This window comes from Paenibacillus sp. GM2 (assembly GCF_900069005.2).
Classification (GTDB): domain Bacteria; phylum Bacillota; class Bacilli; order Paenibacillales; family Paenibacillaceae; genus Fontibacillus.
In genome coordinates, this window is the sequence record NZ_LN831279.1 from 613,530 (window position 1) to 671,200 (window position 57,671).

Here is a 57,671-nt window from a genome sequence, read left to right on the forward strand (position 1 = left end):
GCGCGGGCACCGCATCGGTCCGGGCAGCGTCCGACTCGTTCTTCTCCTTATGGCTTAATCAAGCCAAATGGAGAAGAACGAGCGTCGTCTTGCTGGATTCGTTCGAGCGGGCCCTGTTCCCATCGCTGCCGCTGGCCTGGCTGCGCGGCAATACGGCGATGCTCGCCAGGCTCGCCGCCGCTCGCACTGAAGCTGGGCTAAGCCCAGCTTCGAATCAAACCTGCCTCATGCTCGGCAGGCTGCTTACAGATGATCGCTTCTCAATAATGAAGTTTACTGCAGCAGTATTGGATGAATTAAATGCCCGGCGGATATATATGAAGGAACTGCTTACGGATACAGAGTGGAGGAAGGCGGAGGTTCATGAACCGGGCAGCGGATTATTTCTGTGGGTACGGCTCCCGGAAGGAATTTCCTCGGAGGCGCTGCTGAAGGCCTCAATGCTAGAGGGGGTGGCATTTACACCGGGCGCTCGCTGCTATGCCGCTTTAGAGGAATGGAAACAGCCCCCGATTACGGAAGGGGACTGGATTCGGTTGAATTATGCAGCTTATCCGGCAATGGGAATCGCTGAGGGCATAGCGCGGATCGAAGACGCCCTGGCAGAGTTCACGGCGAGGAGCTAGGGACAAAAACACCGCATGCTGGTTCGCATGCGGTGAAAGGCAGGATTGGAGTGAGAATTCCTGCTGAAGGAAATATTGTTTTATAGGAAGGATCACGCTTTTACTCTTCCGCAGAAGGAGCAGAAGTACGCCATGCCTCGATGATGTGACCGTATTGCTTCAAACCGTGTTCGCCCTCAGAGGTCAGGACATAACGTCCGCGTGAAACTCTGCGGAACCAGAGATAGTAGTTCTTTTGCAGAATTCCTGCGGTCTGGCCGATGCCGCTTAGCAGCTTAATGTCTTTGGGGGCCATCTCTCCGCCTTCTTGCAGGACCATTGCAATACGCAGCGCTTTCTCGCGGTACGCGGTCATCAGCTTCGTGCCGTGGCTGCCGCCTACATTATAATCGCCGCTTCTTTCATTAAATTCATACTGCAAGCGGGCAGCCCGGGCCTTAACGACCTTCTGCGAAGGCGCGGGCAGATGCTCTCCAGGCATACAATGAATCTCCACAAAGGGCTTCTTCGTCTTGTACTGCGTAATCGTAATGAAGCCAAGGCCGAGTCTGCGGCACAGATTCGTGATTTCGCTCCAGCGCTGATTATGCGCTCCCTTCTTGGCTCGCGCTCGTTCTACAGCCAAATATACCTCGCTGCTGAGCTTCTGACGCTCCAATCCTTGCAGGAGAAGGGGCAGATTGAAGCTCTTCTTCATTTCTACGATTAATGGCTCATCGTTCTCTGGGCGATATCCGACCAGATCACAATGCCGGACCTCGCTTTTTATTTCATATCCCCGCTCTTCAAAAAAAGCTTTTAGCGGAGCATACAATTCCGTCTCATGCTTGACTGCCATGCATATCTCCCTCTACTTCCAAGATTTACACGCTAACGAAACTGGGAAACGTTATTGACGCAAAAACGCTATGTTTTTATTTCTAACGAAACACATACACGCTATTAGGAGAAAATACGGCCAAAACGGCTCATTTTAGCTCAAATAACGCTCCCCAGTTTCGTTAGAAATCTAATGCCCTATATTGGCACAAATAACGCTCCCCAGTTTCGTTAGAAATCCAATGTCCTATATTGGCACAAATAACGCTCCCCAGTTTCGCAAACTATTCCATCGCTTTGTTGGTGTCAGCCGGCCGTCTTTCATAGGGCTGCTTGGCCCAGTGAATTGGAGGTGTATGCACTCAAAGCTTTGTTCCTTTTGGCTAAGCTTCGTTTCCGGGTTCAGCGCATGCTCCATTTACTCATCTATGGCACATGCTGTTGCTATGACTTCGGCGATCTATCGATGGTTAGATGCAGCTTATAACCCAAATTATAGCACAGCCTGAAGCGCTCCTCGATCATTTGCATGATGCAAGTATGAAACTGGACTATTCCGACTGGAATAATTAATACGGATAAAAAAGGTCAACTTCTTGCTTGTTTCCGCATAGGTATGTAATACACTTTTTCTAATTAAGTCAGGTGTAGAGGTTTGACTAAATAAATGATGATGCTGCAGGTTATTCCATTGCTGGTCAGGATCAAAGGGACGGGGAGACCCCAAGCGGAGTACAGGAGGTACCGAACATGGACATTTTTGAACGTATAGCGGCTTACCGGGCGGAAAGCGATGCTTTAGCATGGAACGGAACATTTAAGGACTATGTCGCTCTGCTCGCCGAGGATCCTTCACCTGCCATGACAGCCCATGCCCGGGTGTATGAAATGATCGAGTCTTACGGCGTGGAAGAGCTGAATGGCCGGAAAAAGTATAAGTTCTTTGAACAGGAAATTTTCGGACTGGATCGGGCTGTGGAGAAGCTGGTAGAGGAATATTTCCATTCCGCGGCCAGAAGGCTTGATGTCCGCAAACGCATCTTGCTGTTAATGGGTCCGGTGAGCGGGGGCAAATCGACGCTTGTCACAATGCTGAAGCGCGGTCTGGAGCAATTTTCCCGTACACAGCGCGGAGCGGTCTATGCCATCTCTGGCTGCCCGATGCATGAGGAGCCGTTGCATCTTGTCCCTCATGAGCTGCGCCCGGAGGTAGAGAAGGCGCTTCAGGTCAGAATCGAGGGGAACCTCTGCCCGGTCTGCCAGATGAGACTGCGTACAGAGTTTGGCGGAGATATCGAGAAGGTGCCGGTTGAAAGGGTGCTGTTATCTGAGGAAGGGCGGATCGGGATTGGCACATTCAGTCCTTCAGATCCGAAATCACAGGATATCGCCGACTTAACCGGAAGCATTGACTTCTCCACGATTACGGAATTTGGCTCTGAATCCGATCCCCGAGCTTACCGTTTTGATGGTGAATTAAATAAAGCGAATCGCGGGCTGATGGAGTTCCAGGAAATGCTGAAGTGCGATGAGAAGTTCCTCTGGAATCTGTTGTCCTTGACGCAGGAGGGGAATTTTAAAGCGGGAAGATTTGCTTTGATCTCGGCCGACGAGCTCATTGTGGCACATACAAATGAATCCGAATATAAATCCTTCATCGCGAACAAGAAGAATGAAGCATTGCAATCGCGGATGATCGTCATGCCAATCCCATATAATCTGAAAGTATCGCAGGAGGAGAAAATCTACGCCAAGCTGATCGGCCAGAGCGATATGGGACATGTGCATATTGCTCCGCATGCTCTGCGTTCCGCGGCGATCTTCTCTATACTGACCCGGCTGAAGGAGACGAAGAAGCAAGGCGTCGATCTCGTTAAAAAAATGCGCCTCTACGACGGGGAAGAGGTGGAGGGCTACAAGGATGCGGACTTGAAAGAGCTGCAGAATGAATATTTGGAGGAAGGAATGTCCGGGGTCGATCCGCGTTATGTAATTAACCGGATATCCAGCGCCTTGATCAAACAGGATATTCAATGCATGGGTGCGCTTGATATTCTTCGGGCAATTAAGGATGGCTTGGATCAGCATGCTTCGATTACGAAGGAGGAACGCGATAGATACTTGAACTTTATCAGCATTGCTCGCAAGGAGTATGACGAGATCGCAAAGAAGGAAGTTCAGAAGGCGTTCGTCTATTCCTTTGAGGAGTCGGCCAAGACACTGTTCGAGAATTATCTAGACAATATTGAAGCGTTCTGCAACTGGACGAAGCGGCGCGACCCGCTTACAGATGAGGAGCTTGATCCGGATGAGCGGCTGATGCGTTCGATTGAAGAGCAAATCGGCATTTCCGAAAATGCCAAAAAAGCTTTCCGCGAAGAGATCTTGATTCGCATCTCCGCTTACTCCCGTAAAGGCCGTAAATTCGAGTACAATCATCACGATCGATTGCGGGAAGCCATCGAGAAGAAACTGTTCGCGGATCTGAAGGACATCGTCAAAATCACGACTTCTACCAAGACGCCGGATGAGAGTCAATTGAAACGCATCAATGAGGTCAGCAAGCGCTTGATTGATGAGCACGGCTATTGCCCTGTATGCGCGAATGAACTGCTGCGTTATGTGGGGAGCCTGTTGAACCGTTAGATGATCCCGCTATCAGGGGCAGGAGACATGACTGGGGGCATGGGCTTCCTGCTTCTATAGGAAGATAAGCTGAATTATAGATTATAGTCTGCCACTTGATAGTGGCGGGCTTCTTTTTTGCGATAAAAAAGGGTTACATATGGCCGTGAAGCTGCTGCTTTCATGAAGCAAAGGTACAGTGAAGATCAGCAAAAGTCGTTATCATTTGTATATTTATTCATTTTCTGAAAATGGCTTAACAAATCATAATATTTCCACTACAATGAAATAACAGGCTTGACCGGCTAAATGGTTCGGAGCGCAGTACAATCCATGTTGAAAAAAAGGGCGTACCCTGCCGCGGTGCGCTCTTTCCCATTTTTTACGAGCAGGTCGGATCTATATGTTTCTGCGCGAGGGCTAAGACCATACTCACAAGAAGGGGCTTACTTCATGAAAAAGAAAATAACCGATATTGTAACTATTATCTTGGGCGCATTGATCTTTGCATTGGATGTAAATCTGTTTGTTATTCCTAATGACTTTGGCGAAGGCGGCGTTACCGGGGTCACCATCATTTTGTATTATTTGTTCCAATGGTCTCCTGGACTTGTTAACTTCATATTTAATTCGATATTGCTGGTGGTCGGGTACAAATTTCTCGATAAGCAGACAACCATATATACAATTATTGCTGTCGTATTTAATTCTCTTTTCTTGTATCTTACAGAGGGATGGAGCATCGCCTCCCATGATTTAATGCTGAATGCTGTCTTCGGTGGCGTATTTGCCGGGGTGGGCATCGGGCCCATTATTAAGGTGGGCGGGACGACAGCGGGATCTACGATTCTTGCCCGGCTTATGAATAAGTATCTGGATTGGAATGTAAGCTATGCTTTGCTATTTTTCGATTTGATTGTTGTCTTCGCCTCCTTGTTCATTATTGGGGTTCAGAGCTTGATGTTCACCATTGTGATGCTGTTTGTCGGTACCAAGGTAATGGATTTCATTATAGAAGGCCTGAATCCGAGAAAAGCAGTAATGATCGTATCCAAGGAGCAGAATCAGATTGCGGAGCAGGTTAATGTTCTGATGGAGCGGGGCGTAACCGTGCTTCATGGACATGGCTTTTATACGAAACTGCCGCAGGAAATCTTGTATATTGTCATTAATAAGCAAGAGATTAGTCAACTGAAGAAGATTGTTAAAGCGATCGATACGAATGCATTTATCACCATCCATGATGTACGCGATGTATTCGGGGAAGGATTTATGGAGCTGTCGAAATAGGCAGCTCTTTTTTTGTAGAATATTAACCCCATATTAGAAGATTTTCCACCTCACTTCCAGGTAGAGAGGGGGTAATATAGAGGTGATTACACATCTTGGGAGGTGCTTCATGAGGATCATAGTGGAAGACACGGAGGAACAGTTTCATATTGCGGCTGCGCTTGAAATTGCAAAGCAAATTGTAGCGAAGCCTGATAGCGTAATTACGTTTGCGGGGGGCGAGACAACGGTGGGAGTCCATCGGGAGCTGGCCCAATTGCGTCGTCAATGGCGTATTGATTTTTCAAAAATGAAGGCGTTTACATTGGATGAGTATGTCGGTCTATCTCCAGATGATCCGCGAAGTGTCAGCTACCGGATTCGTCACCAGGTATTGAACCCTATCGGCTTGCAAAGCGACCATATTTATATGCCGGACGGCATGGCCGAAGATCTGCAGCAGGCTTGCACTGTCTACGATAGACTCCTTGATGAGCATCCTGTTGATCTCGAAATACTCGGGATCGGGAGTAATGGCCATATTGGATTTAATGAGCCGGGGACCCCTTTTCATCTGGATACACATGTCATTCATTTGGCCAGTCACACGACGCAGGATAAAGCCGGATTCTTCGGCGCAGTCGGCAGCGTCCCTGAGCAAGGGATTACCGTAGGAATTCGGCGGATTATGAGATCGAAGCAGATCCTGCTCCTGGCTAAAGGGAAGGGCAAATCCGAGATTATCAGGCAGGCCTTAATGGGACCGATAACTACGGATGTTCCAGCCTCCGTCCTGCAGCTGCATCCTAGCCTGACGATTATTATGGATAAGGCAGCAGCCGAGCTATTATAGTCACGATTCAGATCCAGGGATAAATTGAAAGGAGATCTAGCCAAATGCGTGTAGATGAGCCAGTAACTGTAGGAATTGATATTGGTGCGACAAAAATATTGATCGGTTCGGTGACCCGTCAGGGCGATATTATTCATCATGCCAGATACGGGATCGATCTTAGCACGGAGTCCTCGCTGAAGGGCAGTATCTATCGTTCCATTGCGGATTATATCCATGGACGCCGCGAAGAGAATATCTCTGTAAATATCGGAATTGGAGTGTTTGGCCACGTTGATTTTGAACAGGGGGACTGGCTCGGAACGATGAGGGTACCGGGGATGGAAATGATTCGCTTCAGAGACGATCTGAAGCAACGCTACGGGATGAACGTAGCCATCGATAATGATGTACATACGGCGGCACTGGCTGAGCTTCATCTCGGAAAAGGCCGGGAGTATCGCCATTTTTTATATGTTAATATCGGCACAGGGATTGCTGCGGGGATCATCAGTGACGGCAGACTGATCAGGGGAGCCTCCAATTATGCCGGAGAGATCGGTCATACCTTCGTCGGGCGTGACATGGAACAGTGCATGTGTGGGAGTAGCTGGTGTCTGGAATCCGCTGCTTCAGGAGGCGGCATGATCAAACGGGCCATCCGCTGGATCAGTGACTATCCGGATTCGAGACTGGGCCCTCTTATTCAATCAGGTGGGATTACATCCGTGGATATTTTTAGAGAGGCGCGCAGGGGAGATCTATTATCGATGAAAATACATAAGGAGTTCATCTGGTCGATCGGGATCGGACTGGTTAACCTGGTGAATATCCTTAACCCGGAAGCGATTATTCTGGGCGGCGGAGTGATGAGGGATAGCTGGCTGTTGAAGGAGCTTAGCGATTTTGTATATCAGAATACAACCGGGGTATCAAGGCGAGGGCTGAAGGAGATCTCACTTACGGAGTTAGGACCACAGGTGACCGGATTGCTTGGGGCGGCCTGTCTGGCATGGGATTATGAGAAAATTGGATAACCATGCAAATTTCCCCGAATGCCTGCTTTGGGCAAACCTGATTTCAGCGAATTAAATGACGTGGGCAGGTCAGGGAGAGAGGACGATAACTGGATGAAAATATTGATTAATCATATCGGGTATGAGCGAAAGGGAACGAAGCGTGCTGTCATCATGGGCAGCAGTACAGATGAGGTCAGCAGCTTTCAAGTGGTGGATCAGTCGAGCGGGCAGATGGCTTATGCCGGAACTGTCCAGTGCTGCGGAACGGTGGGAAAATGGAGGAATTGGTTTTTCTGGACGGCAGATTTTGATGGGTTGCAGGTCGAGGGACGGTATGTCATTGAATGTGATACGACACACGGTGTGATTCGTTCCTATGATTTTGCTATAGAAGATCATTTGCTTGGAAAACAAAGTCTATCGGATGTCATTTTCTATCTCAAAGCTCAGCGGTGCAGTGGAGATTTTGACCGCGCGGACCGGAATATTCCGTTCGCCGGAGAACGGGAAGGACGGCATGACTTGCACGGGGGATGGTACGATGCGACCGGGGATTATGGTAAGCATCTATCGCATCTGTCGCATGCGACTTATTTTAATCCGCAGCAAGGCTCCTTTGCAGCATGGGTTCTGTTCAAGGCGCATGAGCTGCTCGAGGAATCAGGGAATCGCCACTACTATCAATTCAAGCGCAGACTGCTGGATGAAGCGATGTATGGTGCGGATTATATGTTCCGGATGAGGGCGCCCTCGGGCAGCTTCTTCCGCTCGGTCAGACGCAGTGGAGAGTTCATGAAGGCGGAGGACCGGAGCATTTCGTTCCAGTACAAGAATTCTTCTTCCCAGTTTGGAGCAGCGGCTACGGCTGAGGTTGAAGTGATTACCGATGAGTCCTATGAGACAGGGTTCCGTCAAGGCGCTGGATTTGCCATCGCTGCGCTGGCTGCTGCGAGCCGGCACGCTTACCCTGGCGATTATTCGCGCGAGCAATATTTGCAGGCAGCCCGGGAGTCGTATGAATATCTGGCGGAGAATAATGCCAAATATTTGAACGATGGCAAGCCGAATCTATTGGATGAATATTGCCGGTTAATCGCGTTAGTTGAATTGTACCAGGCCTCCCTGGATCCGGATTATCTGAAACAGGCGGGTGAGAGCGCTGAGCGGTTAATCGGTTATATAAAACCAAGTTCAGAGTGGGGATGTTATTGGAGTGCCAATGAGGAGGGACGCCCGTTCTTCCATGCTTCGGATGCCGGCCTTCCGGTAGTAGCACTGCTGAATTATTTGCAGATTGAGAAGAATCCGTCACGCCGCAGCAATATAATGGAGGCGGCCCTTCGGGTTATGGAATCTGAACTGAAAATAACCGGGGAGGTTGTGAATCCGTTCGGATTGGCACGGCAATATGTACAAAGCAGTGATGGACGGCGATATACTTCTTATTTCCTGCCGCACCAGACAGAGGTCTCCCCTTGGTGGCAAGGGGAGAACGCACGTCTTGCGTCTTTAGCCACAGCTGCCAGACTGCTGTCCAAGCAGTTAACAGAAGCTAAGGATACTGCGTTCAAGGAAAGGTTGTTGGCCTATGCCGACGCTCAGTTGAGTTGGATTCTCGGACTTAACCCGTTTGACAGCTGCATGCTGCAGGGCTCCGGGCGGAACAATCCGCAGTACCATTTTGTGAATGGGTTCGACTATATGAACTGTCCGGGGGGAATTTGCAATGGCATTACCTCTGGATTAACCGATGAGGAGGATATCGAACTTTTCATCAAATCAGAGCCGGGTGTTGTTGATGACAATTGGCGCTGGGCCGAGCAATGGCTGCCGCATGCCTCATGGTATATGTATGCGGTCGCGCTTGGCGACCTGTCGGATTCCGAAGATCAGTAAGCGGGTCCAATTGTAAATGTAAAGACTAGATCTCGATTAAACCGCCGGACTGAAGCACCGGTGGTTTTTTATTTGTTCTAGCCGCTCTACTCTATTTCGGCCAATGGGCTATACTTGCGTTGCTTCTCCCTCACATATCACCGCGCCGCTTGAATATACTTAGTTACAGCTACTTTTTAATCCCCTGACATTCCAATAGGGAGGTGCCCACTGTGTCATCTTCATTTGAACAGAATAAGTTCAACTTCGTCGTCTCCAAGGAAGATTGGTCGCTGCATCGCAAAGGTTATCAGGATCAGCAGCGCCACCAGGAGAAGGTGCGGGAAGTCATTCGGCAGAATCTGCCGGACCTGATTACGGAAGAGAATATCATTATGTCGGACGGCAAGCAGATTATTAAGGTTCCACTGCGCAACTTGGAGGAATACCGCTTCATCCATAATTTCCAGAAGCAGAAGCATGTAGGGCAAGGGAATGGGGACAGTGAAGTTGGCGATGTGCTGGCTCAGGATCAGCCGAAGGAGGCTGGCAAAGGAGGGAAAGCAGGCAATCAGCCCGGACATGATGTCGTAGAGGCCGAGATTAGCATCGAGGATTTAGAGGATATGCTGTTCAATGAATTGGAGCTCCCCTTTATTGAAGATAAGGATAAAGAGGAGATGGAGACGGTCTCGTTCCGGTTCAACGATGTCCGCAAGAAGGGGCTGATGTCCAACATCGATAAGAAACGGACGATTCTGGAAAACCTGCGTCGCAATGCGACCTCCGGCTCTCCGGGTATCCATGGCATCTCACCGGACGATCTGCGTTATAAGACATGGGAGGATGTCAAGGTCCCCCGCTCCAATGCGGTCATTATTGCCATGATGGATACAAGCGGAAGCATGGGCAATTTTGAGAAGTATTGTGCTCGAAGCTTCTTCTTCTGGATGACCCGATTTCTGCGCCGGCAATATGAGAAGGTAGAGATCGTGTTCCTAGCTCATCATACGGAAGCGAAGGAGGTTAGCGAGCAGGATTTTTTCACCCGTGGCGAGAGCGGTGGCACGATCTGCTCGTCCGTTTATCAGAAGGCGCTGGAGATTATAGATGAACGGTATCCTCCGTCCAGCTACAATATTTATCCTTTCCATTTCTCCGACGGCGATAATCTCACTTCAGACAATGAACGTTGCACGAGGCTGATTAATGAGCTTTTGAAGCGCTCGAATATGTTCGGCTACGGGGAGGTCAATCAATACAACCGCGGCAGCACCTTAATGTCCGCTTATCGCAATTTGAGGCATGAACGGTTTCTGTACTATGTCATTAAGGAGAAGGGTGAGGTGTATCAGGCCTTGAAACGCTTTTTCCACAAACGGGAAGGAGGCGAATAACGTGGCGGCTGAGCTGGAACAGTTGGAGTATTCGATTCAGGAAATTATGGAGATCGCCGATGGATTTGGGCTGGATTATTATCCGATGCGTTACGAGATCTGCCCGGCTGATATCATCTACACCTTCGGGGCTTATGGGATGCCGACTCGCTTCAGTCATTGGAGCTTCGGAAAAACCTTCAATAAAATGAAGATGCAGTATGATTTTGGGTTAAGCAAAATTTATGAGCTCGTCATTAATTCCAACCCATGTTATGCCTTCCTGCTGGAAGGCAATTCGCTGATACAAAACAAGCTGATCATTGCCCATGTGCTGGCTCATTGCGACTTCTTCAAGAACAACCTTCGCTTTTCGGCTACGAATCGTGATATGGTCGAGAGCATGTCTGCGACGGCGGAGCGGATCAATCGTTACGAATTGATTCATGGTGCAGGCAAGGTGGAGGCATTTATCGATGCCGTTCTGGCTATCCAGGAGCATGTTGATCCGCAGCTAATCAAGCCACATCGCTATGATAAGCGGCAGCAGATGGAAGAGAAGCAGCGTCAAGCTAAGGAGAAGAAGAAAGCGCCGGTCCGGCAGGGAGAATATGACGACCTGTGGGGACTTGAGAATCAGGGCGCAGCGTTTTCGGATAGTGAGGATGCGATTCCGTTTCCACCGGAGCAGGAGAAGGATATTCTCTGGTTCATCCAGGAGTACTCAGAACATCTGGAGGACTGGCAACGGGATATCATGAGCATGCTGCGCGAGGAAATGCTCTATTTCTGGCCACAGATGGAGACGAAGATTATGAATGAAGGCTGGGCTTCTTATTGGCATCAGCGCATTTTGCGCGAGATGGATCTGAGCAGTGAGGAGACGATCGAATTCGCCAAGCTTAACGCTTCCGTTGTACAGCCTTCGCAAAGCTTGAATCCCTATTACCTGGGCCTGAAAATCTTTGAGGATATCGAACGGCGCTGGAACGAGCCGACAGAGGAGGAACGGACGAGATTTGGGCGGGTTCCCGGGCAGGGCAGGGAAAAAATCTTCGAGGTGCGTGAGCTTGATTTGGATACTTCATTCCTGCGCAGCTATTTAACGAAGCAGTTAGTGAACGATCTGGATCTGTATATTTTCGAGAAGCAAGGGCCAGAGTGGAAAATTACCGATAAAAGGTGGGAGAATGTACGTGATCAACTGGTTGCCTCCCGCATGAACGGAGGATTTCCTTACGTTGTTGTGAAGAACGGAGATTATGACCGGTCTGGTGAGCTGCTGCTGAAGCATCAATATGACGGTCTGGAGCTGGACCTTAAATATCTGGAACGCACGCTGCCGTATGTCTATACGCTCTGGGGCAGACCCGTCCATCTTGAGACGATCGTCGAGAACAAATGCGCTTTGTTTAGCTATGACGGCAATAAAGTGAGCCGGAGGATTGTATAAGGTTTAGAAGTGAAGTGGGTAAGAAGTTAATGTAACCTGTAATGATGAGCCATAGCCGGATCCTCGATCGGGATGTTAACTTGACAAACTGATTTTATACGTGATCTGGAGCTATGGCTTTGCTGTTTTAGATTGATATCCTGTGCATATTGTACATTTGAAGAGTGCACGCTCTATGAAAAGGTTAATGGCCATAGTAGGAAAGATCGACTCTCTCCATCTGTTGAATATAACGCTGAAGTTGTTCTTTATGTATATCTATTTCATAGGCTTTCTTAGCCGCTTCACGAAGAAAGGCTTCCATTTTGGACTCTAGCTTAACAGCAGACGCGCCTTTCCAATCATGTAAACGACGGTATAGGCTTCTCATTTGCTGTTCTTGGAGTTGGAGCTTTTGCTTTAAATACTCGCATTGCTGAACTGCTCTCCTTAGATCCTCAAGTTCTAGGGATATTCGACTCATACAATTTACACCACCCTTTGTTCTAATTTAGTGCTGTTGATCGGCAGCGATGAATAGCTTTGCCTTCAAGTCGATGTAATTAGCAATATCTGAGATGGATTCAAGATACCATTGATTTATTTTTCTGAAGGAATCGGTCGCATCGTAGATGATTGGTCTCAGAGCGTTGCTCTGACTTGTCTCTACCTCTGCTTGGAATAAACGAATCGCAAGATGAATTCCACTGTCAAATTCCTGCAGGCTGTTTCGCATTTGTTGCGCGGTTCTTTGCAGTTCTTCAGGTGTAAGCTGAATGCTGCCCCCGTTCATGTTCCCTATAAAAGTTACCACATCGCTTCCCGTCCATCTGCTAGTTGCAACCATCTCCTCATAGGCAGAAACTCTCGGATTAAACTCTACCGCTTCACCGTCCATAGTAAACAGGTTATTAACCAGATTACCGTTTTCATCAAATTTGAAATATTCTAGGGAATGATATTCCTCTCCAGCAATAGAATTGTACATTTTCATGAGTGCCGACTGTTTCCCTAAGGGATATGTATAAGGAACAAATTGAATGGGTGTCCATTTATAGCCAAAGAGCATTTGAGCAAACCAATTATCTCTTCGTTGAGGAACAGAGAAAGGGATATATATTGTATTGTATCTATCGTTAGCATCATTAAAGGTAGAGTTAATGTAATAAGTTTCTCCGACATGAGGCTCTGAATTAACTGCACCAGAACCGATCGCGTCCCCAGGATGAACGTAAGCAATATTCGTATCGCGGAACTTACTATTCTTCACTTTCTCCTGAAGATCATCGGACAGAAGATGTGTGATGCTAGGTGCATTAAAACTTACTGAATTCAACCCATTACGGACTGCGACATACTCGGCCTCTGCTCCTCCTAGAGAGTGGCCAGTAGTGGATATTTCGGCGGTAGGATATTGTTTCTTAACAGCATCATACAAATTTTGGGCTTGTGTAAATTGATTATCCTGGTATTTGGCTTCATATTGCATGAAAGGTAATGCATTTTGGAGCGGTAGTTGATTGATTTTATCCTTATTCTTCTCATAATACTTATGAACTTCTTCTAAATTTTTGGGGCGATTACCGATAACATCATTAATATCAGTTCCATAGTCCATAAGCACGCTCCAAACGGGGCGGTCCGGGGGTTCTGTACCTCTATAGCCGATAATGACCTGATTTGTTTTCTCATTATAGAAGACCGTTGCATCAAAACCAGAGCCATTGGTGTCGTGCAGCATGGCTCCTTCTGGTTCAACAAGGCTCCAATTTGGAATACTATTGAGATCTTCATTAGTAATATCCCTCACATATGCTAAGCCTGATATCTCCCTATAAGTTTTATCATTTATGTATGTCATAAAGCTCCCTCCTAGAAAAATTTAAATTTAAATTTTATAATCAGGAAGTATGTTGTAATAATTTCATGATTTTACATTTTGGATAATCGGTACTATTATACTATATAGGATAAAATTAGGATATGCGGAATGTGTTTTAACTACTATGAAAGTTCTCTTTTTTGAAACGATAATAAGTAGTAAGAGGGAATTCATGTGGGGAAAACTGTTAATTTTATTAGGAATATTTTTTGTTATATTTATCGTCATTGGAGCATATCGCTACAAATATAATTTGGAGAGGAAGGCAATAGTCGAGACAGGCATTAGAATGCATCTCAATGTTTTTATAAGGGGACATGAAGATACATCCATTTTGGGTATATACGATTATGAAGAAAAAGTTAGTGGAAGGTGCGGGGGTGTTGAAATGCGGAAGAAGCTGTTGATTTTACTAGGGATATTTCTTGTTATATTCATCGTCATTGGAGCATTTCGTTACAAGTACAATTTAGAAAGGGAAGCAATAATTGAGGCGGGCACGAAAATTAGTCAAGAACACATAAAAGAACATTTTAATAGTGACTTTGTTATAACAGACTATGATATTATTCATTCTTCAATAGATAATAGAATGTATATTGATGGTTATATTAAAGGACATGAAGATGTAAAGATTAGTGTGATTTACGATTACAAAAATAAAGAGGTATGTGGTGTTGGAGGTCCCAAGTGGTTTCTTAATAGTGAAAAGAAGGATATACCATAACCAATGTGGTTTCGATGAAAGAATCTGAGTACCAAGTAAAATACTGTGTGGGGGTTTGCGATGAGGAAAAAGTTGTTGATTTGAGTAACAATAGCGCTGGTTATAATCACGGTTATCGGAGTATATCGTTACAAGTACAATTTGGAAAGGAAAGCAATGGTAGGGACGGCCACGAAAATAAGCCAATAATACATAAAGAAACATTTTGATAGTGAGTTTATATTAAGAGATTATGATCTAATTCATCCTTCTATAAATAGAACATTATTTCTTGATGGATATATTAAGGGACACGAAGATATCACAATCTCTGTAACATATGATTATGAAAAAAAAGAAGTACGAGATGTTTGGGGACCAAAGTGGTTCATAGAGAGTGAAATAAAGTGAATAATGGGATGAGGAGATTTTTTTGAAAAGGGATGCAAATGAAAAAAATATTGATTTTACTAGGGATATTTCTTGTTGTTATATTCATCGTCAACGGTGCATTTCGCTACAAGTACAATCTAGAAAGGAAAGCAATAATTGAGGCGGGCACGAAAATTAGTCAAGAACACATAAAAGAACATTTTGATAGTGACTTTATAATAACAGACTATGATATTATCGATTCCTCAATAAGCAGTACAATGTATCTTGATGGTTATATTAAGGGGCATAAAGATGTAAAGATTAGCGTGAAATACGATTATAAAAATAAAGAAGTACGTGGTGTTGGAGGTCCTAAGTGGTTTCTTAATAGTGAAAAGAAGGATATACCATAACCAGTATGGTTTCGATGAAAAAAATCTGAGTACCAAGTAAAATACTGTGTGGGGGTTTATGTGCGGAAAAAGCTATTAATATGGATAACGATATTTGTAGTTGTATTTATGATAATCGAAGTATATCGCTTTAAATACAATCTAGAAAGGAAAGCAATAATTGAGCCGGGCACGAAAATTAGTCAAGAAAAGAATACATAAAAGAACATTTTGATAGTGACTTTGTTATAACAGACTATGATATTATTCAATAGATAATACAATGTATCCTTATGGTTATAAAAAGGAACATGAAGATGAAAAAATCACTGTTTGGTATAATTATGAAGAAAAAAGGTGGATGATATTAGCGGTCCAAAGTGGTTTATTAACAGACGTAACCCATCCATTGATTCAACAACAGGTCTGTAAGGATATATCGTAATCAATTAGGAGCGCATGGGTGTTCAAATAGTTGATTGAGGGCAAAATACATAACTTATAAATTAAAAAACATGACGTACAAACGGGATACCAATTTGCACGTCATGTTTTGTTTTATTTCGGGTTTATTCTCTAGTGCTAGCTTATTTTCTTCGTGTACAAAATGCCGATGGTCTTTGCACCGCAGTGGCTTGAGATGACGCAGCCGGCCTTGGAGATGGCGACTTCCCTGGCGCCGGTCTTTTCTTGCAGAATGCTCTTCAATTGGTCGGCATCTTCATCCGCCAGCGAATGGGTGACGAAGATCAGATCATTGTCCATATCCTCGATGCAGGCAAGCGCATTGTCCAGCATTTGATGAAGAGCCTTCTCACGGCTGCCGCGCACTTTGTAGGCGGGGGTCATTTTCCCATCGATCACTTTGATGACCGGACGGATCTTGAGCAGGCTGCCGACTAGATTCTGCATGCCGGAGCAGCGTCCGCCTTTGTAGAGATAGTCGAGGGAATCGATCACGAATTCCGTCTCTACCTGCGGTCGGGTTCTGTGCAGGAGGTCCATGATCTCTTCGATGTTCTGGCCTGCTTCGGCTGCTCGATATGCCTTCATCACCTGCAGACCAATGCCGGTAGACAGGTTCAGTGAATCAAATACACGAACTCGTCCCTCGGGGAACTCAGCTGCCGCGATCAATGCGTTCTGATACGTAGAAGAGAGCTCAGACGACAAGCTGATATAGAGGATATCCTTGCCTTCGTTGATGGCTGGCGTGAAGGCCTGAATGAAGTCAGCGGGTGAAGGCGCAGCCGTCTTTGGCAGCTTCTTCGTCTCGCTTACCTTCTGATATAACATGGGGGTATCCAGGTCAACGCCGTCTTTATAGGTCTGCTGATCAAAGATGACATACAGGGGAATAATTCCAATGTCATATTTCCCAATCCAATCGGATGGCAGGTCACATGTGCTGTCAGCGAATATTTTGAGAGTTCCCATTGTGTAGTCCTCCTTATATGGTTTAAGTTAGTCCTTAAGCTGTCTTCTCTATCAGGCCTCAGACTTCTTAGTATACATGATTGCTACCGTATGTGGGCCACAATGACTCGAAATAACGCATCCTGCCTGGGAGATCGCTACTTCGCGCGCGCCGGTCTTCTCTTTTAATACGGACGCCAAATAAAGGGCTTCTTCCTCTGCAAGCGTGTGTACAACAATAATTACATCATTATCCATTGCGTCAAGATTTGCAAGTGCGTTATCCAGCATTTTTTGAACGGCTTTATCTTTCTTGCCGCGTACTTTGTAAGCGGGGATAATCGAGCCGTCAACAACCTTAAGGATCGGCCGGATTTTCAGCAAGCTGCCGATGAAGTTCTGCATGCCGGAGCAGCGTCCGCCTTTATACAAATACTCCAGCGTATCGATAACAAATTCGGTGTCTACCAGTTGCCGGGTGTGCTCTAACATCGCGGTAATTTCCGCTGCGGTCTTCCCTTGCTCAGCCGCTTTGACGGCCTTCATGACAAGCAAACCAATTCCGCTGCACAGATTCAGGGAGTCGACAACATGTACCCGCCCTGGCGGGAGTTCGTCCGCCGCGATCAGGGCATTTTGATAGGTTGCAGACAATTTGGACGACAAGCTGAGATAGACGATCGTGTCGCCGCGCTCGATATGCGGACTGAAAGCGTGGATGAAATCGGTGGGCGATGGCGCTGTAGTCTTCGGCAGAGAGCCGCTTTCTTCCACCTTGCGATAAAGCTCCTCCGGAGTAATATCAATCCCATCCCGATAAATCTCATCACCAAATACAACGTAGAGAGGTATAATTCCTATTTCATATTTTGTAATCCAATCTGCCGGCAGATCGGAGGTGCTGTCTGCGAATATTTTTATCTGTGACATATGCATCTCCTTTAAAATAGTTGTGAATAGTCCCTAGCTTCTTCCTCAAACCTTCCCCGGTGCAGAAAAGCGGGGGGTGAGCGGTACTATTTCTGAATACGTATTATTATAGAAGCAACGTTTCTTATAGATTAGCAAACAATAATATGAAAATCACCGGCAGTATAGGAATTGCCGAGAAAATCGTACCTAATATTGCGAACACTTTCTTGCGATTCTTCATGCTGATGCCGACAATGCCCAGGATAAGGGAGGTCAGATTCAAGAGCATAGTAATCAAGAGCAGCAATACTCCGGCAATTGCGCTGCCTTGCTGTATGAAATACTCCTCGAACAGCTCTTCCGGGCCTTCCAGAACATTGGCGGCTGCGACAGTTACAAGCACTGTAGCGAAAAGATAGCCCATAATAGCTACCAGGCTTATGATGAAGGAAGCGATACCGGGGCCCGAATGCTTGATGATTTGGGAAGGTTGGCCGCCTTGGGCGGGGCCGGGGTAGGAAGGATATGTATTATAATTCCTCTGGTCAAAGTTTTCCATTTAAATAAGTCTCCTTTAGGCCATAATGATTACTCTGTTTAATTTTTCATATCTTTGCCAAAAAATCAATGACTATTTCAATTGTGTGTACTACTAGAATGAATCCAGCCATTGGGTTAAGATGAATGAAGGAAGATTGAGCTATATAGGAGGCGTTAGCATGCAACGCAAATATGCCGGGATCGGCGCTATAATTATGCTGTTATCTGTGGCACTGGGAGCGTTTGGCGCTCATGTGCTTAAATCGATCATCGGAGAGGAATCGCTGGGTACCTTTGAGACGGGAGTTCATTATCAGATGATTCACGGAATCGGAATGATCCTTGCATCCATAGCGGCTGCCTTTGGCGGCAATGCGAACAAATGGCGCTGGGCGAGCATCTTGTTCCTGATCGGTACCATTCTGTTCTCCGGAAGCTTATACCTGCTTGCCCTTACGGGCTGGAAATGGTTCGGCCCGATTACACCACTGGGTGGTGTATCCTTTATCGCCGGCTGGCTGATGTTCATTCTGGCCGCATGGGATAAGACGCAGCAGAACAGCAGTAAGTAATGAAAGCGGGCGAGTCTATGATGGAATAGATCGTCCGCTTTTTTAGCATGCCTTATTCAAAAGTAACCCTATCGAACTGTCTCTAGGAGGAGTTATTACTCGTTAAGATCGATAATTTCGCTGAGATGGAAGGAGTAGACTTGTTTCTCGTCTACGTGGTAGACCGTCAATGTATAGGTATCCGTCAGGAAGTTCAAGATCCGGCAAGGGATGCTGACGCGCTTCCCGTTACGGTTGACTAATAGACGAACGAGAGAATTATCGGCGATGTATTTTTGAACCCAATTTTCGAAATCCTGGCTCTTGGCCATGCTTTCAAAGTTGTTCTCCTGCAGGTCTTCCGGTTGTTCCTTAGGAGCAGCGGGTGTTTTTGCTGTTTTGGTTACCGAGGGAATCGGGTTCGAAGCACCTTCATTGATTCTTTTATAGGATTTGGTAATAAGCGACTGCTTCTTATTGGCCAGCATGGAGCTGATGATGGAACCAAGTTCAATTCCAGAGTTGATCCGGTAATCGATAATATCATTATTGCTGTTCAATAGCTGCAGCAGTTTTTGCAGTGCTTTTGCATTTGTCTCTTCTTTGACCAGAATTTCTACATTAAATAGAAAACCTAGTCCTTCTTGATCGGTTGTACTTGTCTTGTTCATAATTCCCCCAGAAGCTTTGTCATGATATGTGGTAAAATAATGGTTTTATAGTGTAACTCTAATACACTTGACTATCATAGCACTGCTTCAATGGGAAGCATAGTCCTAAAATCTTATAAACATATAGGAATTCACCTATAAACACATGAAATTCTTACGATTATTCATAAAAATAATTCTGTAGACCTAGATCATAGGGCTGATTTTTAGTATTATAACCTTCGATTTACTCATTTGTCCTGATCATTGCAGAGAATCTTTGCGGCTCGCGTTGATTCGGCTTGCAAAGTAGGGTAGAATGAAATGAGAATCAGTGAGAATCACCAATAATAATTCTAATTAAATAATTATTAGAATTATTTTATGTTATAATGGCTTTACAAAAAAGAGAACGAGAAGATGGAGGGTATGATAAATAATGACACATTTCGTTGTTGAAGGTCTGAAAGCGACCATTGAAGGGAAGGAAATTCTCAAGGGAATCGACCTTGAAATAAAGGGTGGAGAAATCCATGCTATCATGGGTCCGAACGGTACAGGTAAAAGTACGCTCGCTTCCGCATTGATGGGGCATCCTAAATATGAAGTAACCGATGGCGCAGTAAGCCTGAATGGTGAAGACGTATTGGAAATGGCCGTGGACGAGCGTGCTCGCGCAGGCCTGTTCCTAGCGATGCAATATCCAAGCGAAATCGCTGGAGTAACGAACTCTGACTTCATGCGCAGCGCAATCAACGCACGCCGTGAAGAAGGCAATGAAATCTCACTGATCAAATTCATTCGTCAAATGGAGGGCAAAATGAAGGAGCTGGAGATGGATCCTGAATTCGCTCACCGTTATTTAAATGAAGGATTCTCCGGCGGGGAGAAAAAACGGAACGAAATTTTGCAAATGATGATGATTGAGCCGAAGCTTGTCATTTTGGACGAGATCGACTCTGGTCTGGATATCGACGCATTGCGCATCGTTGCTAACGGTGTGAACAGCATGCGTGATGAAGATCGCGGATTCCTGATCATTACACACTATCAACGTCTGCTTAACTATATTAAACCGGATGTCGTTCACGTAATGATGCAAGGTAGAATCGTGAAATCCGGCGGCCCTGAGCTGGCAGAACGTCTGGAACGCGACGGATACGATTGGGTTAAAGAAGAACTTGGAATTACGGATGAATCTGTCGGTCAAGAAGCCTAAGACGGAAGGAGGGAACTGAAATGACGACACAAATCGTTCTTCCGGTGGAACTTGATGCAGTAAGACAAACATCCGTTAATAATGGGGAACCGGCCTGGTTGACGGAAAGTCGTGTAAATGGAGTGAAGCTTGCTCAAGAGCTTGAACTGCCTAAATTGGAAAAGACAAAAATCGAACGCTGGGATATTAGCAATTTCGGCCAACAACGTGAAGGTTATGCAGCATCGGCACAACAGCTGCCTGAAAGTGTAGCTTCTCTCGTTGATCTGAAAGAGCATAGTAATCTGATCGTTCAGGTGAACAGCAGAACGCAATTTGCACAGTTGTCCCCTGAGCTTGCCGCCAAGGGCGTTATTTTTACAGACCTGGAGACTGCCGTTCGCGAGCATGGCGATCTCGTACAGAAATATTTGCATCAGGCTGTTAAGAGTGATGAAAACCGCTTGACGGCTCTGCATTCCGCATTGTGGAATGGCGGTGTGTTCTTATATGTGCCGCGTAATGTGGAAATCGAAGTTCCATTGCAAAGCATTTTCGTCCAAGAGGATGATAAGACGACTTTCGCGCCGCATATTTTGATCGTAGCTGAGGCGAATAGCCGTGTTGCTTATGTAGACAACTACTTCTCCGGACAATTTGACAAGACGGTTGTTCATAGCGGAGTGGCGGAAGTGTTCGTTCAAGCAGGAGCGAAGGTACAGTTCGCAACGGTTCATAATCTGGGTACAAGTACCACTGACTTGAGCTATCGTCGTTCCATCGTCGACAATGACGGTTCGATCGAATGGATCATTGGCGAGATGAACTTCGGCGATGCGATGAGTGAGACGCTGTCGATTCTAAAAGGCAACGGCTCTCTCTCCGATATGAAGGTAATCGCGGTTGGTTCGGGTTCGCAGAAGCTGAATTATACGACGAAGGCAGTCCATTTCGGCAAGAGCTCTGAGAGTCAAATGATTACCCGGGCTGTTATGCGTGAACAATCTACAGCGATCATTAACGGGATTACGAAAATCGAGAAGGGGGCAACCAAAGCAAACGGCGAGCAGACAGAGAAGGTTCTTATGCTTAGTCCGAAGGCGCGCGGGGATGCTAACCCAATTCTGTTGATCGATGAGGACGATGTGAAAGCCGGTCACGCGGCTTCGGTTGGCCAAGTCAATCAAGAGCAAATCTACTATCTTATGTCCCGTGGTATTTCCCGCGAGCAGGCTGAACGCTTGGTTATTTACGGTTTCCTTGCTCCGGTCGTTACGGAGATTCCTATGGAACAATTGCAGCAGCAATTGCAAGGATTGGTTGAAAGGAAGTTAGGTCAATGAATGCAGAGCTGATCCGGGAACAATTTCCTATTCTGCATCAGGAGATCAATGGACATCCGCTCGTATACCTTGACAGTGCGGCTACTTCCCAGAAGCCGCGCGCTGTGCTCGATGCCTTGAAGCATTACTATGAGTGGGAAAATTCCAACGTGCATCGCGGGGTTCATACACTTGGCAGCCGGGCAACGGATGCTTATGAAGGGGCGAGAGAGAAGGTGGCGCGCTTTATCGGCGCTGCGCGGACCCAGGAGATTATTTTCACCCGGGGGACGACGACTTCGCTGAATATGGTGGCCTCTGCTTACGGACCTGCCGTGCTCCAAGAGGGGGATGAAATTGTCATTACCCCAATGGAGCATCATAGCAACCTGATTCCTTGGCAGCAGCTGGCCATACGGACGGGTGCCACTTTAAAATATATCCCGCTTCAGCCTGACGGCAATATCGCTCTGGAGGATGCGGAGAAGACGATTACCGATCGGACGAAGATCGTCTCGGTCGCCCATGTCTCCAATGTGCTTGGTGTAGTTAATCCGGTCAAAGAGCTGGCTGAGATTGCCCACCGTCATGGAGCCGTAATGGTGATTGACGGTGCACAGAGCACGCCTCATATGAAGGTGAATGTGCAAGAGCTGGATTGTGATTTTTACGCTTTTTCTGGCCATAAAATGTGCGCACCAACCGGAATTGGGGTACTATATGGTAAGAAGCATTTGCTGGAGTCTATGGAGCCGATCGAATTCGGCGGCGAGATGATCGATGATGTTGGTCTCTACGAATCGACATGGAAGGAGCTTCCGTGGAAATTTGAAGGCGGGACACCGATTATCGCCGGAGCGATTGGACTGGGCGCTGCGATTGATTTTCTGCAGGAGATCGGTATGGATGCGATTCACCAGCATGAGACGAAGCTGGCGAAGTACGCTACTGCCAAGCTTTCTGAAATTGAAGGACTGACCCTTTACGGACCGCGCGAACGCGAGGTAGGATTGTTGACCTTCAATCTGCAGGATATTCATCCGCATGATGTGGCTACTGTTCTGGATGCGTCCGGAGTAGCTATACGTGCCGGTCATCACTGCTGCCAGCCGTTGATGCGCTGGCTTAAGGCCAGTGCGACAGCTAGAGCCAGCCTCTATCTGTACAACACGGAGCAGGACATTGACCGTCTGGCTGAAGCTTTAGTCCAGACAAAGGAGTATTTTGGATAATGCAACTTGACGATTTATACCGCCGCGTAATTATGGATCATTATAAAAACCCGCGCAACCGTGGGAAATTTGATGACGATTCCCTGACTGTTGATCTGAACAACCCAACTTGCGGGGATCGTATTTCTCTCCAGCTGAAGCTGGAGGATGGCGTTGTGAAGGACGCTCGCTTTACCGGAGAGGGCTGCTCGATTAGCATGTCCTCAGCATCGATGATGACAGAAGCCGTGAAGGGCAGGACCTATGCGGAAGCGATGGATTTGGCTAGCCGATTCTCTTCCTTGATGCAGGGAGAACCTGTTGATTTTGACGAATATGAAGAGCTTGAGGCTCTATCCGGGGTGAACAAATTCCCTGCTCGGATCAAATGCGCGACACTGGCCTGGAACGCACTCAAAAAAGGGATTCACGAAGAAGAATAAATTTAAAAGTAAGCAAATAATGAAACTTTAAGGAGGTAATGCAGCCATGGCTAAGAAAGCGCCTGAAATGGAAGAGTATAAATATGGCTTTCGTGATGAGCACAAGTCGATTTTTCAATCGGGTAAAGGTTTGACTCGAGAGATTGTCACGGAAATTTCCCGTATGAAGAATGAACCGGAATGGATGCTTAACTTCCGTCTGAAATCACTGGAGCAGTTCGAGAAGATGCCGCTGCCGCGCTGGGGCGGAAATCTGGACGATCTTGACTTTAACGATATTCAATACTATGTCAAACCATCTGAGAAGCAAGGCAAGACATGGGATGAAGTTCCTGATGAGATCAAGGAGACCTTTGATAAGCTCGGCATTCCGGAAGCGGAGCAGAAGTTCCTGGCCGGGGTATCGGCTCAATATGAATCCGAGGTAGTATATCACAGCATGCAGAAGGATCTGGAGGACCAAGGCGTCATCTTTATGGATACCGACTCTGCGCTTAGAGAGCACCCAGAGATCTTCCGCGAACATTTCGGTACGATTATTCCTCCGGCAGACAACAAGTTTGCCGCTCTGAACAGTGCGGTATGGTCTGGCGGCAGCTTCATCTATGTGCCGAAGGGCGTGAAGTGTGAGGTTCCACTGCAGGCTTACTTCCGTATTAACTCGGAAAATATGGGTCAGTTCGAACGTACCTTGATCATCGCTGACGAAGACAGCTTCGTTCACTATGTAGAGGGATGTACGGCTCCGATCTACAGCACGAACTCGCTGCACAGTGCGGTCGTGGAGATTATCTGTAAGAAGAACGCCCGTGTTCGTTACACCACAATTCAGAACTGGGCACCGAACATTTACAACCTTGTTACGAAGCGTGCCGTTGCCGAAGAAAATGCGACAATGGAGTGGGTAGATGGCAACATCGGCTCTAAGCTGACGATGAAATATCCCGCCGTTATTCTGAAGGGCCGTGGTGCCAAAGGCAGCGTATTGTCGATCGCTGTTGCCGGTAAAGGCCAGCTTCAGGATGCGGGTGCGAAGATGATTCACCTTGCACCGGATACGACTTCGACAATCATATCGAAGTCGATCAGCAAACATGGCGGTAAGGTAACATATCGCGGTCTTGCTTCATTCGGACGTCAAGCCGATGGCGCGAAGTCCAACATCAAGTGCGATACGCTTATTCTTGATAATGAGTCGACTTCGGATACTATTCCATACAATGAGATCATGAACGATAACATTGTTCTGGAGCATGAAGCGACTGTATCGAAGGTGTCGGAGGAGCAGCTCTTCTATCTAATGAGCCGTGGTCTGACGGAAGAGGAAGCAACGCAAATGATCATCATGGGCTTCATTGAGCCGTTCACGAAAGAACTGCCGATGGAGTATGCAGTTGAGATGAACAGATTGATTAAGTTCGAGATGGAAGGCTCTATCGGTTAAGAGCTGTTTCATCGCAAAAAAGGCAGTCCCGAGTCACGCTCAGTGACCTGGGGCTACTTTTTTGTTTTAAGGGTGATATCCATATTTTTGGACTGATAAATCACTCTTCTCCAGATTTAACCAATAACATTAAAGAAGCCCACTAACCGATAAGGTCTATGGGCTTCTAACTTAAAATTGTATTTAAGTTATTACATATAAATTTCAGTGATCGTAAGCTCGCGCTCCTTGGACAAATCGATAAAGCGCGACTCCGTACGGATTAGCGGGCGGAAGAAATCCGCTGGGTTCGTCATGATAATTGCCCCGACTTCACCGGAACTGAGCAGTACCCTCTTACCAATAAAATTCGGCAGCAGATGGTTAATCAACACCTGGGTGGGCTCCGGGCTTAATTTGCCGAAGCTCATATCATTCAATTCTTTGAGAACGCTGAACAGCTCCTGCTTGGATTGATAGATACGGTTAGAGGTCATTGCCGTGTAGACGTCTGCTACGGCAGTGATCTTGGCGTATGGGTGGATCTCCTTATCGGTCAACCTGTGGGGGTAACCGCTTCCATCTTCACGCTCATGATGCTGCAAAGCGACGAGGGCCGATAGCTCGTCCCCGGTGGAATTCAGAATAATCTCATACCCGTATTGCGTGTGTCGCTTGATCTCCTCAAATTCCTCAGGCGTCAGCTTCCCGGGTTTGAATAAGATTTCCTCAGGTATTTTACACTTTCCGATATCGATCAAGTAACCGGCTTTGCCCACTTTATAGGCGTCTTCCTTTGAATATCCCAACCAGGAAGCGATATAATAGGATAGCATTCCAACCTGCAAAGAATGATTATATGTATAATTATCATTATTGCCCAGCAGCAGAAGCAGAGATACGACATCTTTCTGGTCATCAAGCTGTTCAACCATAGGCTCAAGCAGTTGGTCTACTTGGGAATTGTCGAAATTGCCGGTGGCCAGCGCTTCCAGGAATATTGCTTCAAATCCGTCAATCGCTTCGTTAAACACAGGCTGAATTTTCTGGATGAACTGCGGAGTAACTGAGGCGGTCGGAACGACGACATCCATGGTATGAGGGATGATATCGATATAATCGATCCCATGCTGCATCAACTTAACGATGGCCTCGCTGGACAGCTCCTTTTCTTTCTGTAGAACCAGTACGCCAAAATGATTGAATACGTCGGTTTGAAGCTTGTCTCCGGGATTAAGATCCATAATATGTACCTTCAAGAAAGATGACACCTCAATATTGTGCTTTTTTTCTAATCATATCAGGAAATATATGGGTTGACAACGGTATCATAGTTCTTTATTGCTATTTATTAGATGCAGATTATGACCGGGGCAGGAGGGCGTGAGGAGAACTATAGTCGTTATCTCTTCTGTAAAAATAGCTCACAGGAAGGATAAAAGGTTGATGCTTAAGCATCAACCTCCAGATACAGGCGGAATCAAAGCGATCTCATCCGTCTCCCGGATCGGGCAATCCGCTGTTGCGTATTCCTGATTGACGGCAATCATTGCCGCGGATATGAGCGGAGCAGCATCGGGATAAGCATCACTTAGCAGCTTTTTCAGACGCTCGGCAGTAAGGCCGGATTCACTGCAGTTTAAAGAGATCCTGGACGTACCGAGTCGCTCGGCCAGTCCGGCAAAGAGAGAAATAGATATTATCATGTCTAAGCACCTCGGATTTTGTGTTTAAATCCCTATAATATATCATATATAAGAAGACAGTGGGCGTTTTCAAGGTATATAATTAGATTTATCTTCATTTTTAAATGGTCAATGGAATAAAAAACAACAAGGGGGCTTTCATGTGCCGGATAAGGACGAAGTTACATTAACGATCGCATATACGAATGACTTGCACAGCCATTTCGGCGCCATGGGCAGAATCGCCGCGATGATCGATGATCTGCGGTCGGAGCCAAATAGTGAAATGCTGCTCCTTGATATAGGCGACCATATGGATCGAGCCGCACCAGAGACGGAAGGTACAATGGGGCAGGCGAATGTCGATATTCTGAATTTGACGGGATACGATGCGATTACCATCGGGAATAACGAGGGGTTGACCTTTACCCCGGAACTTCTGACAGAGACGTATGCAAGGTTGCGTTGTCCCGTAATTTGCAACAATATTGTTGAACAAAGAACCGGTCAGCCTCCAGGATGGATGAGAAGGCATCATATTGTGCAGCGGGGCCCGTTCACAATCGGGTTGATTGGTGCGACGGCGGCATTTTCCAACTTCTACAGCTTGCTGGGCTGGGATGCTCTTGACCCGTTAGAGACGATCCAATATGATGTAGAACAGCTGCGTCCGCGAGTGGATCTGATTATTGTCATGTCCCATTTGGGGATATTGCTCGACCGACAACTGGCGGAGACGATTCCGGACATTGACCTCATCATCGGCGGTCATACCCATCATTTGCTGGAGGAACCCTTGATTATTGGGAAGACAGCGATCACAGCTGCGGGCAAATTCGGCAATTATGTTGGGCTAATAAAATACCGCAAGAATCCGCTGAGCGGTCTACCGGAGATTTACGATGGCAAGGTGCTTCAAGTTGAGCCAGGGGTCGAAAGTGAAGGGGTCCTGAGCTCCATTGACATTTATCGCAAAAAAGCCAAGGCACGTCTGGACCGGACGGTCACAACGACGGATCGGAAGCTGTTGATCTCATACCACAGTGAGTCTTCATTCGGCAATTTATTGGCCCAGGCAGTCAGGAGGTTTACAAATAGCGAGCTGGCGATTGTCAATAGCGGCCAGTTGTTGAGCGACCTTCCCGCTGGTGATATCAGTGAAGGCATGCTGCATGAACGCTGCCCCTCTCCGATTAATCCTTGTACCATGATCTTAAAAGGTGAGGACATTCTATATACCCTAGAGCAATCATTGCTTCCCGAGATGATGGATAAGACCATATTCGGCTATGGATTTCGCGGCAAGGTGCTGGGCGGAATTTGCCTGGACGGGATGGAAGTTGAGTATGATCCGTATGCCGCGCCCTATCGGCGAGTGACTAAGGCGAGTGTCGCCGGGATTCCTCTGAACCCTAGTGCGACTTATAAGGTTGGTACTCTGGATATGTTTACATTTGGAGTAGGCTATGAACAACTGCAGCATGGAAGTGAGCAGAAATTTATGCTTCCTTTATTTATACGTGATCTGCTCAGGCTGGAATTACAGACGGCAGGAGCTGTAGACAGCTGCTTCTTCGCCAGATGGAAGCAAGTTTAAATGATTTATAACGAGACGGAAGTGGTTTAGTTGCGGTTAATAGCTATAAATTCTCTACAACCAGGAATGAAGCTGGGTAAAAAGATTTATAATGAGGACGGGATTGTTCTCTTATCGGAAAATGCAGAAATAAATGATGCTATCATTCGCCGCTTGCGTCACCACGGCCTCGATTATATCTATATTGCTGATCATCGTACGGATGATATTCAGATCAGCGAGATGATCGAAGAAACTACGCGCCGCCGCGCTCTGAATGAATTAAGGGTCAACTTCAAGAAGCTGATGGAGCCGGCGATAAAAGGGATGGTCTATCCCTATCTGGGCAAGACTTTCTCCGGCCTGGTCGAATCCATCGTTGATGATCTCAGTTCTCGGGAAGATGCGATGATCATGATGATGAATATCGATAGTATGGATCATTACCTGTACCGCCATTCTTTGAATGTATGCATTTATACTTTGCTGCTGGGTCAGGTCCACGGCTATAGCAAAGAGGATCTGACACTGCTCGGACTTGGAGCCATGCTGCATGATATCGGCAAGACGAAGGTGCCGCGGGATATACTGAATAAGCCCTCACAATTGACGGACGATGAATTCGCACAGATTAAGCAGCATACCGAGATCGGGTTCAAGCTGTTGAAGGATGAGCCAGGGATTCCTCTCAAGGCAGCGCACTGTGCTTATCAACATCATGAACGGATTAACGGCGAAGGTTATCCGCGGGGCTTGAAGGGCGATGAGATTCATGAATTTGCCCGCTGGATCGCAATCACAGATGCGTTTGATGCGATGACAACGCATCGGGTATACCGTCCGGCGATGCTGCCGCATCAGGCGCTGGAGGTGCTCTATGCAGGCTGTGGAGAATGGTATGAGAAGTCGAAGCTGGAGCTGTTCAGAGATCATATGGCTATCTATCCGGCGGGGATGACCGTCGATCTAAGCACTGGCGAACGAGGCGTTGTTGCCAAGATTCACAAGGCGATTCCGCACAGACCGGTAGTCAGAGTATTGACCGATTCCAACGGAGCTGATCTGAAGGTCCCGTACGATATCGATCTGTCAAATCGTCTATCCGTCGTTATTACCGGAGTAGATGGTGCAAAAGAAGCTATAAAATAAATAAGGTGAGTATAATATGAAAATAATGAGTATGAACCATGAAGCAATCCGGCAAGTCAGTCCGAGTTATGATCCGTGGGACCCGATTCTGTCGCTTAAGCAGCATGGTCGGCATGTGCTGACCAGCGTGGAGATGACGGTAACCAATCTGTGCAATATGCGTTGTGAGCATTGTGCAGTAGGCGATAGCCTTGTGATGAAGGAGCCGGAGCATATTCCACTCGAAATGATGTTAAATGCGCTGGATGAGGTCGAGAACCTGCAGACGATCAGTATCACAGGCGGGGAGCCTACATTTCGGAAGCAGACGGTCGACGAGCTGATTGTTCCACTATTGAAATACGCAAGATCACGGGGGATTCGTTCTCAGATTAATTCCAATCTGACGCTTGATTATGAGCGTTATGAGAAGCTGCTGCCTTACCTGGATGTCATGCATATCTCGTTCAATTACACAAGCGAGCAGGACTTCCATGAGGTGGGCTTCGCCCGCAGCGGACATCCGGTTAAATCTGAGGTTGCTTACAGAATGTATGACAAGATGGTGGAGAACACCCGCCGCTTGAGTGAGGAAGGAATGTTCATCTCTGCAGAATCGATGATCAATTACCGAACTTATGAGAAACTGCCGGAGATACATCGCTTGATTCTGGAAATGGGCTGTAAACGCCACGAGGTCCACCCGATGTACGCGGCTGACTTTGCGGAGGGACTGCCTATGCTGTCGTTGGATCAGATGCGCGGGGCCATCCATTCCTTGCTTGATGCTCGGGATCCTGGTCTGTGGATGCTGTTCGGTACGCTTCCTTTCTTCGCCTGCAATCCAAGCACGGAGGATGCCAAGCTGCTGAGTCGTTTGCGCGGGGAGCCGAATGTGACGGTGCGCAATGACCCGGACGGACGCAATCGGGTGAACGTGAACATGTTCACGGGCGACGTATTCGTTACCGACTTCGCAGCGATTCCGGCCTTCGGCAATTTACGCGACGGGCGTCTGGATGATATTTTTGAGAAGTGGCTTATGGAGCATCCGCTCAATCAGAAGGTGAACTGCCACTGCCCTGCTGTTAATTGCTGTGGTCCAAATCTGCTGGTTGCCGATATGTATTATAGGGATATCGACTTCAAATCGCGTAAAGCTATTATGCTATAAGAGGTGCGAAAACTCCGCTACTCGTACTATAATATTTAACAATACGACATTATTCGTAATCACAGAAAAGAGGCGTTCATCTTGCACACCGATTTTGAAGTTGGCAAGATTATTTCTAATCTACTTATAGTCTTAATCCTGGTGTTCTTTAACGGGTTCTTCGTTGCCGCGGAGTTCTCGCTCGTTAAGGTGCGCCAATCACGGCTGACCCAGCTTGCCAGCGAAGGGAATCGAAGAGCGTCCTACGCGCTTCGAGTCAATAAGAAATTGGATGCCTACTTATCGGCTACCCAGTTGGGAATTACGCTTGCCTCGCTTGGTCTTGGCTGGGTTGGCGAGCCGGCTGTATCAGACCTTATCGTCATGCCTATTATGTATAAGCTTGGAATTACGGACCCGGCACTGATCTCTACGATCTCTGTGGCTGTCGGGTTCGCGATAATTACGTTCCTGCACATTGTAGTTGGGGAATTGGCTCCCAAATCGCTGGCCATTCAGAAGTCAGAGGCAACTTCCCTCTGGCTGTCAGCTCCATTGCTGTTTTTCTATAAGCTGTTCTTGCCCGTCATTTGGCTGCTCAATGCATCGGCGAACGGAATGCTGCGTTTAATCGGCATTCAGCCGGCGAATGAGGCTGAAGCGGCGCATTCTGAGGAAGAGATCCGGATCTTGATGAATCAGAGCGCTAAGAGCGGCGTGATCGACAAAGATGAAATGAAGCTGATGGACAATATTTTTGACTTCTCAGATATGCTGGCGCGGGAGGTGATGCTGCCGCGGACAGATATGGATTGCTTGTTCACCAATCTATCCTGGGAAGAGAATATGAAGATTATCACTGATACGAAGCATTCGCGTTATCCGGTAGCTGTGGAGGATAAAGACCAGATCATCGGCTTTGTACATATTACCGATCTGCTGCTGCCGGAGCCGGATGGACCGAAGGAGCTCGCGGATATGGTGCGTCCGATTCTAAACGTACCGGAATCGATGGAAGTTAGCCATGTGCTGCGGCTGATGCAGAAGCGGCATTCCCAGCTTGCGATTGTGGTGGATGAATACGGTGGCACAGCCGGTATTCTGACAGTGGAAGAGATTCTGGAGGAGATCGTCGGCGATCTTCATGATGAGTTCGAGGATGAGCGTCCGGAAATTGAAAAGCTGCAAGACGGTGTATACTCGGTAGACGGCCGTCTGTTGATCGAAGAGGTGAATGATCTGATCGGAAGTGAACTGGTGGACGATGAGGTCGATTCAATCGGCGGCTGGCTATTCAAGGAGCTGGAAGGGATTCCGGCCAAGGGCAAGAAGAAGCAGGAGGACAACATTATTTTCGAGGTTGCTGAAGCAAGCCGCCTGCGGATTACCCGGGTGAAGATTATTAAATTGCAAGAGCCTGAACAACCTGATGATCCGTGCGAGGAAGCATAAGGTTTCGGGACAGAAAAATTGTGGAGCTATCAGACTTAGACGAATTAATGATTCCTGCGAATAAGGTTAAGCAAATAATAAGACCGTCAGGTCATCCTATACTTGAGAATTTGGAGTAAGGTGTGATGCTGATGGTTTTTTTTATTTTCCAAATATATAGGTGGTTAGTTTGGAAATAGTTGGTATAATGAGGAAGATTCGGATTAAGGGGACACGTTACAGCCAAGTGAAGACAGAAGTCCGAAAGGCGGAAGTATGAAGTATAGGGTTGCTTGGTACGGATTATTACTTTCAGTAGTTCTGAACATGGTGCTTGCTGCCTTGCTTTGGCATAGCGGAAGGCAGGAGGCATCGGCGCTAACGACGAACCTGTATCTTATGGATGGCGAAGGCGAGAATTGGACGGTCGTCAACTATAAAGTGGTCATAGATCAGGAACGGATTAAACGGGGAGAAGCAAGGCTGCGTTATATCGGAAGCATGGCGAATGACCAATCTGAGTATTTCGGTATAGAAGTCATCGAAGATCACGAGACGGTATATAACACGATTCATACCAGTCAGGGCGGGCCTGTATCCATTTATGAGAATCTGGGCAACTTCGGCTCAATTACGTCACCTTTTGGTGCTGATGATATCAAGCCGGAACGAACAAGCCTCGAGAATACGATTATTCAGATTACTTGGAAGGATAACCAGGGTGAGATCCATTCGGAGCGGATTCCGATGAGCATTACGGATGAGATTGCGATTTAACATAATAGTGGGCTAATCATTGGCTTGACCGCTCTGAATAGGGCGGTTTTTTGCTGTTTATTCACGCTTTTTAGTTCATTATTTGGGCGAATGTCATATGTTAAAGAATGAGGAGATCGTGACTAGATTTGTCCCAAGCCGCAGCGATCTTGAAAAATCAGTATGTAAAGGAGGAAGTGGTTTGAACTTTACTCAGGAGAAGTCATATACCCCTTTCATTGGCCCTTTTGATCCTTGCCCGCCGATATTGGTTAAAACCTTTAGCACTCCACCGCAGTTATATATGCGCTTCCAGCCGCCCAATCTGCCGCAGTTCAGTCCGCAGGAAGCATTAAGACATGGTACGCTATGGCCCGCATTATACAGCCCCTATGAATCCCGATGGGGGAAAGGAAGGCAGACGAATGAATGAAGTAACTAAGCCGCATTGCGATCAAGAGTATTACGACATGCTGGAGAAGCTGCAGGCACTGGATTTCACGCTCGTCGAGCTGAACCTTTATCTGGATACGCATCCGGGGGACTTGGCCGCGCTCCAGCAATTTAACCAACTTGCCCTGGAGAGACGGCATCTGGCAGAGCACTTTCAGCAGTTATACGGTCCGTTGCAAAATTTCGGTCATTCTTTCTCGAGATATCCGTGGGAATGGGTTAATGTCCCGTGGCCATGGCAGGTTTAGGCCTGCCTTGATTCTTTATGGAGAGCCTTCATAAACACGGTCTTAATTAAGATTAAGATCTCCTACCTAAGGCCGTTATAGGATGAATGAATGCACTCCTTAGATATTAGACTTCAGGCAACCCCATCGTTTTTGCAAAATGCATAACGGGCATAAGCTTCAGTGCTGAGAAGTGGTCTGTATGAAAATGAGCAGAAGGAGGTAAGGCGGAGAAAATGTGGGTATACGAGAAGAAGCTGCAATACCCGGTTCGCGTAGGCAAATGCGATATTGGAATGGCGAAGCTGCTGCTGGAGCAGTATGGCGGTGCCGATGGGGAGCTCGCGGCTGCGCTGCGTTATATGAACCAGAGGTATACGATTCCGGATAAAGTGATTGGATTACTTACTGACATTTCTACGGAGGAATTTGCCCACCTCGAGATGATTGCCACCATGGTGTTTAAGCTCACGAAGGATGCGACTGTAGAGGAGTTGCGAGCTTGCGGGCTAGCGCCTCATTATGTTGCCCATGATAGCGCGCTTTTCTATGAGAATGCTTCAGGCGTACCATTCACGGCCGCCTACATTCAGGCGAAGGGCGATCCCATCGCTGATTTGTATGAGGATATTGCCGCGGAGGAGAAGGCCCGGGCTACATACCAGTGGCTGATTGACATGACCGATGACGTGGATCTGCAAGACAGCCTGAAATTCCTGCGCGAGCGCGAGATCGTCCACTCCTTGCGCTTCCGCGAGGCAGTAGAGATCTTGAAGGCTGAGCAGGGAAAGAAGAAGGTGTTCTAGTGAGGCGGTTTAAAGGGCATTCCAATGCGGGGTGTCCTTTTTTGTTGGGAAATGGGGTTAGGAAGCTGACAATGAATTAAATTATTGTTGTTGAAGGCTAGCAACAAATGATCCCAAAAAACTACAGAAAGGCAGAGCTTCCTGAGAGGAGGGGTGTCTTTTTTACGTTAATATATATGAAAAGGGGTTGCAGCCATGAAGTTGCAAGCTTTCAGGACAAGCACCGTTGGAAGGAATCGGATTACATGACTATGAAATGGAGGTATAATTAATCTTGTGGTCACCTAGGTCTTTAGGTGGAGGGACGTCGAGAATAAATAACGTTATCGGAAATATTTGTAAATCTCATAGAAATCATCAGATAATCGGAGGAAAGTAAAAATGATTCAATCAATAGTGCATATTGCTCTTGTTGTTAAGGATTATGATGAGGCGATAGATTTTTATACAAAGAAGCTGCATTTTGAATTGATTGAGGATACGTATCAGCCTGAACAAGATAAGAGATGGGTGGTCATTTCCCCTCCTGGATCAGTTGGTACAACTATATTACTGGCAAGAGCATCGAAACCGGAACAGGAATCATTTATAGGCAATCAATCAGGGGGGAGGGTTTTCTTATTTCTGAATACAGATGATTTTTGGACAGATTATAACGACATGCTCTCTAAAGGAATAGAATTTGTAAGAGAACCCAAAGAGCAACCATATGGGTTAGTTGCAGTATTTAAAGATCTTTATGGGAACCTATGGGATTTATTGCAGTTGAACGAACATCATCCTATTATGAATCGTATGAATTAATATATAAATTCAAGCTTATGTAAGCAAATGTAGAGAAGGCAAGACTTCCGAAAACATTTTAATGTATTAATGGATTATTCCCTTTGAATAGGGGCGAAGAAAGGACAATACTTACATGGAAGAGGTATCAAATTTAGAAAAGTTGGAATCAATAAAATCTTTGCAATCGACCATTGGCAAGCTTGAGAATGCCTTATCGCAAATGACTGGTAATGGTGCAAATACTACTCTGGTAAAGAAAAGACTTAAAGCTGTTAACATCGGTCTAGCTGCGCTGGAAAACGTTTGGAATCAAATTCCCCGTCACTTTACTCAGGAAGATTTGATAGAAGCTCGCGATGTTATTACTGGTTTATTTCCATCAATCAAAAACAGTTACGCTAAATCAAAGACGGGTAGTCCTCAAAGTACACTATTGAAAAGAAGAATGAAAGCGTTGGAACTGTCTATTCAAGCGATTGATGAACTTTCCATTAAATAACTCGTAATGTAAATATAACGTCATTCCAGTCCTCGGGACTACCGCTTCCCGGTTGCCAGATGTATAATCATGGAAGAAGCTCCGACAACAAATGACCCAGCCCTAAGATAAAAAACTATCTAAGGCTGGGTCGTTTCGTGAGTGCAAGACGTTAGTTAAAACCGCTTTATATTAATTGTATTGAATATTTCAGTAGCATAGAGGGGGGATATAATGCAAGGTCTAGCTATATTGATCTTGGTCATAATTTGTTATACGCCTGTTTTGTATAGGTTAAATTGGTGCCAGAGTTATCCCGGCCGGTTCAACCTATAAGATCCGTAACCAAGAGTATACACATAATGGAATCAGATTTTATCCTTCGTACACTCAGACAGGGGATAGCTCTAATATAGAGAAGAGTAAACGAACAATTGGCAACCATGAATATTGGGACAGAATTTAGAAGGATAGCGCCTACTCGTCCATAAACTGCGTGTTTCCTTCATGATGAGGGTAACTAGTATAATGCAAAAGTATAAAATAATTAAAATGAATGATTTTTCAAATTATCAGATTGATCAAATCAGAATGTTGGAACAGTTGTGCAAGGTATTCGATAGGTCAAGTTTGAGAGTGGGGATAGAAAGCCTTAAAGAGATAGATGGCGATGAGGGCTTTCTTTGTAAGAACGAAGGCCAGTTAATTGGTTTTCTTAGTTGGTATTCTTCAGATGGGATTGAAGCTAATATTAATAGTATGGTTCATCCGGAATACCGCCGTTCTGGTATTTTTCGGGAGTTATTGGAAAGGGCGGCATCGGAGATGCAAAGGCAAGGCATTCTCACTTGTCGTTTTAGAGTCCCATCCAACTCTGAGTCGGGTATTGATTGTATAAGGCATTTAGGGGCTGATTTTAGTACATCTGAATTCTCCATGACCTTAAAGAACGTAGAAGATACAAAATTATGTTCCATAGACGTTATTTTACGATTAGCTGAAGAAGAGGATTTCGAGTTTCTGGTTAAATGTTCATCTCAGGCTTTTGGAGATTCAGAGTCTTGGACCAGGAAGTATCTGAGCCATACTAGAGAACCTTCACGTATTACTTATATCGCTAAGGACAATCTGACACCGATAGGGATGATCAGGGTAAATTGTATTGATACGAAAACTGCCGTTATACATGATTTTTGTGTGCTCCCCGCATTTCAAGGGAGAGGTTATGGCCGTAATATCCTTGCTAGGGTTGTTAAGCTTTTGCTAAGCCAAGACTACTCTCTAATCCGTTTGAGCGTAGTTACTCAAAATAGACACGCATTGAGTCTTTACCAGTCAACAGGATTTGATATTTCGGCTGAATCTTTTTATTATATGCTCCCTATTCATAAAATTTAGCTGATTAATATCATGGATATCATCTATTGCAAATAAAGATGGTATCATTATTTAAAAGAAGACGTTGACATTTTAAACTAAGCACTGAAGGGCTGCTGCCCTTGGGTTGTCAGATAATTGTCTTGGAAAGAAGCCCAGATACAAACGCCCCAGCCTAAGATAGAGTTATCTAAGACTGGGGCTTTTCGTGAGTACACAGCATTAAATACAACTAAGCAAATAAGTAACCTATATTTCATAAGTTATATCAGGTAAGGCTGCATTAACCATATCTGCAATTTAAAGGAGAAGTCATGACGAATAAAAGAAGGTGGTATATAATTATTAATTCGTTGGTTATATTGTTTGTCATGTCAGCTTGCATGAGTACTAAACCAGAAAATAAATTTAAATTATATGAAGGGAAGTCTTTGCGTATAGCTGTTATTGGAGAACCGCCACAAATAAAAGAAGAGCAAGTTAACTTCAGAGAAATTTCATTTGATGATTTAAATAAAGGGGAACTGAAAAATATTGAATATGAAGAGACTTGGGACTGGACTCCAGGTACAATCTACGCTGTCGGTAGCTACAAATCCAATGAAGATCACTCATTAAAAAGCTGGGGACTTGCTTTATATAATAATGAGAAAACCGACGAAAACATTAAAAATCTTTACTCCAGAATTTTTACGAAAATAGAAGAACTAGATAGTTAATGGCTTAAGTCAATGAGAGCGTGGACTTAAAAACCTTATGTAATATAACCAGAAAAGATTAACTCAAGGAGGCAGCTATGATAAACAGTGGTTACACTATTGGATGGGGAACATTGGCCCTTGTTAATGCCGGATTGGCTCAGGGCAAAAATAGAAGTGGACTTAATTGGTTTCTTTTGTCGTTAATATTAGGTCCAATTGCTACTTTCTTAATTGTTATTCTAGATAAGAAATAAACAATTTACTATTTGGAGGACAGTAAGAAATATACAATAACAACATGGGAACAAGATAGAATATATAACTTGCTAACTAAAGAAGATCAAGGAAATGGACGGCTTGCCGCTCAATAAGGTGAAAAAATGAAAAAGCTCAAGTGGTATCACCACTTAAGCTTTAACAGACAGATAAAAATCCGAGAACGACTACCAAGGGCATTACAAGGGCTGTAATGTTTTTTTCTTAATCAATACAGGGCTCGATTATCTGTATCCTGAAAAAATTAGTAAATAAATGCGCGAGTAATAATAACCAACAGAATGAATAATACGAGGATTGCACCTGTATTTGTGAACAGGCCGCCACAGCTACAGCTACAAGTTCCAATTCCACCCAGTTCTCCCATTGCGATATTCCTCCCTTCGCCTTATCTTAAATTGTATGAAGGAAAACGCCTGGTGGATTGGACTATGGTCTAAATAATCGGTGAAAGCACTAAAAATTTTGTCTTTGTCTATGGAAATGGATGCGGGTAAGGGTTAAGCTCCTGCGGAGTCAGTCTGCGAGTTGTATAACCCAGCTTCATCGGAACCTCCAGCACCCTGTTTAGGCCAATGAGCCGGGTAAGATGATGTCCAAATGTCATAGGTAACATTCCTGGTATGAGTACCTTTACACAACGTAGTCCGTTGCGAAGCGTCTCACTTGATGACTGATCAACTACAATGACATCCATCTGAAGCCTGCGGAAAACTTGAAGAATTTGTTTCAAATCCTCCGTTAGATCCTCTTGCCAAGTTAGTGGGCGGAACTCTTCGGCAAAAGTACGGACAGGGTTCCCCTCATCTAATAAGAAGTGCAGCCGTTCCTCTGCTTGTGGCAAGCTATAGAGCAAGGAGTGATCTGCCATATGCTCTACAAGGAACGAATCATCAAACATAGCTTCGGCTTCAGACCTTCGTTCCTTCAATCGCTTTTCGGCCGTCGGGATCATGCCCGCCAGCTCATGGATGGCACTCTTGGCTGCCCGAATCGGATCGAGATGAGCTCCGGCAGCACAGAGAAGGTTCACGCCGTCTTTCGATCCTCCTTTTGCCAGTGCCCAGATGCTAGGAATTCCGTTTTCCATCGTGGTATTGTATATGCTTACTTCATAACCCGTAACCGCTTTTAAGCGCTGGATCATCAGGATCAGCTCCGAATCTCCTGATGAAATATAGTCAAGCTGCGGAACCTGCAGCCCTGCATACCAGGTCAACAGAAAGGAATCCCGCTCAACCACCTCCAAGATCCCGTACAAGATGGCCTCCTCCAAGCTTCCTCCTACTGCGCACCCGTTGGAGGTTTCATATACAAAGCCCTCTCCATCATTGAGACTGTAATAAGCCAACAGCTTAGGAATCAAAATCGGACGTTCCTGTTGAAACGAATATCCCCAGACCCATTCCATTGGAGATTCAGGATCATACGGGTTGAAGGGGAAATCCGAATGCTCGTATTGCTCTTCGGCATGAAGTCCTACCGTAGACGGGTCCAGGGCGGCAGCCTTAAGGTGGGAGTAAGTATCGCGCACGACCGTTTGTTTGCCGCGTGGAGTCACACCGCAAAAACGTTCCAGCCCTTCTAATATCCCCGCGAGTTCGCTATCCGCATATGAGTGCGAATGTCCCCCTGTGACCTCATCGTAATAACCTAAAGGAAGGTTTACACCGACACTGGCAAAAATAGAGTCGAGTCCCCACTTCTTATCATTAAAAATTCCGGTACGACGGTCCCAATAATCTCTGAGCAGAACCTTCTTCAAATCACTCGTCTTGCGGCAGCGGTAGCTATTGCTCTGTTTTAGGCTTTCCTGTAGCGAGAGCTCCGCTAATTCTGCGGAATCATCCGGCAGTTGTCCGCAAACCGCGCAACTCCCAAGCGGCATGACATAATGAATTGTGCTGCTCAAATGATTCAGGTTAATCAAATAGAGATGTTCTTCCGTATTGGCTTTATCCCCCTGCAGCACCTTATCCGTTTCTGCTGCGATAATGTGCGCCATATAACTGGCTCCCGCGTCAGATATTTCCGCTGTATGAGGAGGAATATAATCATCAGATACGAGCCTCATCAGCAAATCCTGAACTTCAGTACGATTGCTTCCCGCCAAAGAGAGCCGTGCTTCTGCGCATTTGAAGCATCCGGGTGTTCCCGGAACTATGAGCGGCCCTATGATTCCTTCTCCCAGGGATACATAGGCACATAACCAGGGAATACCACGTATTCGCAGTATCTGTTCAGCTTCATAAAAATAAGAGGAGCTTTCCTCATCCTTCAGCACCAATACCAGGTCTACAGCGGGGATATCTTCACTAAGGTCTTTTCTTCGCACAGGAGAGAGCCTGGACAGACGCTTGTACACGGCATCGGCAAGTATTCCCTCCCCGATAATAGCGATTGTATTCAAAGGGATTCCTCCTCTCCAAGAATTACTCCATAGGCTACAAACGGCCCGTTTCCCCATAAAGAGTCGCTATTCAATTCGTATACCTCAAGCTGCTGATCGCACTGCTTCAGAGTTTCAATGGCTGAAAATATCAAATCGCTGTAGCTGAGAGGTTCGCCATCAGGAACTGCTATGTTTTGCACTTCACGATCCTTACAAAGCGTAGGAGAAGCCGCAGTTCGCCCGGTTTTGGTTAGTGCTTTCTGCAGGGATTGGCGAAGGGCAAGCGTAAAGCTAAGATCTACGCTGCCGTACCACGTGGAATCGGAATAGACCCATACTGTTGGAAAACCGAGCAACGGCTCACCTACTGCAAGCAGTGTTTCTCCCTCTAAGGTAGCTAAAGCTTGTAGGTAATACTGGCAACGGGCGTCTTCAATTTGCGGACATGCTATACGCTGAACAACAGTCGGCTTATCGGACAAACTCCGCTTGCCTAACTCTTTAGTTAAACAAGCGCTGACTCCCCGTCCAACGGCCTCAGCTATATCGCAACCTGCTCCGATGCGGATTCCTTCCTGCTGATGTGGAGATAGACCAGCAAACAGCAGGGGAATGATGCGGGCCGCATAGGCTTCTAGGCCGGCCAATCCTGACTCTCGTCTGGCCTCTATATGCGTTAGTCCGCTTCGGATAATGGCTGGTAATAGTAGGGCCGGTTCTTTTGACAAAGGGTCTGCAGGCTGAACAAGGCATTGTGCCAGCGGCAGCTGGATTAGGTCTGCTTCTTCCCAAACATGAAAAATACCTGTTACCGTCGAGGTCAGTTGGTTGAAGGCAGTAAACCATACCTCCGGGCTTACCTGCTGATGATTTATGCTTAGGTGAAGTTCTATATTTTCCACTGAATGGGCAGCATCATATTCAGATACTAAAGGATGGGGCAGAAAAGAATGCCAGCTTCCGGTTAACATTATGGGGTCAAGTTGAAAGCATTGATTTCTGTGCTCCCATTCAGGCTTTACCGGAAACTCTTTATACCATTGGACAATAAGACTCGATAGAACGCCTGCGGCAGCGGTGGATAAGACCTCCTGCGTTTGTTTTTCGGGAAAGACGGATGCATGAATTCTTAGCCAGGCTGACTCCCAGTGTCCGGCCCCGTCAGAATGCAGCAGCGGCCCTGCCATTCCTACGCCTCTTATTGCGATGGCGGGGAGCATCGGTTTCCTTTCCGCTATACAAGCATGCTGTACACTCCGAAGCTCCTCCAATTCGCCATGCTCTGCAACATACAACACAAATCGAAAAGGACGAACGATCGCCCTCCAATCCGGCTCCTGATCCCCTTCTGCAGCAATCGTATTTAACGCGATTTCGCTCTCACTGCCTTGGGTTTGTTCGTGAAGTTCCTTGAGTTTTTCCAGGTCTGTGTTTTCCTTGTTTGTTACATAAACCGTGAGCTTGCGCGAATCGGATTCATTCCATAATTCAGCAAGCGAAAGCAAGATTTGGCCGGAACCGATCGCAAGCGCACCTTCCTCCTGAAGAGACATCCTGCACATCTCCTTCCCCAACTTTGTAAAGCATCAACTTATTCAAGCAGGTCAAACCCTAGTTCTAACGAACGACAAAATTCATTTTAAAGATATGTGGTCTGCTGTTTTTCTATGACTTCCTGATCGGATAGCGGAAGGCTCAGTGGGAGGGGCCTGACAACCTTGATCGTTACAACAATAGATCGCTGCTTGGAATTTCGACATTAGGGACACAAAACTTACGTAGTGCTAACATAAAAAATCAATGATACAATTTCTATAACTTGGTATTCAAGCGGCTGTACTGGACCGGATCAAGGAAGTTTTGAAATGGCGCAGTGCTTAATAAATTCATTATAAAGGAGCAAATACGATGAAAATTGGATTTCTAGTCATTGATATGCAAACTATTCATTTGCAGGGGATTGACAAACAAGTCATAGATAAAGCATGTGAATATATCAATTATGTATCCGACATGTTTCGTTCAAAAGATCAAGTTGTCATTCATATTCAAGATATTGAAGGAATAACAGAGTCAAGTAGGGAGGCATTTAGCATAATTCCGGAAATTCATGTCATGGAAACAGATTTGATTTTAACTAAGGAATATACGAATGGATTTTGGAAGACAGAGCTGGAACAGATGCTAAAAGAACAAGGCGTTGATTTTTTAATCATTTCAGGGAATGCTGCGGAGTATTGTGTCTTGTCTACTTATAACGGAGCTATTGAAAGAGGGTTTAGCACGGTGATCCTGCAAAATGGAATCTTAAGTACCCATAATGATGTTATAACCTCGACGTACAGAGATAGAAATATTATCTCATATCCAGCAATCAAATATTTGCTGAATAAGTGAGATATGAACTATCTCCCCTAGAATATAGGATGTAGAATAATGGAATATGGTTTAGAGACGCGAGCCGGCCTGTGATAACTGCTATCATAAGCCGGCTCGTATTATAAATACGGGAACGATGATGTTAGGTGACATAAATAATCAAAACGGAAGCATTTCTTGATACGGGGGAGGTTGCTATGAAATCCAGGAAATCATTTATAAAAGTATTAATCACTATCATTGCTTTATGTTTGATGGTTGCAGCCGGGGGAATGATTTATTTAAATTACACGATCAAAAAATTCAACGAACTGCCCTACATCAAAAGTATCCCGATCAGCAGCCTGAGCGAAAGGGATAACCATCTCAAATCGACTATTCGTGTTGATCCGTCAGTAATATTACATGAAATTAGCCCCTTTATCTATGGAAGCAGCTGGGCGAATTGGATAGATGTTTTGCCGCCAAAAGCTGAAATAAAAATGCTTAATACATCGATTGTTAGATTCGGAGGCAATGATTTCAGCAGATTCGATCCAGTCACAGAGACTTTTTATAAGCAGGAAGGCAAACAACAGCTAAAGCATCCTATCGGGGAAGCCGCTGCCTGGTTTTCAAGCAATGGATCTCAGGTGATCCTGCAAATCAATATGTTGGGGATTGCGATAGACCCTGTTACCAAAGAACAGCTTTCGATTTCTTTCCCACAGGATGCGACCGGGTTTATAGAAAACATAAAGCGAGAACATGGAGTGGATATCAAATATGTAAACCTGGATAATGAACCGTTTATCTGGTCGGACACTCACCGGGATTTGCATCCGGCTCCTACTTCTTATGCTGAATATAGCAATAAATTTATCGCTTATGCAAAAGCGCTAAAAGAATATGACAAAGATATAATGATCATGGGGCCGGAAAATTGCAATCCTTACTTTTACTATAGAAGCAATTCAAGCGAGGATAAAGAAAACGGAGTATGGATAGAGTATTTCCTAAAAATATGTCGCGATTACGAGAAGAATAATAATGTCAGGCTGCTGGATATTCTGTCTGTACACAGGTATCCGATTTTTCGAAAAGCGAATGGCACAGAAGTGATTGCCTCCGACCAGCAAATCCTAAACTCTGCAAAGGACTGGTGGGATGAAACCTATAAAGACCCCATTGATCCTTATTACGGGAGCGGCATTATTCCAAAACTGAGAAGGATGATCGATGAAAATTATCCAAATACGAAATTGGCGATTACAGAGTATAATCTGGATTATGATTCAAACATCAAATACGACCCCGTTATCAGAGCGGTTTGGCTTGCTGATACTTTAGGCATATTTGCACAAACTGGCGTTGATTATGCAAATTATTGGAACTTGCAGGAGAGTGGCGAACAAGGGCTGATTTCAAACGGTCAACTAACGATCAACAAGGAGACATACGGCGAAAAAAGACCGTCGTTCTACAGCTTTTATTTAATGTCAAACTTTTTGAGAGGTTCATTGATAAAAGCAGAAAGCAATAACGAAAATATCAAAGTGTACAGCGCATTGGATCAGGGGAAGGTAAACATTATTGTTATAAATTCTGATGCTCAGAACGACTATCAGTCCAACATATTGGCTAATGGTCTTCTTGTGGATGGCAAGAGCTATCTTTTTAAGAGCAGGTCTATCACGGTGTTTGAAGTTAAAAACGAGCAGGTGAATATATATAGCTGTGAATTTTCAGATTAACAAGAAGCAAAAGAGGATGTAATCAATACTCCATCTGTGATGAGGCCATTTGAGGCATGCGAAGAGGAAGTACACCATTGATCAATAAAAGGGAGGCAAGATTGGATTGTTTCATTTTATTAGTATAATCATACCTATGGCTATATTATTGCCTAATCTGTTTTTTTTCGTGATACCGCCTAGAGATTTACCTGATAATATGGAGGATAAAGAAAGTTTGCTTTTCAAGATGGCTGAAGGTATTGGAAGGCTTGGAGTATTCATATCGCCTATCCTTTCACCGATACAGCATGAAGAATACTACGAAGTTCTATCGCTAATTGGAATGTTCATCTTTCTGGTGCTATATTATATTGGATGGATACGGTACTTTAGGCTGGGCAGGGATTACAAGCAATTGTTCTCACCAATGATTGGAATTCCGGTACCTCTAGCGATTAGCCCGGTCTTATATTTTATTTGCGCGTCAGTCGTATTGCATTCTCCTTTATTATTGCTCAGTAGTTTGTTATTAGCGATCGGACATATCCCAATTAGCCTGAAGACTTACCAGCGAGTTAAAAAATAAAGAAATAAGTTAGGGGATTGATCTTATTATTATTAGAGGAGCAAGTAAAACAGACTACCCTCAGCTAAGACAAATATATCTTGAATCACGGCGTCAGAGCTTTCACTGGGCGAAGGCTGATGAGATGACTTTAAATGATTTTGATCAGGATACGATTGAAGAATACGTATTATTGGCTGAGGAAAATTCACAGATTCTTGGATTCGCATCCTTGTATCTACCTGATCGTTTTATTCATAATTTATTTGTACATCCCGACTTTATCGGCAAAGGGGTTGGCACTCAGTTAGTTAAGAATGCCATAGAAAAAATGGGTAAGCCAGTAAGGCTAAAGTGTGTATCTGAAAATCATAGAGCATTAATGTTCTATGAGAAAAGCGGATGGAAAAAGGTCGTTGAAGAAGGAAACCCCGGGGAGGAGTATTGGGTTCTAGTATATGAATGACAAAATGCTCCTTGAAGAGAGCTTTAGAAGTCGTGATTTTATGGAAACTAGAGTGAGGGAAATTGATATGAATATTAGAACAGTCAACGAAAACGGAATTGAAATTGCCATTATCGAAAGTAGTGATATGTTGATTTATGATACGCAATCAGCTTTGGATCTGATAGCCACCATTAATTATCAAACAGGAGCAGCCCGGTTTATTCTGAGCAAATCAGCGCTGGATGAGAAATTTTTCGACTTGAAAACAGGCCTTGCAGGAGAGGTTCTGCAGAAATTTATCAATTATCAGGCTAAAGCTGCCATCATAGGTGATTTCACCATCTATCCAAGTAAAAGTCTTAGGGATTTCATATATGAGAGTAATCATGGAAAGAACATTTTCTTCTTACCTGATGAACAGCAGGCCATTGATAGACTAAGCCAGATATAGGTTATGTAATCATGACAGAAGCTCGGACAACAAACGACTCAGCCTAAGATGAGAGCAATCAAAAGGCTGGGTCATTTTTTGTGAAAATTCAAATATTTCCGGAGAGCTTAGAGTGCTGAATGAGAGACAGAATCTTCGATGAACATGGAAGAAAGAACAAGGGGATAGAGCTTCAACTTTGAACGGGGGAAATGAAAGCAAGATGGGAAGAGGTGCTGGGGAAATTGAGGCATATTTAGCTTTCAGGCCCCTGATTATTATAAGAAATAATTTTTGCGCCTTATTTTCTTAACTTACCGGGTAATGGTATATGCTTTATGGACTCAATGGGATGATACAGCAGCATCCATGGACCTGAGAAGCGCATGACTTTCTTAATTCGGTGACGATAATCCGGCTTATAGCAATGGATTGGGCACTTTGCGCAAGCGGTCTTATTTTCACCAAATTGGCAGAGGGACAGCCTTTTCATAGCATAATGATTTAAGTCCTGGCATTCCTCGCATAACTCTTCATAATGATGTTTTTTCATACAATATAGACGAATCATTTTCGAAACAATTTCTTTCTCTTTCTGAATTTTGGGACCCGTATTCAGTTGTCGTTGTTTTGCTTCTGTAATCATGGAAGTAGACCTCTTTTCGATGTGTAAAAAATAAAGTATATGAAGCATCAGCCATATCATCTAATTCTCTAATATGCCGTCTTTTGCCTGCTTCCATTCATCTGAAAATAGAAGAAATGATAAAATATCAATGATATTTTTGATCATGACACAGAAAACCTCGTGTAAGCCATATCAATATATTTTAATCACATTTGGGATTAGTGAAATACTTTAAAGCTCCAACACCCATGGTTAATCAAAGCAAGGAAAGTGCTTTTGGAAGCTTAAGCGGAATGGCATAAGGCAAGGTGAGCTTGATGGGGGACCGGAGATTGCTGCAAAAAGGAGAGGATTTATTGAAGAAGCTGCGCTTACGGTATCTTGTATTATTAATAATTATCAGTATCTGCATCTTCGAAGTATTCCGTTTTTTTTATCCAGTAAGAATCCAACAAATCATCTCTCAAGAGAATATGGATAAGATATATATTAGTTATTTGGCAGAAGGAAAAACGACAGCTTACTTAGTGCAAATGAATCATAAGAGTCAGATTTCTGAAATGATGAATATCCTGGATTCGGTTTCATACACTCGTGGCATTAGAAGTGCTTACTATGGCACCTACAGGAACTGCTTATATATGACGATTGTTAATCGGGATTTAAGCAGCTACTCTATAAATATTTCTGAAGATGGAAAGCTTGTATCTCCCAAAAGGTTATTTCAAGCAAGAGGAAGTTTTGAGAGCCATTTTAATGACCTGGTTGAATGGATGGAAAAGTATGGAGCGATACAGCCTATCGAGAGATTTGATGCCAATCCGAGTCCGGATACGATATAGGATGAGGTAGCAGACGACATATAGAATGGAACGAGTTTATTTAGAAATAATAGATAAGATAAGATAAGTAGAGAGCAAAAGAAGAAGGGAGACCGTATGAAATGAAGGTAAAACGAATCGTGACCAATATTCAGACGAAAGATATAGAGCTGGCTAAAAAATTCTATCAAGAAGTTTTGGGGCTCGACCTATTGATGGACCATGGATGGATAGCAACCTATGGCTCAAAGGATCGGATGGACATTCAAATCAGCTTTGCGTCCCAAGGGGGTTCCGAGACGAACACGCCGGATTTATCCATAGAGGTTGATGACATCGACGAGGCCTATGCGCGAATGAAGGATGCAGGATTCAATATTGAATACGGGCCGGTAGATGAACCATGGGGTGTACGAAGATTTTACGTCCGAGACCCATATCACAACCTGGTTAATATACTTGCCCATAGAGAATAAAGTCGTGGGAGAAACGATTATTTATTATAAAAGCATGCTGAATATAGGCATGAACCCTACTTCTTAAATCGATAAGAACAAGGGGCCGATTTTGTTATAAATGACTCCAAAGTTAGTGGATTAGTGATCACTGAAAAGGATTTATAAGCGAATAGAGACGAGAACGGAACTGTATTTGAAAAGGTAAATTAATATAAAGGACAGGGCATATGACATATAATTTGTCTTTATAAGGGATACTGGATTCCTTTATTTTGAAAATAAATTAAATTTGTAAATATACAAAATGCAATTATAGATGTAAAATAACATTACTTGAGGTTTTTTTTAGCAGGCATATGAAGGATGTACGACAATATTTGTGAATAAAAGTGCAAAGTTGCGAAAGCTGCCTCAAGTAAAAGAAGGCACATTGTATGCCAATTCTAGATAGAAAACATAGGGGAGATGGGACAACCATGAAGATCAAAACAACAAGAAGAATTATGATGCTGTTAGCACTAGCGCTTATTATCAGCATAGTGGGCGTGGCCTGCAACAGCAAGACGGATCATGCCAACACAGGCAATGCGGGCAGTAAAGCATCGGAGACATCGGAGCTGTCGCTGGGTCTTCTGCCATCCATTGATGCCATTCCATTTATTATTGCTCATGAACAGGGCTTTGATCAGAAGCACGGAGTGAACCTGAATATCCAGACATTCAAGAGTGCCAAAGACCGCGATGTGGCTTTTCAAGCAGGCAAGATTGACGGGTTAAGCGCCGATCTGGTCGCCATCTCGATCTACAATGAAGCTGGACTGGATGTGAAAATCACCAGCACAACCTTCGGGGAATTTGATCTGTTGACCGGCAATAATGATATTCAGGAAGTGAAGGATCTCAAAGGGAAAACCGTGATTCTCTCCAAGAACACCTCGACGCAGTACACCGTTGCCATGATGCTGAAGCAGGCCGGACTGACGGAGAAGGACATTAACATTACCGAAGTGCCGCAAATTCCAACCCGTCTGGAGCTGCTGAAAAATAACAAAGCGGACGCCGCGATCCTGCCTGAGCCATTTGTAACTATGGGAAAAGAGTCGGGTCTACGCGTGCTTAGCTCCACGAATCAGGCTCAGGTGAATCCGTTTGTGCTGGCCTTTCCGCAGAGCGTAATAGCCGCCAAACCGGAGGCAATCCGTGCTATGTATGCGGCGTATGATGAGGCCGTTGCCTACATGCAATCCCATGATCAGAAGGATTATATTGACCTGGTAATCAAGGAAGTGGGCTATCCGGAAACCTTGAAGGATCAGATTGAGGTACCGGCTTATATTCCAGCTAATCAGGTCGATGTGAAAGAGGTTGAGTCGGCATTTGCTTGGGCTCGCGAGCAAGGTCTGCTGACAAAAGACATCACCCCCGAAGAGGTAATATCCGATGTCCAGTTCAAGAAATAACGGACTGTGCGTAAAGGAGCTTGAAGTTGAATACAAGAGCGGGGAGCTGGCGCTTGGAAGAGTGGATTTCACCTTGCCGGAGCACGGGATTTACACTATTCTCGGGCCATCCGGGAGCGGAAAATCCACGTTGCTGCGCGCTGTGTCTGGTCTCCTGCCGGAATTTCGGGGCGAGCTGCTGTTCAATGGACAGTCTCTGCGCGAGCAGGACATTTTGATCGGTCTGGTGCCGCAAAATTACGGTCTCCTGCCCTGGAAGACAGTCAAGTCCAATATCAGGGTGGCCATGAAGATTGCCCATCCTAAGGGGCAGGATCGGAGGTACCAGGAGACGCAAATCGATCGCTGGCTGTCGGCGATGGGCATCCGGGAGCTGGCGGACCGTTATCCGCTGTCGCTAAGCGGGGGGCAGCAGCAGCGGGTTGCCATTGCGCGGGCATTTGCGATTATGCCCTCTATTTTGCTGCTGGATGAGCCATTTTCTGCGCTAGATGCTATTACAAGGGAAGTGCTGCAGCAGTTGTTCCTGGACCATTGGCAGGCGAATCCTGCCACAGCGCTGTTTGTGACCCATGATGTAGATGAGGCCATCCTGCTGGGGCAGAAGATTATCGTGCTTCCATCGAGCAAGAGCGAGGTACCGGAGATTATGGACAATGAGGCGGTATTCGGGCTGGAGCATGGGGAGAAGCGGGCCAGTGACGCCTTTTTTGACCAGATCAAGAGAATCAGAAAGGTAATGCAGGAGAAATGGTAAATAAACGACGTCGGCTCAATTATATTTTGAGATTATTGCTAGTGTTCTTGGGGATGCATGCGGTTTGGCATGCAGCTTATCTGCTAGTGCATCATCCGATGCTGCCCAGCCCGCTGGAGGTCTATCAGGCGATGGGGCACCTGGGCGGAAGGGATATTGTGCTGAATGTAGGCTACAGTCTGATGCGGATTTTTGCTGGAATTCTGCTAGCGTTGATCGTCGGCCTGCTGATCGGACTTCTGATGGGGCGTTCGGCGCTTTGGAACAAGCTGCTGGACCCGGTGGTATATTTAACGTATCCGGTGCCCAAGATCGCGCTGCTCCCGGTGGTTATGCTCTTCTTCGGGCTTGGTGAAACCTCCAAGATTCTTATGATTATGCTGATTCTGCTATTCCAGATTATCATTTCTGTACGGGACGGGGTAAAAGCCATTCCAGCGAACACCTATGATGTGCTGACAAGCATTGGCGCAGGGCCTGGTCAGAAATTTTGGCATGTCACTTTGCCCGGTGCGTTGTCCGTGATCCTCAGCACGATCCGCATCTCGCTTGGTACAGCTATATCAGTTCTGTTTTTTACGGAAATCTATGGTACTGAGCATGGCATGGGCTTCTTTATTATGGATGCATGGCTCAGATTGGATTATCCGCAAATGTATGCCGGGATACTGCTGTTTAGTCTGGTCGGCTTCGTTCTGTTCCTGCTGGTGGACCTGCTGGATTACCGATTTATGAAGTGGCGGAAGTAGGGCAAATTTACGGCTAATCTCGTATTTACGCTGTAGGGCTTCCGCCTCTGGATTACCAGGTTGTATAATCGTGGACAACAAACGCCCCAGCCTTAGATAAGAGCTATCTATGGCTGGGGCGTTTGGCAATTATAAGGTAGTTTTCTGAAATGAAGGGAGAAGAAAATATGACTCAATTCCCTATAGTAGAAACTGACCTTTGATGGTAAGAACTGCGGAGTTGTTACTCATTGCCCAAGCCCCATAGATTGACGATAAGTCACAGGGGATACCCCGGTAATGTCTTTGAAAACGCGATAGAAGGTGGGCAGGCTTTGGAAGCCACATTCAAAGGCAATATTGGTGACTGCCTTATCGGTCCCCGTCAATGCTCGTTTGGCAGCTTGGACACGTAGCAGAGCTAAGTAATCAGAGAAGCGGTACCCGGTCGTTTCCAGAAATGCACGACTGAGGCGGGATGCACTTATGCCCAGCTCATCCGCCAGCCCCACCAAACTCAGCGGTTCATGATATCGCCGTTCCACCAAAGCGGCTAAAGATTGCGCGTGACGAACCGTTTGTACCATCGCCTGCCGCTCGTCATCACTGAGCAGCTCGTTGTAATGTCTAAGCAGGCGGCCGCATAACTGGAGAAGCGCGCTTTTCGCCATCGCCAAATAGCCGGGGGATTTCTCACGAAGCTCCTCCGCTATTACATGAATCCAGGGCGTAAGCTCCCTGGCAAGCGGCGAGCTGCCGGCGATATGATTGCGAAATTGAGTAGATCGATAAGAGAAGGGCAGTAAAAGACCCGGCTCCTCTGCTAACAGCAGCGCCGGATCAAAGTTAATGAAGAGATAGCGGCTTGGATCCTTCGGGTCAGATTGAGCGATATGATGTTCCTCGTTGTTGACGATAAATAAGTCGCCAGGACTGGCCGTATAGCGTTTGCTGCCAAAGAAGAAGCAGCCTTTGCCTGATAGGCAGAGGCCAACTTCCAGACTTGAATGCATATGGGGCGATTGTCGATTCGTAGCAGGCGTCCATTCGAAAGCATTGATCGGAATTGGGTGATCGTATGTTATATGCAGTCTCATTTTCCGTCGCCCCCTGATCTTAATCATGGTATATGGCAAGTATACAATAAGAGCTGCTCTTGTGGTTGTACAATTATCCCAGATTGTTCATAGTGGAAGCCTGGATTACGAAGCCAAGATTCGCATTGTCCTTGTGCTGGGTAGGTAATACTCCTTTGGCTGATTGCTCCAGTATAAATTTTACTGCTGAAGTTTTCGGAAAACATCATAGCTCCTTTGAGCACATTCTGAGATGGCGATCGGGTGGAAGCCGCTGATATCGGCATACAAAGTATCGTTTAGCGGCTTGATCCAGCCTTCAGGCAGCCTAGACGCTCCAAGCGATGCGCCGAGGATGGAGCCAACGGTGGCGCCATTGCAATCAGTGTCCCAGCCACCCAGAACGGCTGTAGTGATTCCCTTCTCAAAATTGCCGCCGGAATGAATGAGCGCAGCCGCGCATAATGCGGCATTATTATTCGTATGCACACAGTGATAATGCTTAAAGGCATCCCAAATTTTCTCAACCAGTTCTAGCTGACCTGGCGTTTCTTCAGCAATTTGGACCGCCAGTCTAATATCTTCTGCCAGCCGGCTGCGCTGCGGAATCTCACTTAACCCGATCTCAATGATCCGCTTTACATCGCTCTCAACGAATGCGGCTGCAATCATGGCAGAGCAGAACATGGCACCATAAATCCCATTTTTCACATGAGAGAAAGAAGCATCGCGCCAAGCAAGTTCAGCAGCAAGCTGAGGCCGGCCGGCAGCGCCATATGCATAGCCGTCTACGCGGATTTGAGCACCGATCCATTCCCGGAAAGGGTTCAGATAGGAACGTACCCACTGGATATGCTTCTCCCAGTCATCGGGCTGATCGCCGCTAATATGCGAAGTAACTCGGGCAAAATTCAGGTATGCCTGTGCTTCAGCTGTGAACACCTGACCGAAGGATAGGCGACGATGCCACATCTTGCCAACATCCCAGGAGTTAAATTCTAGACCACGCTCCTCAAGCATGAGCAGTCCAAGCACGGTGTATCGAATATCATCATCCGTCTCCATAAAACGGATATGCTCCCGGCAGCTGGCCAGACTGCTCCAGTGGGCAATATGGATGTCATAATGAGACTCGGCGGTCGATTTACTTGGAGTATAGTGTCGAATCGGCCACTGCCCGGCGCCTTCGAACCAGAGCTTAATATTTTGCCAGCCGGGTCTGCCTTCTGATCCCTGCATGAAGGGTGGAGCCTCCAAGGGTTTGCCCAAGGCGCAACCGGCTGCACGGCCAAGCCAGGCCCCATAAAACTTGTCTTGCCATACTTCGTTGCGCCAGTCACCCTGAATCATACGCGGCCCTTCAGGGCGTTCAGCGCGAATTGCTTCCAAATCTGATGGCTCGGTATACTTAAATTCAGGACTTATTTCCAGTGCCGTTAATTCATGGTAGATCTCCATAATTCGGGCTTCATCCTGATCGGCTGCTCCCAGCCGTTCCATGAAACCTGTTACATGGCAGCCTTCTTCCCCACGCTGCTGTATTTCGTGTCTGACAAGTTCTTGCAGTCCAATCCATTTGGTCATAACGGATTCCTCCATAATGTGGTAAATTTTCTTTATCACTGATTATAGCCAGCATTGCCGCTTGCGACTTCTCAAATAATGAAAGCGATATTCTCATTTTTTGCGTACTGAGTATAGTTGGCCACAAAGCAGCTTCTGCTTGCATAACATTCTGTAGACTGGTACGCTTGGAGAAGCTCAGACAACACAGGACCCAGCCTAGGATAGAAGCTATCTGAGGCTGTTTTTTTGTCTTTTAATAGAAAGAGATATAGGGGAGTCATGGTGGAAGGAACAGGGAATCGGCCCTGTTTGGCTGGAACTTGACAAGTAGGGATGGCATTCCCAAAGGAACTAAGTACTTTCAAGTTACCGCTGGGAACGGGGTTATTCTAAAATCCTCCCAATCATCCTCATTCATATGTTGTAAAAAGCTACGCATAAATCAATTATATGTCATGGACGTCCTACTTTTTGTGTCTGAAAGTCTACGAATAAAAATCTAATATGAGGTGCTAAATGAATGATCAGTTAATCCAGGCTGCCAAACAATTAGCCATAAGTACTATTCGCCAAGCCGGGCGGGTGGCTAAAGACAAGTTTGATAATTTTACCGTATTGAGATCAAAAGATGAGTTTGGGGATGTGGTGACTGAAGTGGATCATATCTGTGAGGATATCATCATTAAGCCAATTCGAGAGACCTTTCCCAGTCATCAAATACATAGTGAAGAAGCGGGAGATATCGGCTCGAATGACGAGTGGTTATGGTTAATCGATCCTCTAGATGGCACTAATAATTTCGCTATTGGTTTACCGGTTTTTACGACATCCATTACGCTCATGTACAGAAGAGAGCCTGTGCTTGGAGTGATATATGAGCCATTGACGGATCGTCTATTTGTATCTGCTCTTGGAGAAGGTGCATTCTGCAATAGTCGTCCCATGCGAGTGCAGAGCAACCCTAACATAGTCAAAGGAAATATTGGCTGGATTCAAGGACATAAAGTGCAAAATGACCCAAGAGCAGTGAATCTAAGGCAATGCCTGGATCTTAAATTTAAAAGAATGATGAGATTATGGGCGCCGACACTGCAATGGTGTATGCTTGCCAAAGGAGATATCGATGGAATAGTGCTGTACAATTCTGAAGGTGATGACCTGTATTCCGGTCTTTTGATGGTCAAGGAAGCCGGAGGGATTGTTGTTGATTTTGATGGGAATCCGTTCACTGGAATGAAAGAGGAACCCTATATAGTAGCCTGTCATCCGGATAATAAAGAAGAATTGCTCCATATTGTGAGGGAAGGACTACAGTGAGGGAATGAGATGCCCTTGACTAACAGGATCGCACGTACCAAACGGTCAAAAGGGACCGTTAGAGCAATGAAAATCAACTTTACTCTTCTAAGGGACAACTTTGACCATTAGAAGCGAAAAATACGATTTTCGCGACCTAATGCCCTTGTAACGGACAATAAGGTCCGTTACAAGGGCAATGTTCTAAGAATCAACGCTAACGGTCAATAGTGTCCGGATAGCAGGTCAACATATAGGGATGTCAATATTTTGATCCCTCTTGAGCTTTATTTTTGCTTCATCTGTGCTAGTTTCCCCTCACTCATCCCGTAAATGACATCGGCTATGGTGGTTACTTTTTTGGAGTGTGTAACGATGATGATGCATTTGCCTTCCTGATGAGCAAGTGAAGTGAAAATATCTAAGATGGCTTCCTCTGTCGCGCTATCCAGATTGCCCGTCGGCTCGTCGGCGATGATAATATCGGGATTATGCGATATTGCCCGGGCAATTCCCACACGTTGCTGCTCGCCACCGGATAACCTGAGTATTTTTCTGTCCGCCGTTTCTCGGTCAATGCCAACCTTTTCAAGCAAAGCATAGGCATACGCTTTTTTATCCTTCTCGGAGCTGCCATTGATATTCATGGAAAGCACAATGTTCTCAATAGCGGTCGCATTGGTAAGGAGATTAAAGCTCTGAAATACCACGCCAATTCCTTTGGATCTGTATTCGTCACGGTCTAGCTTTTTCAGGTCCTGATCGTTATGCAGGATAGTTCCATCCGTACATACATCAAGCCCGGAAATTAAGGAAAGCAAAGTTGACTTGCCGGATCCGGACTTGCCAACGATCGTATGAACCTTTCCAGGCTCAAAAGAGGCGTTCACTCCTTTAAGAACATTTTTCTTCGTACCTTCATATCTGTAAAATACATTTTTTACCGTAAGTACACTCATTGTATTGTCACCTAGTTCCTTTCCATAAGTATTTTGATCGGCTCATACTTTGTGATCTTACTGATGGAGACGAAGCCGGCAAATGAAGCCAGCAGAATAGAAATGGCAATAATTTCCGATATCGTAACAAAGTCCAGTGAAATTTTCATTTCGGACAACGGGTTCGCACTCGTCTGTGCTCCTCCCAATTGCGCACCGCCTAATTGCTTGCCTCCTGGACCCATCATCATAGCCCCTTGCGCTGCGTTTGATTGTGCCGTCTCAGCTTGATTTTGCAGCAACATGTCAGATACAGGCTGTGCGGCAACAGTGCCTGCTGCTAGTCCAATGACAAGGCATAAACAGGTAACTGTAAAAATTTCAAACCAGAGTCCAAGTGCTACTTTCGCTTTTTTCATCCCCATCGCCCGAAGCACACCGATCTCATATTTGCGCTCTCGGATCGAGATCGAAGCTAACAGTAGTAAAATAATGGAGCCAAGGATGATAACCACGACCATAAAGGTGATGGAAATGCTCTTTAATCCCTCTACAGGTTTTACTACTTTTTCATAGGATGCTGTGTCCGTATTTACATTAAAGAGATCGTCAAGTCCTTTTGCTCTAACCTCGGCTTCAAATGGCTCCAGCATCTCGGGACTTTTCAGATAATAGGTTACATTTACATTTACCCCGGTCTCGCTGGTCTTGCGCTGGGCGATTAATGTATCAAGCGTGGTCAGAATCTCGTTGCGTCTATTAAATCCTGCGGATTTAGGCATATTGTCATTGGCATATTCATCGGTCAGGTCATGGTAAACACCAACAACGGTTAAGGGGTAAGTAACCTCGCGCTGTAAGCGAACGGTTCCCATTCCGGTGATGGACGCGGTATATTCAATACCATCTACGGTGACCTTATCACCTTCCTGGACATTGTCGGAACTCATATCAGCGGGGGCATCAACACTCATATTAGCTGTAAAAGTGATTATATCGCCGAGGCCAAGACTGTTTAAGTCACGAAGCTCGTCGCTAATCACCCCTTCGCCGTCTGACTCTGGCAATCTGCCACTTTCAAGGCTTCTGAGTCCCTCGTTGAACTCTTCCCAGCTATCTCCCATGAGCTTATAATTTCCGTTCATTCCGGGGCTCCTCATCATACCGCCTTCACCAGCAATAGAGGTAGACCCTGTTCCCGACGAATTAGAGTCATCTTGGTCAATCGCTTGTATATCCGCGTTGTTTGCCATAATCGAACCCGTTGCAATACTCTCTTTAAGGTATTCCGAATTGGCGAACTGCAGCAACTGTTCCGAAGGAATCTCAGGTTTTTTGATCATTACCCTGCCGTCTGTAGAATTTTTCTGCGCGTCTTCCATCACCTTCTGCATGTCAGGCGTAATATATACCTCTGAGGCAAAGCGCTCTTTATAGTCCGCAATAACTGCCGCAGAGGTATTATTAATGATTAAAGATACGACGGTTGTCAGTATGATCACAAAAATAATCGCACCGATCATCAGATTTCTACCTTTGTTTCGCATCAAATTTTTGAGTGCATTTTGTAAAATAAACATGCTAATAAACTCCTTTGCCCCTTTTTATTTTCCATGTTCCGTATCTACGACTTCAAATCCATCAAAGAATTCATCCAGTTCGTCGTCTGCCGAAGCTTTTGGCTGGAATGGCCATGACATATTACGACGAGGATCGGATGGCTGATTCGCAGCAAGTCTTAAGTGAAGCATGCCGGCGGTCAGCAATACCGCTGTAAAACCAACGATAGTAATGACATAGGCAAGAACCTGTGGTATGAAATCATGCCAGTAGTAATCGGATGTTTGTTCCGCTGTAGCGCCCTGCAAGGCGGCATTGTCCAGCATTTCAAGCTGTGGCGGGATGTACAGGATGAGCTGCCATACGCCCAAAGCAAGAATAATACCGGATAGTCCAAAGATCATGACGCTCGTTAAAGTTTTTTTCACTATCTATTTTCCTCCTCATAGAATTCATATTGATTATTTAAAAGGACAAACCTTTAACCAACCTTAAATCGTAACTCCAAGCAACAAAAAGCCCTCGGACTATAATCCGAAGGCTCTGTATGGTTGATTCTCTCTCTAATCCAATTCAAAAATAAAGGTTGTGCTTTCTCCTTCAACACTTGTGACGTGAATTTTGCCGCCTGCATTTTCTATAATAGCTCTTGCAATGGATAGTCCCAGGCCATAACTGCCGTCATGGGCTCTTGAAGCGTCTATACGATAAAATCGATCAAATAATC

General features: G+C 45.6%; 58 protein-coding genes (1 of these 58 only partly in view). 39 read left to right on the forward strand and 19 right to left on the reverse strand.

Annotated elements, in window-relative coordinates; genetic code table 11:
- Positions 1–626, forward strand: a 626-nt coding sequence (locus BN1360_RS12565; RefSeq protein WP_324254266.1) for an aminotransferase class I/II-fold pyridoxal phosphate-dependent enzyme, incomplete at its 5' end; no start/stop codon positions are given.
- Between the two features lie 100 nt (positions 627–726).
- On the opposite strand, the gene BN1360_RS12570 is transcribed toward BN1360_RS12565, so the two are convergent.
- A complete protein-coding gene (locus tag BN1360_RS12570; RefSeq protein WP_068780201.1) occupies positions 727–1,464 on the reverse strand; it encodes a DUF2161 domain-containing phosphodiesterase in 738 nt (245 codons plus the stop codon).
- Between the two features lie 731 nt (positions 1,465–2,195).
- On the opposite strand from BN1360_RS12570, the gene BN1360_RS12575 reads away from it, so the two are divergent.
- The 7 genes from BN1360_RS12575 (at position 2,196) to BN1360_RS12605 (ending at position 11,894) form a co-directional block, all read left to right on the forward strand.
- Positions 2,196–4,091, forward strand: a complete 1,896-nt coding sequence (locus BN1360_RS12575) for a PrkA family serine protein kinase (protein WP_068780202.1) — start codon at positions 2,196–2,198, stop codon at positions 4,089–4,091.
- A gap of 432 nt (positions 4,092–4,523) precedes the next feature.
- On the forward strand, positions 4,524–5,360 hold the full coding sequence (locus BN1360_RS12580) for a YitT family protein (protein ID WP_068780203.1): 837 nt from the start codon (positions 4,524–4,526) through the stop codon (positions 5,358–5,360).
- Positions 5,361–5,469: 109 nt separating this feature from the next.
- The gene (locus BN1360_RS12585; RefSeq protein ID WP_068780204.1) at positions 5,470–6,192 is read left to right on the forward strand and encodes a glucosamine-6-phosphate deaminase; all 723 of its coding nucleotides are present in this window, start codon (positions 5,470–5,472) and stop codon (positions 6,190–6,192) included.
- A 44-nt stretch (positions 6,193–6,236) separates the two neighbouring features.
- Positions 6,237–7,208, forward strand: a complete 972-nt coding sequence (locus tag BN1360_RS12590) for an ROK family protein (protein WP_068780205.1) — start codon at positions 6,237–6,239, stop codon at positions 7,206–7,208.
- A 93-nt stretch (positions 7,209–7,301) separates the two neighbouring features.
- Positions 7,302–9,086, forward strand: coding sequence for a glycoside hydrolase family 9 protein (locus BN1360_RS12595; protein WP_068780206.1), 1,785 nt, complete (start codon positions 7,302–7,304; stop codon positions 9,084–9,086).
- 212 nt (positions 9,087–9,298) lie between these two features.
- Complete coding sequence (gene yhbH, locus BN1360_RS12600; RefSeq protein ID WP_068780207.1) at positions 9,299–10,462, forward strand: sporulation protein YhbH; 1,164 nt, start codon at positions 9,299–9,301, stop codon at positions 10,460–10,462.
- 1 nt (position 10,463) lies between these two features.
- Positions 10,464–11,894, forward strand: coding sequence for a SpoVR family protein (locus BN1360_RS12605; protein ID WP_068780208.1), 1,431 nt, complete (start codon positions 10,464–10,466; stop codon positions 11,892–11,894).
- Positions 11,895–12,078: 184 nt separating this feature from the next.
- Here the strand turns inward: BN1360_RS12605 and BN1360_RS12610 are convergent, their stop codons facing one another.
- Both BN1360_RS12610 and BN1360_RS12615 read right to left on the reverse strand, forming a co-directional pair.
- The gene (locus tag BN1360_RS12610; RefSeq protein WP_068780209.1) at positions 12,079–12,357 is read right to left on the reverse strand and encodes a hypothetical protein; all 279 of its coding nucleotides are present in this window, start codon (positions 12,355–12,357) and stop codon (positions 12,079–12,081) included.
- 27 nt (positions 12,358–12,384) lie between these two features.
- The gene (locus tag BN1360_RS12615; protein ID WP_068780210.1) at positions 12,385–13,734 is read right to left on the reverse strand and encodes a hypothetical protein; all 1,350 of its coding nucleotides are present in this window, start codon (positions 13,732–13,734) and stop codon (positions 12,385–12,387) included.
- Between the two features lie 145 nt (positions 13,735–13,879).
- On the opposite strand from BN1360_RS12615, the gene BN1360_RS12620 reads away from it, so the two are divergent.
- A complete protein-coding gene (locus tag BN1360_RS12620; protein WP_229520994.1) occupies positions 13,880–14,482 on the forward strand; it encodes a hypothetical protein in 603 nt (200 codons plus the stop codon).
- Between the two features lie 428 nt (positions 14,483–14,910).
- Complete coding sequence (locus BN1360_RS12625; protein ID WP_229520995.1) at positions 14,911–15,249, forward strand: hypothetical protein; 339 nt, start codon at positions 14,911–14,913, stop codon at positions 15,247–15,249.
- A 561-nt stretch (positions 15,250–15,810) separates the two neighbouring features.
- On the opposite strand, the gene BN1360_RS12630 is transcribed toward BN1360_RS12625, so the two are convergent.
- The 3 genes from BN1360_RS12630 to BN1360_RS12640 form a co-directional block, all read right to left on the reverse strand.
- Positions 15,811–16,665, reverse strand: coding sequence for a DegV family protein (locus tag BN1360_RS12630; protein WP_068780212.1), 855 nt, complete (start codon positions 16,663–16,665; stop codon positions 15,811–15,813).
- A gap of 51 nt (positions 16,666–16,716) precedes the next feature.
- A complete protein-coding gene (locus tag BN1360_RS12635) occupies positions 16,717–17,574 on the reverse strand; it encodes a DegV family protein (RefSeq protein ID WP_068780213.1) in 858 nt (285 codons plus the stop codon).
- A gap of 124 nt (positions 17,575–17,698) precedes the next feature.
- Positions 17,699–18,115 (reverse strand): hypothetical protein, encoded by a 417-nt coding sequence (locus tag BN1360_RS12640; RefSeq protein WP_068780214.1) that lies wholly within the window; start codon positions 18,113–18,115, stop codon positions 17,699–17,701.
- A gap of 160 nt (positions 18,116–18,275) precedes the next feature.
- Between BN1360_RS12640 and BN1360_RS12645 the strand changes: the two genes are divergently transcribed.
- Positions 18,276–18,668, forward strand: coding sequence for a DUF423 domain-containing protein (locus BN1360_RS12645; protein WP_068780215.1), 393 nt, complete (start codon positions 18,276–18,278; stop codon positions 18,666–18,668).
- Between the two features lie 95 nt (positions 18,669–18,763).
- Here BN1360_RS12645 and BN1360_RS12650 read toward each other — a convergent pair whose 3' ends face one another.
- Positions 18,764–19,318 (reverse strand): hypothetical protein, encoded by a 555-nt coding sequence (locus BN1360_RS12650; RefSeq protein WP_068780216.1) that lies wholly within the window; start codon positions 19,316–19,318, stop codon positions 18,764–18,766.
- A gap of 418 nt (positions 19,319–19,736) precedes the next feature.
- On the opposite strand from BN1360_RS12650, the gene sufC reads away from it, so the two are divergent.
- From sufC to sufB, 5 genes are read left to right on the forward strand one after another with little or no spacing between them, the layout of a single operon-like run.
- Positions 19,737–20,516, forward strand: a complete 780-nt coding sequence (gene sufC, locus BN1360_RS12655) for a Fe-S cluster assembly ATPase SufC (RefSeq protein WP_218652948.1) — start codon at positions 19,737–19,739, stop codon at positions 20,514–20,516.
- Between the two features lie 20 nt (positions 20,517–20,536).
- A complete protein-coding gene (sufD, locus tag BN1360_RS12660) occupies positions 20,537–21,838 on the forward strand; it encodes a Fe-S cluster assembly protein SufD (RefSeq protein WP_068780218.1) in 1,302 nt (433 codons plus the stop codon).
- Positions 21,835–23,049, forward strand: coding sequence for a cysteine desulfurase (locus BN1360_RS12665; RefSeq protein ID WP_068780219.1), 1,215 nt, complete (start codon positions 21,835–21,837; stop codon positions 23,047–23,049). Before sufD ends, BN1360_RS12665 begins: the two co-directional genes overlap by 4 nt.
- Positions 23,049–23,471, forward strand: coding sequence for a Fe-S cluster assembly sulfur transfer protein SufU (gene sufU, locus BN1360_RS12670; protein ID WP_068780220.1), 423 nt, complete (start codon positions 23,049–23,051; stop codon positions 23,469–23,471). Before BN1360_RS12665 ends, sufU begins: the two co-directional genes overlap by 1 nt.
- A 46-nt stretch (positions 23,472–23,517) precedes the next feature.
- Positions 23,518–24,915, forward strand: coding sequence for a Fe-S cluster assembly protein SufB (gene sufB, locus BN1360_RS12675; protein ID WP_068780221.1), 1,398 nt, complete (start codon positions 23,518–23,520; stop codon positions 24,913–24,915).
- A 191-nt stretch (positions 24,916–25,106) separates the two neighbouring features.
- On the opposite strand, the gene BN1360_RS12680 is transcribed toward sufB, so the two are convergent.
- Complete coding sequence (locus BN1360_RS12680; RefSeq protein WP_068780222.1) at positions 25,107–26,153, reverse strand: HD-GYP domain-containing protein; 1,047 nt, start codon at positions 26,151–26,153, stop codon at positions 25,107–25,109.
- Positions 26,154–26,351: 198 nt separating this feature from the next.
- Entirely contained in the window at positions 26,352–26,600 is a 249-nt protein-coding gene (gene moaD, locus BN1360_RS12685; protein ID WP_068780223.1) for a molybdopterin converting factor subunit 1, read from the reverse strand.
- A gap of 142 nt (positions 26,601–26,742) precedes the next feature.
- On the opposite strand from moaD, the gene BN1360_RS12690 reads away from it, so the two are divergent.
- From BN1360_RS12690 to BN1360_RS12750, 13 genes are all read left to right on the forward strand, one after another.
- The gene (locus BN1360_RS12690; protein ID WP_068780224.1) at positions 26,743–28,176 is read left to right on the forward strand and encodes a bifunctional metallophosphatase/5'-nucleotidase; all 1,434 of its coding nucleotides are present in this window, start codon (positions 26,743–26,745) and stop codon (positions 28,174–28,176) included.
- Between the two features lie 30 nt (positions 28,177–28,206).
- Positions 28,207–29,304 (forward strand): HD-GYP domain-containing protein, encoded by a 1,098-nt coding sequence (locus BN1360_RS12695; protein WP_068780225.1) that lies wholly within the window; start codon positions 28,207–28,209, stop codon positions 29,302–29,304.
- A 16-nt stretch (positions 29,305–29,320) separates the two neighbouring features.
- Entirely contained in the window at positions 29,321–30,457 is a 1,137-nt protein-coding gene (gene yfkAB / locus BN1360_RS12700; protein WP_148466570.1) for a radical SAM/CxCxxxxC motif protein YfkAB, read from the forward strand.
- Positions 30,458–30,538: 81 nt separating this feature from the next.
- The gene (locus BN1360_RS12705) at positions 30,539–31,888 is read left to right on the forward strand and encodes a hemolysin family protein (protein ID WP_068780226.1); all 1,350 of its coding nucleotides are present in this window, start codon (positions 30,539–30,541) and stop codon (positions 31,886–31,888) included.
- Positions 31,889–32,143: 255 nt separating this feature from the next.
- Positions 32,144–32,644: a hypothetical protein gene (locus BN1360_RS12710; RefSeq protein ID WP_068780227.1), complete on the forward strand. Its 501-nt coding sequence runs from the start codon at positions 32,144–32,146 to the stop codon at positions 32,642–32,644.
- Positions 32,645–32,825: 181 nt separating this feature from the next.
- Positions 32,826–33,056: a spore coat associated protein CotJA gene (locus BN1360_RS12715; RefSeq protein ID WP_229520996.1), complete on the forward strand. Its 231-nt coding sequence runs from the start codon at positions 32,826–32,828 to the stop codon at positions 33,054–33,056.
- On the forward strand, positions 33,049–33,324 hold the full coding sequence (locus BN1360_RS12720) for a spore coat protein CotJB (protein WP_068780305.1): 276 nt from the start codon (positions 33,049–33,051) through the stop codon (positions 33,322–33,324). Before BN1360_RS12715 ends, BN1360_RS12720 begins: the two co-directional genes overlap by 8 nt.
- Before the next feature lie 215 nt (positions 33,325–33,539).
- Complete coding sequence (locus tag BN1360_RS12725) at positions 33,540–34,109, forward strand: manganese catalase family protein (RefSeq protein ID WP_068780228.1); 570 nt, start codon at positions 33,540–33,542, stop codon at positions 34,107–34,109.
- 381 nt (positions 34,110–34,490) lie between these two features.
- Positions 34,491–34,913, forward strand: coding sequence for a VOC family protein (locus BN1360_RS12730; RefSeq protein WP_068780229.1), 423 nt, complete (start codon positions 34,491–34,493; stop codon positions 34,911–34,913).
- Between the two features lie 115 nt (positions 34,914–35,028).
- Positions 35,029–35,394 carry a hypothetical protein gene (locus BN1360_RS12735; RefSeq protein WP_068780230.1) on the forward strand — a complete coding sequence of 122 codons (366 nt, stop codon included), beginning with the start codon at positions 35,029–35,031 and terminating at the stop codon, positions 35,392–35,394.
- A 507-nt stretch (positions 35,395–35,901) separates the two neighbouring features.
- Positions 35,902–36,771, forward strand: a complete 870-nt coding sequence (locus BN1360_RS12740; protein WP_068780231.1) for a GNAT family N-acetyltransferase — start codon at positions 35,902–35,904, stop codon at positions 36,769–36,771.
- Positions 36,772–37,064: 293 nt separating this feature from the next.
- Positions 37,065–37,469 (forward strand): hypothetical protein, encoded by a 405-nt coding sequence (locus tag BN1360_RS12745; protein WP_068780232.1) that lies wholly within the window; start codon positions 37,065–37,067, stop codon positions 37,467–37,469.
- A gap of 77 nt (positions 37,470–37,546) precedes the next feature.
- Positions 37,547–37,705: a hypothetical protein gene (locus BN1360_RS12750; RefSeq protein ID WP_157259348.1), complete on the forward strand. Its 159-nt coding sequence runs from the start codon at positions 37,547–37,549 to the stop codon at positions 37,703–37,705.
- Positions 37,706–37,971: 266 nt separating this feature from the next.
- On the opposite strand, the gene BN1360_RS25940 is transcribed toward BN1360_RS12750, so the two are convergent.
- The 3 genes from BN1360_RS25940 to BN1360_RS12760 all read right to left on the reverse strand — a co-directional run bounded on the left by BN1360_RS25940 (position 37,972) and on the right by BN1360_RS12760 (position 41,672).
- On the reverse strand, positions 37,972–38,094 hold the full coding sequence (locus BN1360_RS25940; protein WP_229520997.1) for a YjcZ family sporulation protein: 123 nt from the start codon (positions 38,092–38,094) through the stop codon (positions 37,972–37,974).
- A gap of 108 nt (positions 38,095–38,202) precedes the next feature.
- A complete protein-coding gene (locus BN1360_RS12755; RefSeq protein WP_068780233.1) occupies positions 38,203–40,137 on the reverse strand; it encodes a TOMM precursor leader peptide-binding protein in 1,935 nt (644 codons plus the stop codon).
- On the reverse strand, positions 40,134–41,672 hold the full coding sequence (locus tag BN1360_RS12760; protein WP_068780234.1) for a hypothetical protein: 1,539 nt from the start codon (positions 41,670–41,672) through the stop codon (positions 40,134–40,136). Before BN1360_RS12760 ends, BN1360_RS12755 begins: the two co-directional genes overlap by 4 nt.
- A 355-nt stretch (positions 41,673–42,027) precedes the next feature.
- Between BN1360_RS12760 and BN1360_RS12765 the strand changes: the two genes are divergently transcribed.
- The 4 genes from BN1360_RS12765 to BN1360_RS12780 all read left to right on the forward strand — a co-directional run bounded on the left by BN1360_RS12765 (position 42,028) and on the right by BN1360_RS12780 (position 45,677).
- Positions 42,028–42,516 carry a cysteine hydrolase family protein gene (locus BN1360_RS12765; protein WP_068780235.1) on the forward strand — a complete coding sequence of 163 codons (489 nt, stop codon included), beginning with the start codon at positions 42,028–42,030 and terminating at the stop codon, positions 42,514–42,516.
- Positions 42,517–42,695: 179 nt separating this feature from the next.
- Positions 42,696–44,231: a glycoside hydrolase family 44 protein gene (locus BN1360_RS12770; protein ID WP_068780236.1), complete on the forward strand. Its 1,536-nt coding sequence runs from the start codon at positions 42,696–42,698 to the stop codon at positions 44,229–44,231.
- A 593-nt stretch (positions 44,232–44,824) separates the two neighbouring features.
- Positions 44,825–45,244 carry a GNAT family N-acetyltransferase gene (locus BN1360_RS12775; protein ID WP_068780238.1) on the forward strand — a complete coding sequence of 140 codons (420 nt, stop codon included), beginning with the start codon at positions 44,825–44,827 and terminating at the stop codon, positions 45,242–45,244.
- Between the two features lie 67 nt (positions 45,245–45,311).
- Positions 45,312–45,677, forward strand: a complete 366-nt coding sequence (locus BN1360_RS12780) for a DUF4180 domain-containing protein (protein ID WP_068780306.1) — start codon at positions 45,312–45,314, stop codon at positions 45,675–45,677.
- A 280-nt stretch (positions 45,678–45,957) separates the two neighbouring features.
- Here BN1360_RS12780 and BN1360_RS12785 read toward each other — a convergent pair whose 3' ends face one another.
- Positions 45,958–46,302 carry a nitrous oxide-stimulated promoter family protein gene (locus BN1360_RS12785; RefSeq protein WP_068780239.1) on the reverse strand — a complete coding sequence of 115 codons (345 nt, stop codon included), beginning with the start codon at positions 46,300–46,302 and terminating at the stop codon, positions 45,958–45,960.
- A gap of 338 nt (positions 46,303–46,640) precedes the next feature.
- Here BN1360_RS12785 and BN1360_RS12790 point away from each other — a divergent pair, with 338 nt between their 5' ends.
- From BN1360_RS12790 to BN1360_RS12810, 5 genes are all read left to right on the forward strand, one after another.
- Entirely contained in the window at positions 46,641–47,126 is a 486-nt protein-coding gene (locus tag BN1360_RS12790; protein ID WP_148466571.1) for a hypothetical protein, read from the forward strand.
- A gap of 101 nt (positions 47,127–47,227) precedes the next feature.
- The gene (locus tag BN1360_RS12795; RefSeq protein ID WP_068780241.1) at positions 47,228–47,581 is read left to right on the forward strand and encodes a VOC family protein; all 354 of its coding nucleotides are present in this window, start codon (positions 47,228–47,230) and stop codon (positions 47,579–47,581) included.
- A gap of 458 nt (positions 47,582–48,039) precedes the next feature.
- Positions 48,040–49,023 carry an ABC transporter substrate-binding protein gene (locus BN1360_RS12800; protein WP_068780242.1) on the forward strand — a complete coding sequence of 328 codons (984 nt, stop codon included), beginning with the start codon at positions 48,040–48,042 and terminating at the stop codon, positions 49,021–49,023.
- Positions 49,004–49,780, forward strand: coding sequence for an ABC transporter ATP-binding protein (locus BN1360_RS12805; protein ID WP_068780243.1), 777 nt, complete (start codon positions 49,004–49,006; stop codon positions 49,778–49,780). The genes BN1360_RS12800 and BN1360_RS12805 overlap by 20 nt, the downstream gene beginning before the upstream one ends.
- On the forward strand, positions 49,774–50,529 hold the full coding sequence (locus BN1360_RS12810) for an ABC transporter permease (protein ID WP_068780244.1): 756 nt from the start codon (positions 49,774–49,776) through the stop codon (positions 50,527–50,529). Before BN1360_RS12805 ends, BN1360_RS12810 begins: the two co-directional genes overlap by 7 nt.
- Before the next feature lie 227 nt (positions 50,530–50,756).
- Here BN1360_RS12810 and BN1360_RS12815 read toward each other — a convergent pair whose 3' ends face one another.
- Together BN1360_RS12815 and BN1360_RS12820 are read right to left on the reverse strand one after the other, a co-directional pair.
- Positions 50,757–51,605, reverse strand: coding sequence for a helix-turn-helix transcriptional regulator (locus tag BN1360_RS12815; protein ID WP_068780245.1), 849 nt, complete (start codon positions 51,603–51,605; stop codon positions 50,757–50,759).
- A 180-nt stretch (positions 51,606–51,785) separates the two neighbouring features.
- A complete protein-coding gene (locus tag BN1360_RS12820; protein WP_068780246.1) occupies positions 51,786–53,168 on the reverse strand; it encodes an ADP-ribosylglycohydrolase family protein in 1,383 nt (460 codons plus the stop codon).
- A 498-nt stretch (positions 53,169–53,666) separates the two neighbouring features.
- On the opposite strand from BN1360_RS12820, the gene BN1360_RS12825 reads away from it, so the two are divergent.
- Positions 53,667–54,467, forward strand: a complete 801-nt coding sequence (locus BN1360_RS12825) for an inositol monophosphatase family protein (protein ID WP_068780247.1) — start codon at positions 53,667–53,669, stop codon at positions 54,465–54,467.
- Between the two features lie 266 nt (positions 54,468–54,733).
- On the opposite strand, the gene BN1360_RS12830 is transcribed toward BN1360_RS12825, so the two are convergent.
- From BN1360_RS12830 to BN1360_RS12845, 4 genes are all read right to left on the reverse strand, one after another.
- Entirely contained in the window at positions 54,734–55,405 is a 672-nt protein-coding gene (locus BN1360_RS12830; RefSeq protein WP_068780248.1) for an ABC transporter ATP-binding protein, read from the reverse strand.
- Between the two features lie 11 nt (positions 55,406–55,416).
- The gene (locus tag BN1360_RS12835; RefSeq protein WP_068780249.1) at positions 55,417–56,964 is read right to left on the reverse strand and encodes an ABC transporter permease; all 1,548 of its coding nucleotides are present in this window, start codon (positions 56,962–56,964) and stop codon (positions 55,417–55,419) included.
- Between the two features lie 24 nt (positions 56,965–56,988).
- Entirely contained in the window at positions 56,989–57,372 is a 384-nt protein-coding gene (locus BN1360_RS12840) for a hypothetical protein (protein WP_068780250.1), read from the reverse strand.
- A 135-nt stretch (positions 57,373–57,507) separates the two neighbouring features.
- Positions 57,508–57,671, reverse strand: partial view of a sensor histidine kinase gene (locus BN1360_RS12845; RefSeq protein WP_229520998.1) — the final stretch only. The gene runs 1,087 nt beyond the window's last position; only the last 164 of its 1,251 coding nucleotides appear in the window; its start codon lies beyond the right edge, outside the window — the gene reads right to left on this strand; its stop codon occupies positions 57,508–57,510.

Coding starts and splice junctions, on each gene's coding strand:
- BN1360_RS12570 (WP_068780201.1), bottom strand. CDS start 1,464: ATGGCAGTCAAGCATGAGACGGAATTGTATGCTCCGCTAAAAGCTTTT.
- BN1360_RS12575 (WP_068780202.1), top strand. CDS start 2,196: ATGGACATTTTTGAACGTATAGCGGCTTACCGGGCGGAAAGCGATGCT.
- BN1360_RS12580 (WP_068780203.1), top strand. CDS start 4,524: ATGAAAAAGAAAATAACCGATATTGTAACTATTATCTTGGGCGCATTG.
- BN1360_RS12585 (WP_068780204.1), top strand. CDS start 5,470: ATGAGGATCATAGTGGAAGACACGGAGGAACAGTTTCATATTGCGGCT.
- BN1360_RS12590 (WP_068780205.1), top strand. CDS start 6,237: ATGCGTGTAGATGAGCCAGTAACTGTAGGAATTGATATTGGTGCGACA.
- BN1360_RS12595 (WP_068780206.1), top strand. CDS start 7,302: ATGAAAATATTGATTAATCATATCGGGTATGAGCGAAAGGGAACGAAG.
- BN1360_RS12610 (WP_068780209.1), bottom strand. CDS start 12,357: ATGAGTCGAATATCCCTAGAACTTGAGGATCTAAGGAGAGCAGTTCAG.
- BN1360_RS12615 (WP_068780210.1), bottom strand. CDS start 13,734: ATGACATACATAAATGATAAAACTTATAGGGAGATATCAGGCTTAGCA.
- BN1360_RS12620 (WP_229520994.1), top strand. CDS start 13,880: ATGAAAGTTCTCTTTTTTGAAACGATAATAAGTAGTAAGAGGGAATTC.
- BN1360_RS12625 (WP_229520995.1), top strand. CDS start 14,911: ATGAAAAAAATATTGATTTTACTAGGGATATTTCTTGTTGTTATATTC.
- BN1360_RS12630 (WP_068780212.1), bottom strand. CDS start 16,665: ATGGGAACTCTCAAAATATTCGCTGACAGCACATGTGACCTGCCATCC.
- BN1360_RS12635 (WP_068780213.1), bottom strand. CDS start 17,574: ATGTCACAGATAAAAATATTCGCAGACAGCACCTCCGATCTGCCGGCA.
- BN1360_RS12640 (WP_068780214.1), bottom strand. CDS start 18,115: ATGGAAAACTTTGACCAGAGGAATTATAATACATATCCTTCCTACCCC.
- BN1360_RS12645 (WP_068780215.1), top strand. CDS start 18,276: ATGCAACGCAAATATGCCGGGATCGGCGCTATAATTATGCTGTTATCT.
- BN1360_RS12650 (WP_068780216.1), bottom strand. CDS start 19,318: ATGAACAAGACAAGTACAACCGATCAAGAAGGACTAGGTTTTCTATTT.
- sufC (WP_218652948.1), top strand. CDS start 19,737: ATGACACATTTCGTTGTTGAAGGTCTGAAAGCGACCATTGAAGGGAAG.
- sufD (WP_068780218.1), top strand. CDS start 20,537: ATGACGACACAAATCGTTCTTCCGGTGGAACTTGATGCAGTAAGACAA.
- BN1360_RS12665 (WP_068780219.1), top strand. CDS start 21,835: ATGAATGCAGAGCTGATCCGGGAACAATTTCCTATTCTGCATCAGGAG.
- sufU (WP_068780220.1), top strand. CDS start 23,049: ATGCAACTTGACGATTTATACCGCCGCGTAATTATGGATCATTATAAA.
- sufB (WP_068780221.1), top strand. CDS start 23,518: ATGGCTAAGAAAGCGCCTGAAATGGAAGAGTATAAATATGGCTTTCGT.
- moaD (WP_068780223.1), bottom strand. CDS start 26,600: ATGATAATATCTATTTCTCTCTTTGCCGGACTGGCCGAGCGACTCGGT.
- yfkAB (WP_148466570.1), top strand. CDS start 29,321: ATGAAAATAATGAGTATGAACCATGAAGCAATCCGGCAAGTCAGTCCG.
- BN1360_RS12710 (WP_068780227.1), top strand. CDS start 32,144: ATGAAGTATAGGGTTGCTTGGTACGGATTATTACTTTCAGTAGTTCTG.
- BN1360_RS12720 (WP_068780305.1), top strand. CDS start 33,049: ATGAATGAAGTAACTAAGCCGCATTGCGATCAAGAGTATTACGACATG.
- BN1360_RS12725 (WP_068780228.1), top strand. CDS start 33,540: ATGTGGGTATACGAGAAGAAGCTGCAATACCCGGTTCGCGTAGGCAAA.
- BN1360_RS12730 (WP_068780229.1), top strand. CDS start 34,491: ATGATTCAATCAATAGTGCATATTGCTCTTGTTGTTAAGGATTATGAT.
- BN1360_RS12735 (WP_068780230.1), top strand. CDS start 35,029: ATGGAAGAGGTATCAAATTTAGAAAAGTTGGAATCAATAAAATCTTTG.
- BN1360_RS12740 (WP_068780231.1), top strand. CDS start 35,902: ATGCAAAAGTATAAAATAATTAAAATGAATGATTTTTCAAATTATCAG.
- BN1360_RS12745 (WP_068780232.1), top strand. CDS start 37,065: ATGACGAATAAAAGAAGGTGGTATATAATTATTAATTCGTTGGTTATA.
- BN1360_RS12750 (WP_157259348.1), top strand. CDS start 37,547: ATGATAAACAGTGGTTACACTATTGGATGGGGAACATTGGCCCTTGTT.
- BN1360_RS25940 (WP_229520997.1), bottom strand. CDS start 38,094: ATGGGAGAACTGGGTGGAATTGGAACTTGTAGCTGTAGCTGTGGCGGC.
- BN1360_RS12760 (WP_068780234.1), bottom strand. CDS start 41,672: ATGTCTCTTCAGGAGGAAGGTGCGCTTGCGATCGGTTCCGGCCAAATC.
- BN1360_RS12765 (WP_068780235.1), top strand. CDS start 42,028: ATGAAAATTGGATTTCTAGTCATTGATATGCAAACTATTCATTTGCAG.
- BN1360_RS12770 (WP_068780236.1), top strand. CDS start 42,696: ATGAAATCCAGGAAATCATTTATAAAAGTATTAATCACTATCATTGCT.
- BN1360_RS12780 (WP_068780306.1), top strand. CDS start 45,312: ATGAATATTAGAACAGTCAACGAAAACGGAATTGAAATTGCCATTATC.
- BN1360_RS12785 (WP_068780239.1), bottom strand. CDS start 46,302: ATGATTACAGAAGCAAAACAACGACAACTGAATACGGGTCCCAAAATT.
- BN1360_RS12795 (WP_068780241.1), top strand. CDS start 47,228: ATGAAGGTAAAACGAATCGTGACCAATATTCAGACGAAAGATATAGAG.
- BN1360_RS12800 (WP_068780242.1), top strand. CDS start 48,040: ATGAAGATCAAAACAACAAGAAGAATTATGATGCTGTTAGCACTAGCG.
- BN1360_RS12805 (WP_068780243.1), top strand. CDS start 49,004: ATGTCCAGTTCAAGAAATAACGGACTGTGCGTAAAGGAGCTTGAAGTT.
- BN1360_RS12810 (WP_068780244.1), top strand. CDS start 49,774: ATGGTAAATAAACGACGTCGGCTCAATTATATTTTGAGATTATTGCTA.
- BN1360_RS12815 (WP_068780245.1), bottom strand. CDS start 51,605: ATGAGACTGCATATAACATACGATCACCCAATTCCGATCAATGCTTTC.
- BN1360_RS12820 (WP_068780246.1), bottom strand. CDS start 53,168: ATGACCAAATGGATTGGACTGCAAGAACTTGTCAGACACGAAATACAG.
- BN1360_RS12825 (WP_068780247.1), top strand. CDS start 53,667: ATGAATGATCAGTTAATCCAGGCTGCCAAACAATTAGCCATAAGTACT.
- BN1360_RS12830 (WP_068780248.1), bottom strand. CDS start 55,405: ATGAGTGTACTTACGGTAAAAAATGTATTTTACAGATATGAAGGTACG.
- BN1360_RS12835 (WP_068780249.1), bottom strand. CDS start 56,964: ATGTTTATTTTACAAAATGCACTCAAAAATTTGATGCGAAACAAAGGT.